The 55870-nt window shown below is 60.9% G+C and carries 57 protein-coding genes and 1 tRNA gene (1 of these 58 running past the window's edge); 27 read left to right on the top strand and 31 right to left on the bottom strand.

Translation table 11 applies throughout. The features are described from left to right. On the top strand, positions 1-1274 hold the 3' portion of the coding sequence (locus ACRY08_RS10250; protein ID WP_432449823.1) for a pyruvate dehydrogenase complex dihydrolipoamide acetyltransferase. 19 nt of this gene lie to the left of the window's left edge; 1274 of the gene's 1293 nt are visible here — the last part of the coding sequence; its start codon lies off the left edge, out of view; it ends in the stop codon at positions 1272-1274. A gap of 201 nt (positions 1275-1475) precedes the next feature. Continuing rightward, positions 1476-1811, top strand: a complete 336-nt coding sequence (locus tag ACRY08_RS10245) for a carboxymuconolactone decarboxylase family protein (RefSeq protein ID WP_432449822.1) — start codon at positions 1476-1478, stop codon at positions 1809-1811. A gap of 255 nt (positions 1812-2066) precedes the next feature. On the opposite strand, the gene cysE is transcribed toward ACRY08_RS10245, so the two are convergent. From cysE to ACRY08_RS10125, 24 genes are all read right to left on the bottom strand, one after another. Next, positions 2067-2870: a serine O-acetyltransferase gene (gene cysE, locus ACRY08_RS10240; protein ID WP_432449821.1), complete on the bottom strand. Its 804-nt coding sequence runs from the start codon at positions 2868-2870 to the stop codon at positions 2067-2069. A gap of 138 nt (positions 2871-3008) precedes the next feature. Then, positions 3009-3317, bottom strand: coding sequence for a hypothetical protein (locus ACRY08_RS10235; RefSeq protein WP_432449820.1), 309 nt, complete (start codon positions 3315-3317; stop codon positions 3009-3011). A gap of 1 nt (position 3318) precedes the next feature. Beyond that, entirely contained in the window at positions 3319-7275 is a 3957-nt protein-coding gene (locus tag ACRY08_RS10230; RefSeq protein ID WP_432449819.1) for a baseplate multidomain protein megatron, read from the bottom strand. Continuing rightward, positions 7275-7721 carry an NlpC/P60 family protein gene (locus ACRY08_RS10225; protein ID WP_432449818.1) on the bottom strand — a complete coding sequence of 149 codons (447 nt, stop codon included), beginning with the start codon at positions 7719-7721 and terminating at the stop codon, positions 7275-7277. The genes ACRY08_RS10230 and ACRY08_RS10225 overlap by 1 nt, the downstream gene beginning before the upstream one ends. A gap of 1 nt (position 7722) precedes the next feature. Then, positions 7723-8685, bottom strand: coding sequence for a DUF2163 domain-containing protein (locus tag ACRY08_RS10220; protein WP_432449817.1), 963 nt, complete (start codon positions 8683-8685; stop codon positions 7723-7725). Beyond that, a complete protein-coding gene (locus ACRY08_RS10215) occupies positions 8685-9317 on the bottom strand; it encodes a phage distal tail protein, Rcc01695 family (protein ID WP_432449816.1) in 633 nt (210 codons plus the stop codon). The genes ACRY08_RS10220 and ACRY08_RS10215 overlap by 1 nt, the downstream gene beginning before the upstream one ends. Before the next feature lie 33 nt (positions 9318-9350). Continuing rightward, entirely contained in the window at positions 9351-10013 is a 663-nt protein-coding gene (locus ACRY08_RS10210) for a phage tail tape measure protein (RefSeq protein WP_432449815.1), read from the bottom strand. After that, positions 10013-10231, bottom strand: coding sequence for a phage tail assembly chaperone (locus ACRY08_RS10205; protein WP_432449814.1), 219 nt, complete (start codon positions 10229-10231; stop codon positions 10013-10015). Before ACRY08_RS10205 ends, ACRY08_RS10210 begins: the two co-directional genes overlap by 1 nt. Further along, on the bottom strand, positions 10228-10551 hold the full coding sequence (locus ACRY08_RS10200) for a gene transfer agent family protein (RefSeq protein ID WP_432449813.1): 324 nt from the start codon (positions 10549-10551) through the stop codon (positions 10228-10230). Before ACRY08_RS10200 ends, ACRY08_RS10205 begins: the two co-directional genes overlap by 4 nt. 2 nt (positions 10552-10553) lie before the next feature. After that, positions 10554-10967, bottom strand: coding sequence for a phage major tail protein, TP901-1 family (locus ACRY08_RS10195; protein ID WP_432449812.1), 414 nt, complete (start codon positions 10965-10967; stop codon positions 10554-10556). 24 nt (positions 10968-10991) lie between these two features. Next, entirely contained in the window at positions 10992-11402 is a 411-nt protein-coding gene (locus tag ACRY08_RS10190) for a DUF3168 domain-containing protein (protein ID WP_432449811.1), read from the bottom strand. Then, positions 11399-11737, bottom strand: coding sequence for a phage head closure protein (locus ACRY08_RS10185; RefSeq protein WP_432449810.1), 339 nt, complete (start codon positions 11735-11737; stop codon positions 11399-11401). Before ACRY08_RS10185 ends, ACRY08_RS10190 begins: the two co-directional genes overlap by 4 nt. Further along, positions 11734-12351, bottom strand: coding sequence for a head-tail connector protein (locus tag ACRY08_RS10180; RefSeq protein WP_432449809.1), 618 nt, complete (start codon positions 12349-12351; stop codon positions 11734-11736). The genes ACRY08_RS10185 and ACRY08_RS10180 overlap by 4 nt, the downstream gene beginning before the upstream one ends. Positions 12352-12518: 167 nt before the next feature. After that, on the bottom strand, positions 12519-13736 hold the full coding sequence (locus ACRY08_RS10175) for a phage major capsid protein (RefSeq protein ID WP_432449808.1): 1218 nt from the start codon (positions 13734-13736) through the stop codon (positions 12519-12521). 33 nt (positions 13737-13769) lie between these two features. Next, a complete protein-coding gene (locus tag ACRY08_RS10170; RefSeq protein WP_432449807.1) occupies positions 13770-14342 on the bottom strand; it encodes an HK97 family phage prohead protease in 573 nt (190 codons plus the stop codon). A gap of 17 nt (positions 14343-14359) precedes the next feature. After that, complete coding sequence (locus ACRY08_RS10165) at positions 14360-15547, bottom strand: phage portal protein (RefSeq protein WP_432449806.1); 1188 nt, start codon at positions 15545-15547, stop codon at positions 14360-14362. Between the two features lie 191 nt (positions 15548-15738). After that, entirely contained in the window at positions 15739-17088 is a 1350-nt protein-coding gene (locus ACRY08_RS10160; RefSeq protein ID WP_432449805.1) for a DNA-packaging protein, read from the bottom strand. Beyond that, positions 17039-17365: a hypothetical protein gene (locus tag ACRY08_RS10155; RefSeq protein WP_432449804.1), complete on the bottom strand. Its 327-nt coding sequence runs from the start codon at positions 17363-17365 to the stop codon at positions 17039-17041. The genes ACRY08_RS10160 and ACRY08_RS10155 overlap by 50 nt, the downstream gene beginning before the upstream one ends. 200 nt (positions 17366-17565) lie before the next feature. Further along, positions 17566-18726, bottom strand: coding sequence for an endolytic transglycosylase MltG (mltG, locus tag ACRY08_RS10150; RefSeq protein ID WP_432449803.1), 1161 nt, complete (start codon positions 18724-18726; stop codon positions 17566-17568). Continuing rightward, on the bottom strand, positions 18726-19988 hold the full coding sequence (gene fabF, locus ACRY08_RS10145) for a beta-ketoacyl-ACP synthase II (protein ID WP_432449802.1): 1263 nt from the start codon (positions 19986-19988) through the stop codon (positions 18726-18728). Before fabF ends, mltG begins: the two co-directional genes overlap by 1 nt. Positions 19989-20174: 186 nt before the next feature. Beyond that, entirely contained in the window at positions 20175-20408 is a 234-nt protein-coding gene (locus ACRY08_RS10140) for an acyl carrier protein (RefSeq protein ID WP_242106401.1), read from the bottom strand. A gap of 220 nt (positions 20409-20628) precedes the next feature. Beyond that, entirely contained in the window at positions 20629-21366 is a 738-nt protein-coding gene (gene fabG, locus ACRY08_RS10135; protein ID WP_432449801.1) for a 3-oxoacyl-[acyl-carrier-protein] reductase, read from the bottom strand. 31 nt (positions 21367-21397) lie between these two features. Continuing rightward, positions 21398-22339 (bottom strand): ACP S-malonyltransferase, encoded by a 942-nt coding sequence (gene fabD, locus ACRY08_RS10130; protein WP_432449800.1) that lies wholly within the window; start codon positions 22337-22339, stop codon positions 21398-21400. Between the two features lie 119 nt (positions 22340-22458). Next, positions 22459-23106 carry a hypothetical protein gene (locus ACRY08_RS10125; protein WP_432449799.1) on the bottom strand — a complete coding sequence of 216 codons (648 nt, stop codon included), beginning with the start codon at positions 23104-23106 and terminating at the stop codon, positions 22459-22461. 313 nt (positions 23107-23419) lie between these two features. Here ACRY08_RS10125 and rpsF point away from each other — a divergent pair, with 313 nt between their 5' ends. The 4 genes from rpsF (at position 23420) to ACRY08_RS10105 (ending at position 25307) form a co-directional block, all read left to right on the top strand. Then, positions 23420-23776 (top strand): 30S ribosomal protein S6, encoded by a 357-nt coding sequence (gene rpsF, locus ACRY08_RS10120; protein ID WP_432449798.1) that lies wholly within the window; start codon positions 23420-23422, stop codon positions 23774-23776. A gap of 15 nt (positions 23777-23791) precedes the next feature. Continuing rightward, positions 23792-24019 (top strand): 30S ribosomal protein S18, encoded by a 228-nt coding sequence (rpsR, locus tag ACRY08_RS10115; RefSeq protein ID WP_005982441.1) that lies wholly within the window; start codon positions 23792-23794, stop codon positions 24017-24019. 13 nt (positions 24020-24032) lie between these two features. Further along, positions 24033-24668 carry a 50S ribosomal protein L9 gene (rplI, locus tag ACRY08_RS10110; RefSeq protein ID WP_432449797.1) on the top strand — a complete coding sequence of 212 codons (636 nt, stop codon included), beginning with the start codon at positions 24033-24035 and terminating at the stop codon, positions 24666-24668. A gap of 135 nt (positions 24669-24803) precedes the next feature. Next, positions 24804-25307 (top strand): transglycosylase SLT domain-containing protein, encoded by a 504-nt coding sequence (locus tag ACRY08_RS10105; RefSeq protein WP_432449796.1) that lies wholly within the window; start codon positions 24804-24806, stop codon positions 25305-25307. 172 nt (positions 25308-25479) lie between these two features. Here the strand turns inward: ACRY08_RS10105 and tig are convergent, their stop codons facing one another. Continuing rightward, positions 25480-26811 (bottom strand): trigger factor, encoded by a 1332-nt coding sequence (gene tig / locus ACRY08_RS10100; protein ID WP_432449795.1) that lies wholly within the window; start codon positions 26809-26811, stop codon positions 25480-25482. Between the two features lie 23 nt (positions 26812-26834). Further along, positions 26835-26919, bottom strand: a tRNA-Leu gene (locus tag ACRY08_RS10095). 354 nt (positions 26920-27273) lie between these two features. On the opposite strand from ACRY08_RS10095, the gene ACRY08_RS10090 reads away from it, so the two are divergent. Both ACRY08_RS10090 and ACRY08_RS10085 read left to right on the top strand, forming a co-directional pair. Continuing rightward, positions 27274-27711 (top strand): Hint domain-containing protein, encoded by a 438-nt coding sequence (locus ACRY08_RS10090; protein WP_432449794.1) that lies wholly within the window; start codon positions 27274-27276, stop codon positions 27709-27711. A 131-nt stretch (positions 27712-27842) separates the two neighbouring features. Beyond that, entirely contained in the window at positions 27843-28256 is a 414-nt protein-coding gene (locus tag ACRY08_RS10085) for a Hint domain-containing protein (protein ID WP_432449793.1), read from the top strand. On the opposite strand, the gene ACRY08_RS10080 is transcribed toward ACRY08_RS10085, so the two are convergent. Next, positions 28253-29866, bottom strand: coding sequence for an NAD(P)H-hydrate dehydratase (locus tag ACRY08_RS10080; protein WP_432449792.1), 1614 nt, complete (start codon positions 29864-29866; stop codon positions 28253-28255). The genes ACRY08_RS10085 and ACRY08_RS10080 overlap by 4 nt on opposite strands. A gap of 169 nt (positions 29867-30035) precedes the next feature. On the opposite strand from ACRY08_RS10080, the gene ACRY08_RS10075 reads away from it, so the two are divergent. The 3 genes from ACRY08_RS10075 (at position 30036) to ACRY08_RS10065 (ending at position 32262) form a co-directional block, all read left to right on the top strand. Then, positions 30036-30374, top strand: a complete 339-nt coding sequence (locus tag ACRY08_RS10075) for a P-II family nitrogen regulator (RefSeq protein WP_432449791.1) — start codon at positions 30036-30038, stop codon at positions 30372-30374. 35 nt (positions 30375-30409) lie between these two features. Then, positions 30410-31816, top strand: a complete 1407-nt coding sequence (gene glnA, locus ACRY08_RS10070; protein WP_432449790.1) for a type I glutamate--ammonia ligase — start codon at positions 30410-30412, stop codon at positions 31814-31816. A gap of 254 nt (positions 31817-32070) precedes the next feature. Then, positions 32071-32262, top strand: coding sequence for a hypothetical protein (locus ACRY08_RS10065; RefSeq protein ID WP_432449789.1), 192 nt, complete (start codon positions 32071-32073; stop codon positions 32260-32262). Positions 32263-32279: 17 nt separating this feature from the next. On the opposite strand, the gene ACRY08_RS10060 is transcribed toward ACRY08_RS10065, so the two are convergent. Continuing rightward, complete coding sequence (locus ACRY08_RS10060) at positions 32280-33062, bottom strand: heme-dependent oxidative N-demethylase family protein (protein WP_432449788.1); 783 nt, start codon at positions 33060-33062, stop codon at positions 32280-32282. 180 nt (positions 33063-33242) lie between these two features. On the opposite strand from ACRY08_RS10060, the gene ACRY08_RS10055 reads away from it, so the two are divergent. The 14 genes from ACRY08_RS10055 (at position 33243) to ACRY08_RS09990 (ending at position 46895) form a co-directional block, all read left to right on the top strand. Next, complete coding sequence (locus tag ACRY08_RS10055) at positions 33243-34460, top strand: bifunctional alpha/beta hydrolase/OsmC family protein (protein ID WP_432449787.1); 1218 nt, start codon at positions 33243-33245, stop codon at positions 34458-34460. A gap of 110 nt (positions 34461-34570) precedes the next feature. After that, positions 34571-35620, top strand: coding sequence for an alanine racemase (alr, locus tag ACRY08_RS10050; protein ID WP_432449786.1), 1050 nt, complete (start codon positions 34571-34573; stop codon positions 35618-35620). After that, the gene (locus ACRY08_RS10045) at positions 35617-36402 is read left to right on the top strand and encodes an MlaE family ABC transporter permease (RefSeq protein WP_432449785.1); all 786 of its coding nucleotides are present in this window, start codon (positions 35617-35619) and stop codon (positions 36400-36402) included. The genes alr and ACRY08_RS10045 overlap by 4 nt, the downstream gene beginning before the upstream one ends. Then, on the top strand, positions 36399-37145 hold the full coding sequence (locus tag ACRY08_RS10040) for an ABC transporter ATP-binding protein (protein WP_432449784.1): 747 nt from the start codon (positions 36399-36401) through the stop codon (positions 37143-37145). Before ACRY08_RS10045 ends, ACRY08_RS10040 begins: the two co-directional genes overlap by 4 nt. Positions 37146-37340: 195 nt before the next feature. Beyond that, complete coding sequence (locus tag ACRY08_RS10035) at positions 37341-38246, top strand: DNA repair protein (RefSeq protein ID WP_432449783.1); 906 nt, start codon at positions 37341-37343, stop codon at positions 38244-38246. Between the two features lie 144 nt (positions 38247-38390). Beyond that, positions 38391-38834, top strand: coding sequence for a paraquat-inducible protein A (locus tag ACRY08_RS10030; RefSeq protein ID WP_432449782.1), 444 nt, complete (start codon positions 38391-38393; stop codon positions 38832-38834). Between the two features lie 172 nt (positions 38835-39006). After that, complete coding sequence (gene radA / locus ACRY08_RS10025) at positions 39007-40374, top strand: DNA repair protein RadA (RefSeq protein WP_432449781.1); 1368 nt, start codon at positions 39007-39009, stop codon at positions 40372-40374. A gap of 50 nt (positions 40375-40424) precedes the next feature. Further along, positions 40425-41000, top strand: a complete 576-nt coding sequence (locus ACRY08_RS10020; RefSeq protein ID WP_432449780.1) for a CvpA family protein — start codon at positions 40425-40427, stop codon at positions 40998-41000. A gap of 257 nt (positions 41001-41257) precedes the next feature. Continuing rightward, the gene (purF, locus tag ACRY08_RS10015; RefSeq protein WP_432449779.1) at positions 41258-42748 is read left to right on the top strand and encodes an amidophosphoribosyltransferase; all 1491 of its coding nucleotides are present in this window, start codon (positions 41258-41260) and stop codon (positions 42746-42748) included. A gap of 28 nt (positions 42749-42776) precedes the next feature. Next, positions 42777-43253: a DUF1284 domain-containing protein gene (locus ACRY08_RS10010; RefSeq protein WP_432449778.1), complete on the top strand. Its 477-nt coding sequence runs from the start codon at positions 42777-42779 to the stop codon at positions 43251-43253. Positions 43254-43308: 55 nt separating this feature from the next. Next, complete coding sequence (locus tag ACRY08_RS10005; protein WP_432449777.1) at positions 43309-43962, top strand: SDR family NAD(P)-dependent oxidoreductase; 654 nt, start codon at positions 43309-43311, stop codon at positions 43960-43962. Positions 43963-44129: 167 nt separating this feature from the next. Next, positions 44130-44927, top strand: a complete 798-nt coding sequence (gene surE / locus ACRY08_RS10000; RefSeq protein WP_432449776.1) for a 5'/3'-nucleotidase SurE — start codon at positions 44130-44132, stop codon at positions 44925-44927. Then, positions 44924-45577 carry a protein-L-isoaspartate(D-aspartate) O-methyltransferase gene (locus tag ACRY08_RS09995; protein ID WP_432449775.1) on the top strand — a complete coding sequence of 218 codons (654 nt, stop codon included), beginning with the start codon at positions 44924-44926 and terminating at the stop codon, positions 45575-45577. The genes surE and ACRY08_RS09995 overlap by 4 nt, the downstream gene beginning before the upstream one ends. A gap of 139 nt (positions 45578-45716) precedes the next feature. Then, the gene (locus ACRY08_RS09990) at positions 45717-46895 is read left to right on the top strand and encodes a LysM peptidoglycan-binding domain-containing protein (protein WP_432449774.1); all 1179 of its coding nucleotides are present in this window, start codon (positions 45717-45719) and stop codon (positions 46893-46895) included. A gap of 70 nt (positions 46896-46965) precedes the next feature. Here the strand turns inward: ACRY08_RS09990 and der are convergent, their stop codons facing one another. The 3 genes from der to ACRY08_RS09975 form a co-directional block, all read right to left on the bottom strand. Beyond that, the gene (der, locus tag ACRY08_RS09985) at positions 46966-48423 is read right to left on the bottom strand and encodes a ribosome biogenesis GTPase Der (protein WP_432449773.1); all 1458 of its coding nucleotides are present in this window, start codon (positions 48421-48423) and stop codon (positions 46966-46968) included. A gap of 47 nt (positions 48424-48470) precedes the next feature. After that, on the bottom strand, positions 48471-49814 hold the full coding sequence (locus ACRY08_RS09980; RefSeq protein ID WP_432449771.1) for a PQQ-binding-like beta-propeller repeat protein: 1344 nt from the start codon (positions 49812-49814) through the stop codon (positions 48471-48473). A gap of 63 nt (positions 49815-49877) precedes the next feature. After that, a complete protein-coding gene (locus tag ACRY08_RS09975) occupies positions 49878-50513 on the bottom strand; it encodes a hypothetical protein (protein ID WP_432449769.1) in 636 nt (211 codons plus the stop codon). Positions 50514-50707: 194 nt separating this feature from the next. Between ACRY08_RS09975 and ACRY08_RS09970 the strand changes: the two genes are divergently transcribed. Both ACRY08_RS09970 and ACRY08_RS09965 read left to right on the top strand, forming a co-directional pair. Next, a complete protein-coding gene (locus ACRY08_RS09970) occupies positions 50708-51931 on the top strand; it encodes an efflux RND transporter periplasmic adaptor subunit (RefSeq protein WP_432449767.1) in 1224 nt (407 codons plus the stop codon). Beyond that, the gene (locus ACRY08_RS09965; protein WP_432449766.1) at positions 51928-55776 is read left to right on the top strand and encodes an efflux RND transporter permease subunit; all 3849 of its coding nucleotides are present in this window, start codon (positions 51928-51930) and stop codon (positions 55774-55776) included. Before ACRY08_RS09970 ends, ACRY08_RS09965 begins: the two co-directional genes overlap by 4 nt. Positions 55777-55870: the final 94 nt, after the last annotated feature.

Genomic DNA, 55870 nt, shown 5'->3' with positions numbered 1-55870 from the left:
TGCCCGCCCTGTCGCCCACGATGGAAGAAGGCACGCTGGCCAAATGGCTGGTGAAAGAAGGTGACGAGGTCGCTTCGGGTGACCTTTTGGCCGAGATCGAAACCGACAAAGCCACGATGGAGTTTGAGGCCGTTGATGAAGGCATCATCGGCAAGATTCTTGTGGCCGAAGGCACCGAAGCGGTGAAAGTGAACACCGCCATCGCGGTCCTCGTTGAGGACGGCGAAGAGGTTGGCGATGTGGCTGCAGCCGCGCCCGCAGCGCCTGCTGCTGCCGAAGCTGATGCCGCCCCTGCGGCGGTTGAGGCTGCGGCACCTGCCGCCGCCCCTGCCCCACAAGCCGCTGATGGCACACGCATTTTTGCTTCCCCCCTGGCACGCCGTATTGCTGCGGACAAAGGCTTGGACCTGACGCAGATCGCAGGGTCTGGCCCGAAAGGCCGGATCGTGAAAGCAGATGTGGAAGGTGCTACTGCGGCCCCGAAAGCGGCTCCTGCTGCGGCAGCTCCGGCTGCTGCGCCGGCTGCTGCCGCTGCGCCCACTGGCCCCTCGGCAGATCAGGTGGCTGCGATGTATCAGGATCGCGAATACGAGGAAATCAGCCTTGACGGGATGCGCAAAACCATTGCAGCGCGCCTCAGCGAGGCCAAACAGACCATCCCGCATTTCTATCTGCGTCGCGACATCAAGCTGGACGCCCTTCTGGCCTTCCGCAGCCAGTTGAACAAGCAGCTGGAAGCCCGTGGTGTGAAACTGTCGGTCAATGACTTCATCATCAAGGCCGTGGCCAACGCGCTGCAAGCTGTGCCGGAAGCCAATGCCGTCTGGGCCGGTGACCGTGTATTGCAGATGAAAGCCTCGGACGTGGCGGTTGCCGTCGCCATCGAGGGTGGTCTCTTCACCCCTGTCCTGCAGGATGCCGACCAAAAGTCGCTGTCCAGCCTGTCGACCCAGATGAAAGATCTGGCAACCCGTGCGCGCGACCGCAAGCTGGCGCCGCATGAATATCAGGGCGGCAGCTTCGCCATCTCGAACCTCGGCATGTTCGGCATCGACAATTTCGACGCCATCGTGAACCCGCCCCATGCGGGCATTCTGGCGGTTGGCACCGGGGTCAAGAAACCCGTTGTAGGCGATGATGGCGAACTGACCGTTGCCACGGTGATGAGCGTGACCATGTCCGTGGATCACCGCGTGATTGACGGCGCAGTTGGTGCCAACCTTCTGAAGGCCATCGTCGAAAATCTGGAAAATCCGATGACGATGCTGGCTTAGAGCATCCGACCTTTAAACTGAAACAAACTGCGGCACGAATATCCCGAGAATGCGAAGCATGGCAGGGTATTCGTGCCTCAAGTTTAAGGTCGAATACTTAGAGTAAATATTCGTAATCTCGAATTTATTGACATGGCTCAAGGCGGGACCCCTCGCCTTGGGCCATTTGCTTTTGCGAACAGTCACATTCGGAGAGACAAGATGGACTTCAAAGCCCTGCTGGCAGACACCACCGCAAACACAAAATCCTTTGCCGAGGTTCATCCCGATGGTGCCAATGGGTTTCGCGCCATGCACAAAGCGGCGATGGGCGATGGTGCCTTGTCGGTGAAAGACAAAGAGCTGCAGTGCATCGCCATCGGCATCGCCAAACAATGCAATGACTGCATCGGCTTTCACGTGCGCGCCGCGATCAAGGCAGGCGCCACCCGTGAAGAGGTCGCCGAGACCGTTTCGGTTGCGATCATGATGGGCGGTGGACCCGGTTACATGTATGGCGCGCGCGCCCTTCAGGCCTTTGATCAGCTCTCAGCCTGATCGTCATTTGGCTTTAGACACGCAAAAGGGCGGCGCGGATGCGTCGCCCTTGTTCGTTTGATGGCTCTACCAGATGTTGAGGGTCTACCCCGTAACCGCCACTAGAAATACCGCAGAGAAGGCCACAACGGTCGCGAACCAGATCTTTTTCATTGCGTATCTCCCAAGTTAACGCCCCGAACCTATAGATGAAGTCCGAGGGTTAATACATTGATCTAACGCAAATATGCGGAAATCCGCCGACGCGTTCGCCCGTTACTGGATCAGCGTCTGATCCATTTCAACCGATGGGCAGTCACAGCCCGCTTCGCCCACGATTTTTGCAGGTACGCCGGCCACTGTGGTGTTGCAAGGCACTTCCTCAAGCACGACAGAACCCGCCGCGATGCGTGAGCATTCACCCACCTTGATATTGCCCAGCACTTTGGCCCCGGCCCCGATCAGAACACCGTCGCCAATCTTCGGATGGCGGTCTTCGTCTTCCTTGCCGGTGCCGCCCAGCGTGACGGAATGCAGCATCGACACATTGTCCCCCACCACGGCGGTTTCGCCGATCACGATGGAATGGGCATGGTCGATCATGATCCCGCGCCCGATGCGAGCACCGGGGTGAATGTCGATCCCGTACACCTCGGAACAGCGCATCTGGATGAAATAGGCCAGATCCCGGCGTCCTTCTTTCCACAGGTAATGCCCCAGGCGATAGGCTTGCATCGCCTGAAACCCCTTGAAGAACAAAACCGGTTGCAACATGCGATGGCAGGCGGGGTCACGGTCCAGAACGGCCGTGATATCGGCACGCGCCGCATCGGCCAGTTCTGAACAAGTGCCATAGGCCTCGTCCGCGATCTCGCGCAAGAGCACCATGCTCATCTCGTTTGAGCTGAGCTTGGCGGCGAAGCGGTAAGACAGCGCCTTTTCCAGCGTCTTGTGATGCAGCACACAGGCACCGATCAGGCCCGCCAGCAGCGGTTCAGCCGCGCTGGCTTCTTTCGCCTCTTCGGTGATGCGGTCCCAGATCGGGTCGATCTGCGTGATGATTGCGCGTTTCTCGGCCATGGGTCATCCTGTCTTGGCACGGGTCTAAGATATATCAGACTATACCAGATAGGCAGCGAGTTCAAAATGCAAAGCCCTGATGACAAAGATAATCATGGTGAATGAGACAGCCGACACCGGCCTGTACCGCGAAACGCTTTAGCCGCGCGTCGGGCTGGGCCGGCATCGCCCCTGTCGCGCCTTAAGCGCGGCAAAGACCGTCAACATGCAATCCACATAGTCCGGATCATCGAGGAACGGCTCGTCGCGTCGGGGCAGCTGCAATGCCGCCGAGGCCAGCGAACCGGTGCCCCAACGCGGATGGGCCCGGCCCAGCGCGCGCCGGTAACGATCCGCCGCCTCGGCCCGATGCAGCATTTCCAGCATGGCACCGGGCCGTTTGCGCATGGGCAGCGCCAGAAGAGCACAGGCCGCAGCCGCCACATCTCCGGGCAAAACCGGACGCAATTTACAGATCCACCGTCAGGCTTTGCGCAGGCCCCGGACCAAACCGATCCGAGATTTGCGCGACTTCCACCTGATAGGGGCCGGAAATACCATCGGCGCTGCGCAGGCTGGCGTCATAGGACCATGCCGGGCTGGTCACTTCCAGCTCGCGCCTCAACGATCCGGTCTGCAAGATGCGCAGCAGGTATTTCTCGCTCGCTTCGCCCAGTGGCACATCACCATAGCCCCAGATATCGCCATCCTCGCGGGTGCGGCGAATCCAGCTGATGGCGTGATCACCGGCGCTGTCCTCTGCACGCAAATGCGCCACGCTATAGGGTCTCAGGCCGATGCCATCAAAGGCATGCACCTGATGAATATAGCTCTCATCGGTGATGGGCTTCGACGCCGGGCCGATCCGGAAGTGGCGGTTCAGCCCACGCGCCGAGGCCGGCAGTTTGATCTGCGGCTGGCTGCCATCCAACAGCACGAAATAGCTGCCTTCCGTCCACAGCGATGGCATTACCCCATCCGTGCCGGCCTGACCGCGCAGACGCAGGCGCAGGTCATAGGTGTTTTCGGCCACCAGTTCTGCCTCGGCAAACTGGAACACTTCCCAATTGCCCGGGCTGCCATCCCCGATCGCGGCCACATTGGCCCCATTCAGCATGTCCTCTTGCGACGCCGAGGCCAGAACACCCTGTGTCAGCTTCACCCGCACCGCCGGGCCGCGGTCGATCACCCCGCTGGGGGCCGCAGGCAGCGCGGTTTGCGTCACCCCGATCACCGATGACTGCCCCAAAACGCGGTTCATCCCATAGCCACTGTCAGACGACGAGGAATAGAGCGCCACTTTGCCGGGCCATGGTCGTGCCGTCGCCGCGAAATGCGGGGCATGGGGCACCTCGGCGCCGGTCAGAAGCGGCAGGTCCAGAAACAGCGGGAAGACCGGCGCAGGCGGGATGTAGGGCGCGACGGCGGGATAGGGTTCGACACTGTCCGATGGCTCGTAAATCCCCGGTTCGACCCGAACCGCACGAATATTCTGAACGCCCGCGTGTTCCACGTAATCCAGACGGAACTGTTCCGTCCCGGCTTCCGTCGTCAGCTCGATCACGTCCCCGGCCCCCTTCGCAATTTCTGAGGGCGGCAAGGCAAAGCTTGCGTGATCGCGCGCCACGCGGCTTTCTGAAAGCCAGCGCTCCGAGATCGTGCGGGCTTCGGTCCGGGTCAGCACCAATGGCAGCTCGGTCACGGCGACAGAGCGTTCCTCGTCATCCGGGAAGGTCGCCTCGACCGAGGCCACATCATAAGCACCGCCATTCTGCACATAGTTCAGACGCACCCGGCCCGTGACCTCTGCTGCGGGGTCACGCACCCGTTCAAGGGTGGTTTCGCGCTCCTCGGACAGGGCCATTTTCTCGGGGTCGAGAATGAAATCCGGCAGGCCAGTGCGCGACCGGAAGAACAGCGTGCCTTCGCGTTCCACCGCTTCGAACCCATAGGCCAGCATCAGGGGCTGCAAGGCCGCACGCCCGCTGCCAATCTGATCGACCGTATAGCCGCGCACGAGTCCGTAAAGCTCTGACACATCAAACCGCGTGATGCCTGATCGCAGGCAAATCTCGGACACAACAGACCCAAGGGAGCGGGCCGAGACGCGGCCGTTCAGCCAGTGGCCACGTTGATAGTTGCCGCCATCGCTCCAAAGCCCCCGGCGATTGGGAAACTGCGGATAGGGCCGGGTATCCCATGCCCAGACATGCGCATGCGCCATATCCACCATCTCGACACCGGTGGCACTATGTGTCGGGTTGTTGGCCGCGTCCTTCCAATAGTCGTACATCGCGCGCAGGTATTGCGCCTGGATCAGATCATCCCGGCGCGCAGAAGAATAATACGGGCGCGTGCTTTCCGAGCTTTTGGGATCAAGGAACTTGTTGGGCTGGTTGGTGCCTTTGTCGATGGCGGCACAACCCAGTTCAGTGAACCAGAAAGGTTTGGTGCCTGCCACCCAAGGCGTCGGCAAAGCCTGACGCACGCCGCCCACGCGGTTGTGGTGCGACCGCATCCACCAGTTTTTCAGATCCTTATAGCGATAGACCCATGGTTCGTTATGCGCCCCGTCGGTGATGGGCGTACGGATTTGCAGATCTCGCGCTTCATCGTTCTTGTAGTACCAATCATAGCCCTCGCCGCCCTGAATGTTGGATTTCAGGTAGTCAAGATTGTAGATCGTGCCCCAATGGGCATCTGCATGGTCGAAGCCGTCCCGCCAATCCGACAGGCGCATGTAATTGTCGATGCCGATGAAATCCACATCATCATGCGCCCAAAGCGGATCGAGGTGATAGAACACATCCCCTGACCCGTCCTGTGGGTGATAGCCAAAATACTCTGACCAGTCCGCCGCATAGGAGATTTTGGTGTTTGGCCCAAGGATGCTGCGCACGTCCTCGATCAGATCAATCAACTGATCCACCGCAGGAAAACTGTTTCCCGGTCCGCGAATCTGGGTCAGCCCGCGCAGCTCTGATCCAACAAGGAAGGCATCCACGCCACCTGCTGCGGCGCAAAGATGGGCATAGTGCAAAATGAACCGACGATAAGAGAACCCCGGAGGACCATCATAGGTCACCTGCTCGCCATCCACGATAAAGTCACCCGGCTGGGCATTGCCAAAAAACGCATTCACCTCGGAAACGGCCCCCGCAGTGCCATCCGAACTGGCTGGGTGACCCGGCGCGAAGAATGTGGTGATCCGCCCCCGCCAGGGCAGAACCGGTTGCCCGACCTCCGCTGTGTAGGGGTCAAGCAGCGTGTTGCCCTCCATCTGCTCCATCAAAATAAAGGGATAAAATGTCACCTTGCGGCCCCATTGCGAGGCATGCTGCAGCGCTTCAACCACGGATTGGTCTGCGGGCGTTCCGCCATAGACCGGCCGATCCTGATCATCAAGCGGCACCACACCCGCACTGGAACGTGTGCTGTTTGACACCCTCCACGGCATGCCTTTGCCATCGACAACATTCTGCTCCACCTTGGGACGAATCTGGCATTGCCCGCAGCGCAGATCATTCCCGAACCAGGAAACGACCAAAGAGCTGTTTTTCATCTCTGGCAGTTCTTTCAACAGCGATCGGTAAGACGTCCGGAAATCAGTTTTCCCACTGGGTGAATTGCGGTTTCCGCCCTCGTTCACGCCGGGCTCATTCCCGTAAAACACTGGTGTCGTGGCCAAGGAATACTCACCCGTGCCCGGAATAAGCGATACGGCCTCTGTCCCACGCGCAACCTCAGGCGCTTGCCAGGGCTGTTCGGGGCGCATCACTTCAAAGCTGAACTGCGGCACGCGGTTGCCAAAGGCGCCCAGTTCCAGATCCTCGATGACCACATAGGCGGTGCCACGATAGGCAGGGGCCTTGCCAGTCCCCTTTTTCGCTTCGATCAAAGGATCAGGCAGCTGGCTTTCCGTGCCCTTGTAGATGCGGATATTCAGGTCGTTGCGCGAAATCTCTGTGCCGTCCGCCCAAATGCGCCCGACATCGGTGATCTCACCTTCACACAGCGCGATCGCCAAGGAAATGGAGTAGCTGTAGCTGATCACCTCTGGCTCGGCAGGCTGGGCAGGCGCGCCGCCCTTGCCGCCGCCGGTCTCTCCGCCACCACCACCGGTACGGGTCACCTTTTCTTTGAACCTTGTGGACCACAGAACCTGCCCGCCGACACGGGTGCGACCATAGATCATCGGGATCGGCAGGCCTTCCGAGGCATTGGTGACCCGAAAACGGTCCACCTTGCCGGTCTCGACAGGCTCGGCCCCATCCCCCATCACCCGGTTCATAATCCGGTTGTCGATCACATTGCCGATCGTGGCCCCGATCGCTTTGCCGATCACCACGGAAGACAGGCCCAAAACGCCGCCACCGATGGACGCACCAGCGGCTGCACCTACGGCAGAGAGAACAATCGTCGCCATCAATTCGTCCTTTCAGGAAATGAGAAACACGCCACGATACGGTTGGCCCACGGGTCGGAAAGCGCGTTTTCGACGACCCCGTGGCCACTATAGGCGTGGATAAAAGAGGCATTCGCCCCGACATTGGTCAGGATGCCCAGATGTTTGGCGACAGCGCCGTCTGCCATGCGAAAAAGGATCACATCCCCGACATGCGCCGCCGCATAGGGTTTTTCACACAGGTGGCGTTTTGCCGCCCGCCACAGCACTTCGTCGCGGCTGGGTTCGGACCAATCCGCCGTATAGGCGGGCGGGCGTTCAGGTTCAGCGCCAAACAACGCACGCCAGATACCGCGCACCAGGCCAAGGCAATCACACCCCGCCCCCTTGCACGATGCCTGATGCACATAGGGCGTGCCGATCCAGGACCGGGCCTCTGCCACGATATCCTTGCTGGTATCCGTCATATCATGCACCCGAGATTGGGTTGAACGGGTTGGTGTCATTGCCGTCGAACAGATCCAGAGTGGGCTGTTCGGCGACCTCTTTCCCGTCGCCACCATCGTTTTTGGTTTCGCTGGTCGGATAGGCCATCAGCCAGTCTTCGCCCGGAATGTCCGGAAAACCCCTGAAATTTCTGAAATTGTTGAACTTAATCCGGCAGGTGCGCGGCAGCTTATCGCAACCAGCCTCCAGCTGAACCCGATCCCCCGGCACCATGACGGCGCGCAAAGCCTCCCACAATTCCACATGACGTGGTTCACCCGATACCTTCCGGTCATTCTTGATGATCCCGGTCAGACCTTCGGCCTCGCCGGTCAACACCGTGAAACGGCCCCGCTCGAACCAACGGTTCGGGTACAGGTCCAGATCTTCGAAATAGAAATGCGTCTCGTGTTCATTGGACACGACATCCGCCTCGACGCTATATCCGGGCTGGTCGAGCTGAAAGCGACACCTGCCATCCCCCAGTAACGCGTCACAGGGCATCTGATAGACCCGCCCCTGCGTCTGGTTCAGCTTTTCCGTCAGGCCGTTCAGTTCGGCCCGAAAGCCGCCGGCCTCGCGCGCCAGCTCGCCAACCGTTCCCCGGAACCGCAAATATCGCTGGCTCAGATCTTTCCAGTTGACCAACCAGGCCTCGACCTCGGCCCCGTCGAAACGACCTGCGCGGATGTCTTTTTCGCTGATTGCATCATCGCTCAGAACACCCAGAGCTTCGGTGTTGTCCATCGACAAGCCGGTGGTTTGACTAAGCGCGCGCGCCGTCATGCCGGTGTCGGCCTTATAGGCCAACCCATCCATCTCGATGTCCAGATCATGATCGGTGAACCCATAGGTCTCGCCGTCGCGCCGTGTGACTTTCCACAGGCGCGCCACACTGGTCACACCTTCGCCAAGATGTGCTTCAAATTCCGGTGAAATCGCCATCAGACACGCACCTCGACCACCGGCACATTCGGTGCCTCACCTGCACGGAAAGACGCCACAGAGGTGTGGATGCTGTCCGTGTCAAACCGCACGGGCACGTCAAACTCATAGCCTGCCGTCACTTCGGCCCCCGTTTCGGGTGCGGTGGAAAACGTCACAATGCCGGTTTCATGGTCGACGGTGAAATGGGTGCCCTCGATCTGAGGGTCCCCCTTCAGGCCAATATGCACGGTGCCCTCGACCGGTTTTTGGATCGGGCGGTCATAGGTATGTACACCCGAGCGATAGGTCTTGATCAGCGGAAACGCGGTCGTTTCCCCATCCCCCCAAGCAATGATCTGGTCGGTATAAGCGGGATCGGCCGAGGGCGCGCCGCTTTTGTAATCCGACCAGTCTTTCCAACGAAACGCGTGCAGCTGCCCGCGCCGGGCTTCAAAAAAGGCAATCAGCGTTTCAACATCATCAAGCGAGCGCATGCCGATGCCCGCATCATAGCGGCGGCGCGAATGCTCCCAGGGTGTGTTGCGTTCCTCGAACCCGTTGGCCAGCGTCACCACCTCGGTGCGCCGCTCGGGACCACCGACCGAGCCAAAGCTCAGGTTGGCGGGAAAACGGACCTCGTGAAAAGACATGGGGGAACCCTCCTTGGCTCGTAAAACAGTGAGTTACCGGTGACGCTGACCGCGCGACAACGCACGGTTCATCTGGGCTGCGATCTGGCTTTGAGACCGGCGGAACCCTTCGACATCCGGGGTGGAAATATTCATGTTCACGGTGATCGGGCGACCACCGCCCTGGGTCTGGACACCCAAGCGGCCATCTGCGCCGCGCGCAAGTGGCATGATCGCTTCGGGTCCCGCTTCGCCCATCAACCCGGTGCCACCGCGCATGGGAAATGATGTGGGGCTGGACACCACGCCACCCCTGGCAAAGGGCATGACCCGCCCCTGCGCAAAGGCACCACCATTGGCAAAGGGCAAAAACGCATTGGTCAGCGCACCGACCCCCTGCCCGATGATGCCGCCGAAGTGGTCCATCACTGGATCGGTCGCCGCCTTGAAGGCAGCATCCGTCATGGATTTGGCGACCTCTTTCAACGCATCCGACAATTTCATCCCGTCGAAAACCAGCCCTTCGAAGGCGCGGCTCAGACCCGATGAAATACCCGAAGACAGGGTGCGCACATCTGCGCTCAGATCAGATACGGTGGAATGCATGCCCTTGAGTTCAAAGACAAAACCCGAGGTCATCGCCTGAGCGCCCCCAAGCGCGGTTTCCAGCGCGTCAATCTGGTCGTCGAAACTGTCGATACTGTCCAGTCCAGCCATCACATCTCTCCTTCATGGGGCATGGCGGCTTCGTCGGGAAACGCCAGCGCCAGTTCATCAAGCCGCGCCCTGAGGCAGACAGCCGGTTTGCCATCAAGCCCGGCCATCACGGCCAGCTCGATCGGGGTCAGCGCCCAGAACTGATCCGGGCGCAGTCCCAGTTTTCCGATCCCAAGGCGCATCATGCCCGGCCAGTCCAGCGCCGTTTCTTTGCTCACGCCGTGCTGTCCCCGATGGCAAAAGCACGTGCCAGAAGCTGTCCGGCGGCCTGAGCTGCAGCCATCGGCCCGCCCTGAATTTCCGCCGACAAAAGATCCTGCGCCGTGCCGGTCCAACCGCCGCCGCGAAGCCCGGCTACGATCAGCGCCAGCACATCGCGGCTGGAATAGCGTCCGGCCTCGAACCGCTCGACCAAAGACACGATCGTGTCTTCGCCCAGCTGTTCCTCAAGCTCCGCGAGGGCGCCGAGGGTGAGCTTGAGCACATGGGTTGTGCCGTCGATCACCAGGGCCACCTCGCCCGTCCAAGGGTTGGCCATGATCAGAGCGCCGTGAAGGTCAGGACGCCGGCCGAGGCCATGGACAGCTCATAGGTCGCCTCGCCGTTATGCGAGCCCGCATATTCGATCGAGGTGATCATGAACGGGCCTTCGACCACGCCGAAATCGGGCACGATGACCTGAAAATTGGGCACTTCATTGTCGAAGAAAATCTGCCGGGCGCGTTCATCGGTGGTTGCGTCCTTGAACACCCCCGACCCCGAGATCGCCGCGGATTTCACGCCTGCGCCGCCCAGAAGTTCCCGCCAGCCGCCGGTGCTTTCAAGGCTGGTCACATCAACGCTTTCCGCGTTGAAGCTCAGTCGTGTGGCCCGAAGGCCTGCAATGGTCTCGAATACGCCGGTATCGGTCATGTCGAGCTTGATCAAAAGGTCCTTGCCGTTTTGCGCAGCCATGGGATCACTCCGTGTTGAAAAAGGTTAATTGTCGTCGACGCGTGCGCGGAAGGTCAGGTCGATGCGACGCACATCCGCGTCCTCGACCCGCCGTGCCCGCGCACGGTGGAAATTCAGGTAGACAAGCGTGCCGCGCGCCAGGATCAGCGTCGCATCAACCAGCGCATCACTGACCGCCGCGGCCACCTCTTTGGCGCCCTGGAAGCCGGCTGCATCCGTCACCACGCTGACCGTGATTTCATGCAGCGCGCCATGGCCGGTCATGTCCGACTTTTCGCGCACATCTTCAGGACCAAGGCTGACATAGGTGCCGGTGATGATGCCCGCAGGCACCGCATCATAGATCGCACCCGAAACCAGCGTGGCCAGCGTCGTATCCGCTGTAAGCCGTTGATAAACCGCCTGTTGAAGAGCGGCTGAAACGCCATAGCTCATGCCGAAACCTCCTCTTGTGCGAAACAGGTCAGATATTGCGCGCCGTGATCGGCCTCGGTCACCGCAAGGATGCGGAAAATGCGCGAGCCTGCGACGAAACGCTGGTCCGGTTTGGGACGCGAGGGCGCCCCATCCGGGGCCGCACGCACGGTGATGCGAAAGGCGACCGACGACACCGTGGCAAAACCCGCCGCGCGCTCGCGCCCGGTGCCCGGCTTGACCTCGGCCCACAGCTCGCCCAGCACCTGCCAGCTTTGGGTGAAACCACCCGCCCCGTCAGGCACGCGCACCGGCTCTTCCAGCGTCAGTTTGCGGTTCAGGACAGGAGCGGTCACGCGCCACCTCCCCCGCCAAACAGGCGCACAGTGCGATAGCGCCCGATCAGCGCATTGACCATGGCAGGCAGTTGCGCCTGACCGATTGCCCCGGCACCCGCCCCGCTATCGGCGCGGTTTTCGTAATAGGTCGCGGCCAACAGCATGACGGCTTGCGCCAGATCGGATGGAATGTCCGACCAGTTCGGACCGAACCCGGCCTCAAAGGCAATGCCGACCTGCCCCCCGACGGGGATCGCGGGCAGGCAGATCCCGGTGGACACAAGACGCGGGCGGTGCAGGTCCGCCTCCAGCGTATAGCGGTCGGTGGAAATCAACTCGTCACCCCCCAGCCGATCGGTGATCGTCAGGCTGGTAATCTGGCTGACCGGGGCCACAGGCAAGGCCTGCGCGGCGAGGTCTCGCCAGGCGGTCAGGGTCCAGGTAAAATCGCGTGACAGGAGGATCTTGCCGGTGCTGGCCTCGATCGCGGCCATGGCGGCCCGAAGGAAGGTTTCCAGCAGCTGATCCTGCACCCCGTCATCGGCAAACCCGGTGCCCAGCCGCAGGTGGTCCTTGAATTGGGCGACCGGCATTGCCGCACCCGGCACTGTGGTCTGCTCGACTAACATCATGGAACATCTCCGAAATTCGGGCCCCTCACGTCATTGGGGAAAGGGTGGGCGCGCACCATCCGTATTGCTCGGACGGAGGGGGAGCAGCTAGACAACACGGGGGGTATGTCGGCGCGCGCCCTGCCCCGTGGTGACCAGACGGCCGCCACGGGATCAGGTTCAGGTCCTTACGAGACCGAGAACTTCAGAAGCTTGATCGCAGCAAAGTCGCTCACGTCGCCGCCCACACGTTTGGTGGCATAGAACAGCACATGCGGCTTGGCCGAGAACGGGTCACGCAGGATGCGCGTATCGGGGCGTTCCGCGATGGTATAACCGTTGGCGAAGTCACCAAAGGCAATCGACAGGCTGTCCGAACCGATATCAGGCATGTCCTCGACGATCAGAACCGGATAGCCGATCAGACGAGCAGGCTCGCCTGCGACAGTGGCATCCGACCACAGGAAACGGCCATCTGCGTCTTTCAGCTTGCGCACAGCACCCACGGTTTTCGAGTTCATCACGAAGACCGCATTGGCACGGTAGTCCGCACCCAGAGCGTAGATCAGGTCAAAGATCGCATCCGCCGGGCTGGTGCCGTCAAAATCACCATCCGCACCGGTGGCGACATAGCCCAGATTGCCCCACGACCAGGTCGCGTTGTCGACCGCGGTGTGGTTCAGAATGCCAACGGGCTTTTCAACGCCGTCACCATTGATGAAAGCCCCGCTTTCAGCGCGCGAGAACTTGTCGGCGATGCGACCTGCCAGCCAGTTTTCAATGTCAAACGCACTGTCATCCAGCAGACGCTGCGAGACTTTCGGCAGGGCCGACAGCTCGTGCAGCGGGATCGAGATGCGATCAATCTGCGGGGTGCCGGTTTCCGACGCCGAGCCGGTTTCCGAGGCCCAGCCGGTGACAAGATCACCCTGGTCGATCAGAACGTCATAGGCGGTGCCTTCGACAGTGACCACATTGGCGACCGAACGCAGGGATGCCGCGTTGTTCAGGACACCCTTGATGGTGTCTGCGGTCACCGGGTCGACCAGATAGCCACCGTCAGCGGCAACGGCCGAGGACATGGCTTTGCCTTCCAGGTCGATGCCACGCAGCGCGTCGTCATCGCCCGAACGAACGTAGGCTTCAAAAGCTTTTTGATGCGGTGCTTCCAGATCGGCAGCAGCGGCAAGGTGCGGGCGGCCCGCAGGGGTGTTTGATTTGCGATCCAGCATGGTCAGTCGCTCTTCCTGTTGTTGAAGTTTTGTCGAAATGTCGTCGTGGAATTCATTGATATCGCTCATGAAACCAGCCAGCGCGGTCTTCACCTCGGCAGCCGGGGTCGGGCCAGAAGCCAAGCCAGAAGATGCGGCCGGCTGGCCCTGAGCTTTCGTCTCTTTCTTGCTCATGAATGGGTCCTTTTCAGGGGTCAGATCGCTGGCTCAGGCTTTGCGGGCCAGCATGTGGCGCGCATCCTCGATGGACGCGGCCAGTTCACGCAGAAGGGTTTCATCGGCATCAGGCGTGTCGCCCTTTGCCCCCACCCGCGCTGTCGGAAGCATGGGGAAAGTGACCAATGACACCTCCCAAAGCTCCAATTCCGTCAGGCGTCTTTGGCCTGTCTGTGTCTTGGTGGATTTCTTGGTGCGGTACCCGATGGACAGCCCGTCAATGGCGCCCGCCTCGATCAGCGCAGCCGCCTCGCGGCCCTTCTCGACATCGGTCAGAATGCGGCCTTTGACGTAAAGACCTTTCTTGTCCTCGCGCACCTCATCCCAGATCCCGATGGGCTGGGCCGGATCATGTTGCCACAGCATTTTCACGCCGCGCCCCTTGGCGCGCAGATCGGCCAGCGATACCGCATAAGCGCCCGGCGCCACGACGTCACCGCCATTGTCGACCTGTTCGAAATAGCTGGCATAGCCGTCAATCTGGATGCCTTCGTCGGTCTGGACGGTTTGGCCAAGCTTTACGAACTTATGCTCAAGCCCGAAATCGGTGTGATAATCACCCATAGTCGCCTCTTTCATTGTTATTCTTGTGCCAGCGGCGGCAGACCCAGCAGGCTGCGCTTTTCGGCGTCGGTCAGGAAGCTGGCTTCAGCTACGCGGGCCCATTGCTGGTCGCGTTCAGCCGCCAAAGCGGGCACCTGATCCAGGTCCGGTTTCAGCTTCACCGCCTCGCCCGAGAAGCCGGCGAGCCAGTGGCCAACGCTGGCCGCCACACGCGACACCAAGGGCACCACGGTCAGGCGATAGAACGCCCGGCTGGCTTCCTGGTAGTTGGCGTAAGTGGCATCACCCGGAATGCCGATCAGCATCGGCGGCACACCAAAGGCTTGCGCAATTTCGCGCGCGGCGGCCTCCTTGGTTTTCTGGAACTCCATGTCAGAGGGGCTGAAGCCCATGGGCTTCCAGTCAAGCCCGCCTTCCAGCAGCATCGGACGGCCGGCATTGCGCGCGCCCACATGGTGGCTTTCCATCTCGCTCAGTAACCGGTCATATTGATCTGCGCTAAGCTGGGATTGGCCCTCTGCCCCCTTGTAGACAATCGCACCCGAGGGCCGGGCCGCATTGTCCAAAAGCGCCTTGGACCAGCGGCTGGCCGCATTGTGCACGTCAATCGCGGTGGCGGCGGCTTGCAGCGGGGACAACCCGTAGTGATCGTCCTGCGGGTGGAAGGCTTTCACATGACAGATGGGCGATGCGCCCTCGGCCACGTGGAAGCGATGTTTGCGCGCGCCCACCGTATAATCATAGGCGACAGGCCAACCATCCGCGCCGGGCACCAGCGCCATCCGGTCCGAACGCAGCACATGCAGCTCATTCACCGTGCCATCTTCGCCGCGCACGGCCTCCAGATAGCCATTGCCGGTCAACAGAAGTTGGCCAAAGAAGGCCTCGAACAGTTCAGCGCGGCTTTGGGCGGCGTTGGGGCGGGTCAGCAGGTCCAAAAGCGGATGCTGCTCAAACCGCTGCACATCGTCTTGCAGAACCAACGGCAGGGCGCTGGCCGCTTCCGCGATCAGCTTTACAGACCGAAAGCCGACCGGATTGGCCGAAAAGCCCGTGCGCGTCAGGCTGACGGTGTCGCGCGGGCTCCAGGCCACACGACCCGCATTGCCGTAAGCAATGACCGGACCGGTGGCCGAGGCCTTCACCTCTCCGGGCTGATCCGCTTTCGCGTCATCCGCAGCTCGTTTGAGAAAATCAAATACCATGCGCCTTGGCTCCTCGCGTTCGGGCTTGCCGGGTGGCTCCGGGCAAACCTGTCTTGTCCGGGCGCGCGTGGTCGCACGTCCCGAGCGGTCAATCTCGTCATTCAGTGATCAGGCCGGGCCCCGTCGCCGGGTGGCGTATGGTGCCCGCCTTTCGATGTTTTGCACTTTGCCAGTAGTGGTTAAAAAACTCTTTAACCTAGCGTGCGCACTTGCGGTCGGCGGTAGGATGCAACGGGCTCAATGATCAGCTCGTGCAAGGCCCAGACCAGTGCATCCACGCGGTCAGGGCTTCCCTTGCCCTCGAAGCCCTTATTGGTCATCCGACACATCTGGTCTTCCAGTGCAGCCATCCCGCCTGTGTGCGACACGCGGCCCTGCTCGTACAAAGCCGCCACAGGTTCCGCGCGCGCATGTTTGCCACGGGTGGCGCGCACCGCCTTATAGGGCACGGTCGCGTCGATCTGGCGGATCACGCTTTCCACAAGGTCGCCGCCCTGATTGACCTCGGCCACCAAACGGTCGGCCTTGTGGCGCTCCATCGCGGCCAGAGCCGCTTCGGCCCATTCTGATGGGCTGGCGGCCGAGACGCTGGCATCTTCCAAGACCACCGCCTTCCAGTCACCGGGCGGTCCCTTGGCGACCACCCCGGCCACGACGATCCCGCATTCATCTGACCCTTTGTGACCGGTGACCGGCGGGTCAACCGCAACCACGATCCGGTCCAGATCGGGCACCTCGGCACCGGCACGATGCTTGTCCAGCATCGCCATGGTCCACAACGCGCCCTCGGTGTCCTCCAACAGCACGCCGTCCAGCTCCTGCCGCCCTAGCCGCGTGTCGGCATAGCGCGCGCGCACCTCGTCCAGAAAGCTCTTCGCCAGATAGGCCCGGTTGGCTTCGGTTGGCGCATGTGTCGTCACGGTCGAGGGGTTCTTCAGGATCTGCTTTAGCACGCCGACATTGCGCGGCGTGGTGGTCACGCATTGACGCGGATGGCTGCCAAGGCGCAGACCGAACTGCAACATGTCCCAAGTCTCTTCAGCCTTCTTCCATTTGGCCAGCTCATCGACCCAAGCCGCGTCAAATTGCGGGCCACGCAGGCTTTCCGGCTCATAAGCGGAAAACACCTGCGCGATGGCACCGTTGGGCCAGACAAGCCGCCTGCGTCCGGCCTCCCAAACGGGGCGACGGTCGGGCGGCGAACAGGCCAAAATGCCGCTTTCGCCAAAGACCATGACCTCGCGCACCTGATCAATGGTTTCACCCACCAAGGCCACGCGGCGCGAGCGACCGGGATCAAGGGGCCCCGCCCCTTCGACCTCGGCGCGCACCCATTCCGATCCGGCGCGGGTTTTCCCCGCGCCGCGCCCGCCCATGATCACCCATGTGCGCCAGTCCCCGTCCGGGGGCAATTGGTGATCCAACGCCCAGAACTCAAACAGATAGGGCAGCGCCAAAAGCGCCCCGTCACTCAGGTCATTCAGGAAACTCTCACGTTCGTCTTGCGTCGCTGAGGCAAGCCAGTCTGCGCCCGATTTCATCTCGGGCCTGAGCAAGGTCAAGCTCTGCCGCTCGCCCCCCACCGCCGATGTTTTTACCACTTTGTTCAAGGCGTTTCCTTTCATCAAATACGTTTTGCATGGCCTTGCGCACTTCGCTTACAGCCTTCGCCAAAGCTGGTGTCGTTTCGCAATCAGCCGCTTCCGCCTCGCTCAACTGGCGGTCTAACTCTTTCAGAACACGTAGAAAAAATGCGTCCGCAATCTCCAGGTAATCATCCGAAGCTGCGTCCTTCCCCAAGGGCGTGATCTTTGTCATGTTTTTATTTGCCTCTCATGCTCGCTTCCCGCACGAGCGACATGAAAAAACGGCCCAGGGCGGGTGCCCGGGGCCGTTGAGTCACATCTTCTAGCGTATGACAAAGACTACGGTCGACCGTGCGCCCTGTCAAACGCGCCCGCCGCAACGCCGTGCGGCAAGCTTATGTTTTGTTTACACTTTCAGGCAGAGTGCGTCGATCACTGGTTGGCCCGCTCTGCCTCGATCTCGCGCCATTTGGCGACGTTGGCGTTGTGCTCTGCCAGTGTTTCGGCAAAGGCATGCCCACCGGTGCCATCTGCCACGAAGAACAGATAGGGTGTCGTGTCGGGGTTCAGGGCAGCCTCGATAGCTGCCTTGCCCGGATTGGCGATGGGCGTCGGCGGCAGGCCGTCGATCACATAGGTGTTGTAGGGCGTTTCACGGCGCAGCTCGCTTTGGCGCAAGCCCCGGCCCAGACTGCCCTGCCCGCGCGTGATGCCATAGATCACCGTCGGGTCGGTCTGCAGACGCATCGGCTGGTTCAGGCGGTTCACGAAGACTGACGCCACCTGCCGACGTTCTTCAGCCAGCCCGGTTTCCTTCTCCACGATCGAGGCCATGATCAGTGCTTCTTCGGCACTGGCATAGGGCAAATCCGCCGCGCGATCTTCCCATGCGGCGGCCAGAATAGCGGTCTGCGCCTCTTGCATCTTGGCGATCAGGCTTGCGCGATCCGCCCCCGGCTTCACCTCATAGCTGTCAGGTGCCAGGCTTCCCTCGGCGGGGGTCTCGGCCACCTCGCCCGACAGGAAATCAGCGCGTGACAGGCTATCCACCACCTGCCAGCTGGTCACACCTTCGGCCAGAGCAATACGGAACCGCGTGTCGCTTTCCGCCGCTTTGGCGGCATAGATTTCAGGCACAGCGCCCTCAAGCTCGGCCGGTTTGAACTCGGCCGTGATCTTGTAATCCTGCGTCGCCGGGTCAAGTTCACGCACCTGCATGACCGCCGTCAATACGCCCACCCGATACAGGATTTCCGTGCCACAGGTCGAGGCGCCGCCACGGGTTACGATATCCACGATATCGCTCATCGAGCTGCCTTCGCGCACCAGAAACGACCCCGCTTTCAGCGCCGCGGCCTTGTCGGAGTATTCGACCCCAATCCGAAAAACTGATGCGTTGGAAATCGCACCCTGATCGGTCAGACTATCCGCCACGCGCGAGAAGTTTGAGCCCTTGTCCACGCGCAGACATATCGCCTGCTCCAGCGGACCGGCCTGCGTGTACTGCTTCTTGCCCCAGGCGATGCCACCCACGGCGAGGATCAGAAGGACAATGAACAGGCTCAGCGCGTTCGACGCGATGTTACGCCACATCAGTCAGCGACCTTCCCCATGACAAGGCTGGCATTGGTGCCGCCAAAGCCAAAGCTGTTGGACAGGGCCACGTTGATCTCACGCTTCTCGGCCTTGTTCGCCGCCAGCGACAGGCGCGGTTCAATGGCCGGGTTGTCCAGGTTGATGGTCGGCGGTGCAATCTGGTCGCGGATGGCCAGGATACAGAAGATCGCCTCCACAGCGCCGGCTGCCCCCAGAAGGTGGCCAATCGAGGATTTAGTCGATGACATCGTGGCCGTGTCAGCCGCATCGCCCAGCAGACGCTCTACCGCGCCCAGTTCCACCGTGTCGGCCATGGTCGAGGTGCCGTGCGCATTGATATAGTCAATCGCCGACGGCTCCAGCCCGGCTTTGCCAAGCGCGGCCTGCATGGCGCGGAACCCACCATCGCCATCTTCGGCCGGGGCCGTGATGTGATAGGCATCGCCCGACAGGCCATAGCCCAGAACTTCGGCATAAATCTTGGCGCCACGCGCCTTGGCGTGTTCGTATTCTTCCAGCACCACGATGCCGGCGCCCTCGCCCATCACGAAGCCATCGCGGTCTTCGTCATAGGGGCGGCTCGCGGCCTTCGGGTCGTCTTCGCGCTTGGTCGACAGGGCTTTACAGGCGTTGAAGCCTGCGATGCCCAGCTCACAAATCGCGGCTTCGGCACCACCGGCCACCATCACATCCGCATCGCCCGACTGGATCAGGCGGCTCGCGTCACCAATGGCGTGTGCACCGGTGGAACAGGCCGTTACGACCGAGTGGTTCGGGCCCTTGAAGCCAAACTTGATCGAGACCTGACCCGAGATCAGGTTGATCAGCGAGCCGGGAATGAAGAAGGGCGACACGCGGCGCGGCCCGCGTTCATTTAGAAGGATCGAGGTATCCGCAATGGTCGACAGCCCGCCAATACCCGAGCCAATGATCACGCCGGTGCGGTGCAGGCTTTCTTCGTCCTCGGGCATCCAGTCGGCGTCTTTGACCGCCATTTCAGCGGCAGCCAGACCGTAGAGGATGAAATCATCCACCTTGCGGCGCTCTTTCGGTTCCATCCAGTCATCAGGATTGAAGGTCCCGTCGCTGCCATCGCCCAAGGGCACTTCGCAGGCATATTTCGTGGTCACGCGCGACGCATCAAACTTGGTGATCGGACCCGCACCGGACTGACCATCCAAAATACGTTCCCATGTCTTCTCAACGCCGCTTGCCAGCGGAGAAATCATGCCCAATCCTGTAACAACCACTCGACGCATCTTGGTGCCCTTTCGCAGGTTTTCAAAAGTCTCGGGGGTGATAGCGCGCCAAGACCTGTCTGGGCAAGGTCAATTCCACATTACAGAGAAAGCCCGCCGATTGTTTGCCATCTGGCATCAAGTGCCTAAAACAGAAAACGGCCCGCCAGATGGCAGGCCGTTTCGAAAATTCGCAATCCTGACGGATCAGGCAGCTTCGGTGATGAATTTCACAGCGTCGCCAAAGGTCTGGATGGTCTCGGCTGCATCGTCCGGGATCTCGATGCCGAACTCTTCTTCAAAAGCCATGACCAGCTCTACGGTGTCCAGGCTGTCTGCGCCCAGATCGTCGATGAACGAGGCCGATTCCGTAACCTTGTCCTCTTCAACACCCAGGTGCTCAACAACGATTTTTTTCACGCGGTCTGCGACGTCGCTCATGATAAATCCTCACGTTTTCAGGCCAGTGGCCCTTTTTCGATTGACCCGAATGGGCCGTTTAGTGTTCAGCGTTCACCGCCGAATTCCCCAGGGTCAAACCAACTCCGAAGAAAAACATGCGCCGCCTATAGCACATCGCACTAGATAGGCAAACGCTTTCGGCCTGCAAGGGGGTGGTTGGGCGGGGATCACCCCGCCCTCGTTCCCCTAGGTCAGGACCTTACAACATGGCCATACCACCATTCACATGGATGGTCGCGCCGGTGGTATAGCCCGCTTCGGGCGAGGCCAGATACAGAACCGACGCCGCAATTTCTTCGGCCGACCCCATGCGGGCTGCGGGAATCTGCACGTTGATCTTCTCTTTCTGATCATCCGTCAGCTTGTCGGTCATCGCAGTGGCGATGAAGCCCGGCGCCACGCAGTTTGCGGTGATGCCACGGCTGGCAACCTCATAGGCGATGGATTTGGTCAGGCCGACCATACCGGCCTTCGACGCCGCATAGTTCACCTGCCCCGGATTGCCGGTCGCGCCAACGATCGAACTGATGTTGATGATACGACCCCAGCGGGATTTCATCATCGGGCGCATCACGCCGCGGCACAGCCGCATGGTCGAGGTCAGGTTCACGTCAATCACGCTTTGCCATTCCTCGTCCGACATGCGCATGAAAATCTGGTCGCGGGTGATGCCCGCGTTGTTCACCAGAATATCCACGCCACCCATGGCTTCGATGGCTTGCTTTGGCAGGGCGTCGACCGCCGCGCCGTCAGACAGGTTGCAGGGCAGCACATGGGCGCGTTCCCCCAGTTCGGCAGCCAGCGCTTCCAGCGGCTCAACGCGCGTGCCCGACAGGCCCACGGTTGCGCCCGCGCCATGCAACGCTTTGGCGATCGCGCCGCCAATGCCGCCCGACGCTCCGGTTACCAGCGCATTTTTTCCAGTCAGATCAAACATCTGCTCTTCCTTCCTCAGGTAAATTCTATCCTTAGCCCGCAAGGCTTTCAGCGGCGGCTTTCACGTCATCCGGCGTCCCGATGGCACGGGTGGCCACGGATTTGTCGATCCGCTTGATCATGCCCGACAGGGCCTTGCCTGCGCCGATCTCCCAGATCTCGGTGACCCCTTCGCCGGCCATCCAGGCCACGCTTTCGCGCCAGCGGACAGATCCGGTAACCTGCTCAACCAGAAGCGACCGGATGGTCGCCGGGTCCGAAACCTCAGCGGCGCGCACATTTGCGACCAACGGAACTGCTGGGCTGTTCATGTCCACATGTGACAGCGCCTCGGCCATCGCCTCGGCAGCGGGCTGCATCAGGGCGCAATGGAACGGTGCGCTGACCGGCAGCAACACCGCGCGGCGCGCGCCTTTGCCCTTGGCGATTTCTACTGCACGCTCGACGGCCTCCTTGTGGCCCGAAACCACAACCTGCGCCGGATCATTGTCATTGGCGGCCTGACAAACCTGATCGTGGGACGCCTCAGAAGCCACCTCGGCAGCGGTTGCGAAATCCAATCCCAGCAGGGCCGCCATGGCCCCCACGCCCACCGGCACGGCTTCTTGCATGGCCTGACCACGGGTGCGCAGCAGGCGCGCGGTGTCGGCGATCGACAGGGTGCCTGCGGCAGCCAATGCCGAATACTCGCCCAAAGAGTGGCCCGCGACAAAGCTGGCCGCATCAATCGACACGCCCTCGGCCTCCAGCGCGCGCATCGCGGCAAGCGAGGTCGCCATCAGCGCGGGCTGGGCGTTTTGCGTCAGCGTCAGCGTGTCTTGCTCGCCTTCCCAGATCAGGGCCGACAGCTTTTCACCAAGCGCTTCATCCACCTCGTCAAAGACCGCCTGTGCGGCCGGATAGGCCTCTGCCAGGGCTTTGCCCATGCCAATGCTCTGGGCGCCCTGCCCGGGGAATACGAATGCACGGCTCATGGCCTCTCCTCTTGCTTATTCAGCTTTCCCAAAGGGAATACCCCGCGCAGAGGCGGGGTGCAATGAGCATTGCGCTGCAAGAGCTTTGCGGACGGGACGAGACCTCCCCCTGCCCGGCGTTATACGGCGGCCATGGCCTGCGCTGGCGGTACAACCTTGATCGCCTGCGCCGATGGCCGCGCCATCGCCTGCAGCCCCGAGCGATCCGTGCGCAAATCCCGCACAATCCGGTCACGGATGGGCACCAGAAGCTCTTCGGCACCCGACACGATTTCAATCGCATCCGGGCCATCACCGATGCGGGCGAAGATGGACGGGTGCAGGTCGCTTTCCGACCGTGCAATCAAGATCGCAGACACCTCGTCAAACCCCACCTGCGCGGCCAGTTTGAACGCGCCGTTTTGCTTGCGCGATCCGGCACGGATTTCACGCGACACCAGATCAATCTGGGTTTCCGCGCGTTGCCCATCCTGGCCAAACAGGTAAAGCAGCCCCCCAAGTCCGATAAACAGGCAGCTCAACCCCAGTTTCATCGCCACAAGGATCGGATCGCCAAAGCTGTCCACACCGGGCACAACCCATACGCCCAGAAGGACAAGTCCGATGATCACGGCAATGAAACGTCCAAGTGCCCGACCAAGCAGCGGCATGCCTTCCTGCGCATCCTCTGCCGTCAGAGTATATCCCCAAGGCAGGTGAACAAGCTCTGGACACATCAGGTTCTGTGCGGCGTTGGAGGGCTGGAAGGACTGCGAAATCATGGTCATGGTCGGCCTCGGTCAGTGTCTTGTCTGCTGCGCCCTGTTCAGTGGCCGCCCAATGATGCGGCCCGGGTGCTTGGTCACAGTGCTGACAGCCGAATGGGGCGGGAATTGGGCGCTCTGCGGGTGATTGATTGACGGGGCCGGCAGATCGGATCAGGTCCTGTTTTCTCAGCATCTGTCTTGCAATCAGGTCTGGCGCGTGTATAAGGCACCGTCCTTTCCGTAAGGTATGAACCGCGTAGCCTCTCGTGGGTGGGTCGCGGAAAGGTTTAGACCCATTCTTTGAAGCGCGCTTGAAAATAGAACTGGAGTTCACATGCCCCTTTACGAGCATGTCTTCATCTCGCGTCAGGACTTGTCCAACGCGCAAGCTGAGAACCTCATCGAACATTTTGGCACCGTACTGGGTGACAACGGCGGTAAAGTCGTTGACAGCGAGTACTGGGGCGTCAAGACGATGGCCTACAAGATCAACAAGAACCGCAAAGGCCACTATGCCTTCCTGAAGACCGATGCGCCTGCACCGGCTGTTCAGGAAATGGAACGCCTGATGCGCCTGCATGACGATGTCATGCGCGTTCTGACCATCAAGGTCGACGATCACGCCGAAGGCCCCTCGGTCCAAATGCAAAAACGTGACGAACGCGGCGACCGCCGTGGCCGTGACCGCTAATCGGAGGTCTAACTCATGGCAGCTAAACCATTTTTCCGTCGCCGCAAGGTATGCCCCTTCTCGGGCGACAACGCGCCGAAGATCGACTACAAAGACACCCGTCTGCTGCAGCGCTACATTTCCGAGCGCGGCAAAATCGTTCCCTCGCGCATCACCGCCGTTTCGGCCAAGAAGCAGCGTGAACTGGCCCGTGCTATCAAACGCGCCCGTTTCCTTGCCCTGCTTCCCTACGCCGTTAAGTAAGGAGACCTGATCAATGCAAGTTATCCTTCTGGAACGTGTTGCCAAGCTTGGCCAGATGGGCGACGTCGTTGACGTAAAGCCCGGCTACGCCCGCAACTTCCTGCTGCCCCAGGGCAAAGCCCTGTCGGCATCGGACGCCAACATTGCCAATTTCGAAGCCCAGAAAGCGCAGCTTGAAGCGCGCAACCTGGAGACCAAGAAAGAAGCTGAAGCCCTGGCCGAGAAGCTGGACGGCGAACAGTTCATCGTGATTCGTTCGGCATCGGATGCTGGCGCCCTTTACGGTTCGGTCACCCCGCGTGACGCCGCCGAGGTTGCTACTGAAGCTGGCTTCACCGTGGACAAGAAGCAGATCGCTCTGAAAGCCCCGATCAAATATCTGGGCCTGCACGCTGTGCATGTGATCCTGCACCCCGAGGTTGACGTCGAGATCAACCTGAACGTGGCCCGCTCGGAAGAAGAAGCAGAACTGCAGGCTTCGGGCAAGTCGATCCAGGAACTGGCCGCTGAAGCTGAAGCCGAAGCCGAGTTCGAGATCGCCGAACTGTTCGACGACATCGGTGCTGCTGCATCTGATGATGACGAACTGGCTCCGGCCGCCGATGCAGATGATGCACCGGCCGCAGAAGAGGCATCGGAAGAAGAGTAATCTTCTTTTTGAAAACCAATACAAAAGGCCGTTCCATCTGGGGCGGCCTTTTTTGATGCGGAAGACCGGGCAGGCTTTCGCCTGTCGACAGCTGCGCCCTTTCCCCGTCAGGGCAACACGCCTACGCTCTTTCTTATGACTGATGTATCCAGACGCCTTTTCCTGACCGCCCTGCCTGTTCCCTTTCTGACCGCCTGTTTGGGGCGGGGGCCAGTCAAGGGGGAGGCCCCGGCCAAACATGCCGCAAAAGAGGCCTTCAACCCGCCGCTCTACCCCAATGAGACGCCAGAGTTGCGCGCATTGATCAACAAATGGGCCGACCACTACCAGATCCCGCGCGAGCTAGTGCACAGGCAAGCCGTGCGTGAGAGTACCCACCGCCCCTGGGCGCGCAACGGGCCTTACTGGGGGCTGTTGCAAATCTTGCCCCAGACCGCCCGCACCATGGGCCATCGCGGCCCGGCAAGCGAGCTTCTGGACCCCGATGTGAACCTGAAATACGCGGGCAAGTATCTGAAGGGGGCGTATCTGGTGTCCGGCGGCAGCATTGAGGGCGCCATGAAATGGTATGCGCGCGGCTATTATTACGAAGCCAAGCGGTTGGGGTTGTTGGTCGAGACGGGCCTCAGGCCCGGATGATGGCTGCTGGTGGCTCATTCTGTGAATGAGCCTATGGGGCGTTGCCCCCTGTGAAACCCTGACGGGTTTCCCATTCCCCCAAGGTACTTTCGACAAGAAAATGAGACCACCGCCCCAAAAGAAAAGGCCGCCCCGATTGGAGCGGCCTTTCTGATGTCTGTAGGAGGACGACTTATTCGTCTTCCAGTGCCTCGACAGCTTTCTGCAGGTCGTCTTTCGAGACCTCTTTTTCCGACACGTTGGCCAGTTCGAAGACATAGTCGATGACCTTGTCTTCAAACAGCGGTGCCTGGATCTGCTGGCGCATCTGCGGGTTTTGCTGCACGAACTCAAAGAACTGACGTTCCTGGCCCGGGTACTGACGTGCCTGGTTCATGACCGCTTGGGTCATTTCGGCGTCGGAGACCTCGATCTCGGCTTTCTGGCCCAATTCGGCCAGCAGCAGGCCAAGGCGCACGCGGCGACCGGCAAGTTTCTTGTGCTCATCAGTGGCTTCGATTTCCGGGTGGTCGTGACCTTCCACCTCGGGGTTTTCCTCGTGCCACAGCTGGTGTGCGATCTGGCCGGCTTCGGCATCCAGAAGCGACGGCGGCAGATCGAAGTCAACCAGCTTGTCCAGCTCGTCCAACAGGCCGCGCTTCATCACAGCACGGGCCGCGCCAGAGAACTCGGCTTCCAGACGTTCCGAGATCTGGCCTTTCAGGGCAGCCAGATCCTCGGCGCCGAACTTGGTGGCCAGCTCGTCATTGATTTCAGCGGCAACGGGTTCTTTCACCTCGTTCACCTTACATTCAAAGACAGCGTCTTTGCCGGCCAGGTTTTCCGCACCGTATTCCGCCGGGAAAGCCACTTTGACTTCCACGTCGTCACCAGCCTTGGCACCAACCAGCTGCTCTTCGAAGCCCGGAATGAACGAGCCCGAGCCCAGCACCAGCGGATAGTCTTCGGCAGCGCCGCCATCAAAGGCTTCGCCGTCAACTTTACCCAGGAAGTTGATCACAACCTGATCGCCATCCTTGGCTTTCGAGCCTTTCTTGCGGTCTTTGAAGTCCTGAGCGGTCTCGACCAGGTTTGCCAGCGCTTCGTCCACATCAGCCTCGGCAGCTTTCACAACCAGCTTTTCCAGCTTGATGCCTTTCAGATCGACCTCGGGGATCGCGGGAAGGGCTTCATAGGACATCTCGATTTCAACGTCGTCGCCTTCTTTCCAGTCCTCATTGGTCATCTTGACCTCGGGCTGCATGGCGGGGCGGTCGCCGCTGTCTTCAAAATGCTTGTTCATGGCACCATCGACAGCTTCCTGCATGGCTTCGCCCATCAGGCGCTGACCAAACTGCTTTTTCAAAAGAGCCATCGGCACTTTGCCCTTGCGGAAGCCCTTCATTTCGACTTCCGGCTGAGCTTCAACCAGCTTTTCGTTGACTTTTGCGTCCAGATCAGCGGCCGGAACCACGATCTTGTAGCCGCGTTTCAGACCTTCGTTCAGGGTCTCGGTGACCTGCATAGCCTTGTCCTTTTCATCGTCCTTGGTGCGGGTGGAGGGACTTGAACCCCCACGCCTTGCGGCGCCAGAACCTAAATCTGGTGCGTCTACCAATTTCGCCACACCCGCAGAAAACCATGGGCAGCCCACGCCAACACGGAAAGGGCCGCCCAAATTCGCGCCCTTCTAGCATCGCGACGGGCAGGATGCGAGAGGAAAAGCGGTGTGTTTTGGCCCATGAGCACGCAATTGCGCGCGTTTTTCGCCCCCGAAGCGTCATGGCGGGCACAGCGCCCCAGAGAATCAGGAAAATTCTAGGTATTTCGTCGCCCAGCTGTTAAACTGTCCTCAATGAGCAGCACCCAAAAAGGGTGATAAGAATAAGGCAGGTATAAGATGACGTCCATGTCTCCAGAGCGAGGCGGGGGTACGACCCTCGTGCATCGCGCATGTATTCCAACAACGGGCCTTGGTATCGGGGCAATGGTGCAGACCCTTAAAGGGTTGGTTCCAGTTGAAGATCTGAAACCCGGTGATCGGCTTTTGGCGGTGGATCGCGGCGTTGTGCGCCTTCGGGCGCTGACACGGCGCGCCGTGGACCCTGCGCAACTTGTGCATGTGGCCCCGCGCGCTTTGACCGCCATCCGCGGCGGCGATGTGTATCCCGCCTTCACCGTTGCCGCCTACCAGCCCATGGTTCTGCGCGGCTGGATGGCGCAGGCGATGTTCGGCAAACCCCGCGCATTGGTGCAGGCGCGCCAGCTGATTGATGGAGAGCTGATCCGAAAAGTCGCAGGCACCACGCCGCTTTCTTTGTATCAGTTGCATTTTGATGACGTGCATTTTGTCAGAATCGGCGGAATGGACATGACGTCGACACATCTTCCGGCCCTGAAACGCAGCCGCGCGGACACAATCTGACTGGTTTCATGGGATTGTTGCCGACCCCCGGAACAATCCCATTAACTTTCCCTGACCCTGCCCCATTTGTGCCCCAATCTCTGATCAAAGGTTAAGACGGGGAAAGAAATGGATGTCAGAAAGGTGCTGCCATGACCTATCAAACGAATAAAATCGCCGAAAGCGCGTCGCTGAACGAGACCATGGGTCTGGCCGAGGGCACGATTGTCCTGACCATGCGCGGCGAAGTTGCGGTCGAAGACCTGCGTGAAGGCGATCGCGTCATCACCCGCGACATTGGTGCCCAGCCTCTGCGCGCCATCAAACGCAGGCGCGCCCAAACCACTCACATTACCAAGGGTAGCCTTGGTGAAAACCGCCCCGAACGCGACCTTGCCGTTGCCGCTGGCCAACCCCTGATGGTGCGCGATGGCGCCCCGGTTGCCATGATTGCTGGCGACCTGACGCAGGATGCGGGCATTCCGACAGTGGCCGACCTGTACCAGCTCGACTTCGGTCGTCGCCACGTGATCTACGCCAACGGCGTCGAATTGGCGGTGGCTTAAGCCCCCAACCTTCTGAACACTGCTGGCAGCATCTCGGGCAGGTCCTCGGCAATGAGGCCCTGCCCGAATTCTATGGCGCATTCCACATGCAGCCAGGCCGCCGTTTCCGCCGCCTGCATCGGGGCAAATCCCCGCGCAAGCAACCCGGTGATGAACCCCGCCAACACGTCGCCCGACCCCGCCGTCGCCAACCACGGGGCGGAGCGTTCGTATGCCGCCGAGTTGATCGCGCACTGCCCATCCGGCGACGCAATCACCGTATCCGCCCCCTTGAACAGCACCACACAGCCCGCGCGTGCCGCGGCCTCTCGCGTGGCGTCTACCTTGGAATAAGCGGGCCCTTTGGTGGCGGGCGCGTTCAGCTTTTCGGCAATATCAGGGAAGAGCCGCGCGAACTCGCCCGCATGCGGGGTCAGCACGCAGCTGTCATGCAGCATATCAAACAACGCGGCGGGGTCGTCCCTGAACGCCGTCAAAGCATCCGCGTCCAGCACCGTTGCGCGTTTCGCCGCCAAACCCACCGGCACCAAGTCCCGCGCCCGCTCGAGACCCAATCCGGGACCAAGGCAGAGCGCATTCAACCGTTCATCCGCAAGCACAGCCTGAAACACCTGCGCATCCCCCACCGGCGACAGCATGATCGCATCCAACCGCGCCGCATTTTCCTGCAGCGCACCGGGTGTCGGTGCGACGGTCACAAGCCCTGCCCCGATGCGGAGCGCACCGCGTGCAGCAAGTCGCGCCGCGCCGCCTTTGCCGGACGAGCCAGACAAGATGAGGGCGTGACCATGGGAGAATTTGTGATTGCCACCCTGCTTGCCGGGCCAATCAGGGCGCACGACCAATCTGACAACCTCATCTTGTGGCAACGCTGGACAGTCGCGACCATCAATACCTATGGATTTGACAACGGTCTTGCCGCAGAGTTCCTGACCTTCCCTTAGGGCATGCCCCAGTTTCAAACTGTGAAAAGATACTGTCAAATCCACAGCGGAAGAACGGGCCGCAGCTACGTCTTGCTCAACACCTTTGAAACCATCTTCTTCGATGATGCGACCACTATCGCTACACAAACCACTTGGAATATCTATGGCGACCACACGAGCAGCTACACCAAAGCGAAATTCGCGTGGTGTGTAAGAGCCAATTGCTGATTGTTCGCGCATATCCAGTAGCGCCAGACCAAGATCACTAACAGGTCGCGTCAACCCAGTGCCGAACAGGGCATCCACTGTGACATGCGCTTCTACCGTCGATGCTTCGAAGTTTGACCGCAGCGGCGAGGTCACTCCCAACTCCCCCCATCGCTCATAATTCGCCCGCGCATCCGGCGGCAGCGTCGACGCGTCGCCATAGAGGAACACCTCGACCTCCCAGCCCCACTCTTTCAAGAGCCGCGCGACGACAAACCCATCGCCGCCGTTGTTCCCCGGCCCGCACAGCACCACCGCTTTATGAGAGGTCTTTGACAGCTCTGGCCATTCCTCAAAGATGGCCTCGACCACGCCCCGGCCCGCGCGTTCCATCAGCTCCAGCCCAGTGACCTCGCCTGAGTCGATGGCAGCCTGTTCGATGGCGCGCATTTGGGCTGCTGTCAGCAATTCGGTCATGGGTTCTCTTTCATCAATTGCATAATTTTCAAACCAACTGCCTATTTTTTGTGCAAATGCCCGGAAATTGGCCAAACCGGGCCACCCTGCGTCAGCCTATCCAATTGTTCCCTTCGGGGGAAAGTGGTCTTTGGGTCGCGACACGCAGATTCCTTGAGGAGAGATATCGATGAAGAAGATCGAAGCCATCATCAAGCCGTTCAAGCTGGATGAAGTAAAGGAAGCGCTGCAGGACATTGGCGTGCAGGGCCTTTCGGTGATCGAGGTGAAGGGCTTTGGCCGTCAGAAAGGTCATACCGAGCTTTACCGCGGCGCCGAATATGTCGTTGATTTCCTGCCCAAGGTCAAAATCGAGATCGTTCTGGCGGACGATCAGGTCGACGAGGCCATCGAGGCGATCATCGACGCCGCCAAAACCGACAAGATCGGCGACGGCAAGATCTTTGTCTCGCCCGTCGAACAAGCCATTCGCATCCGCACCGGTGAAACCGGCGATGATGCACTTTGAACCAAACGAACAACCACGAACCAAAGGATTCTGATATGAGCGTTGAAGCCGTACTCAAACAGATCAAGGAAGACGACATTGCTTATGTCGACATCCGTTTCACCGACGTGCGCGGCAAGCTGCAGCACGTGACCGTCGATTGCGACCTGGTCGACGAAGACTTCCTGGAAGAAGGCTTCATGTTCGATGGCTCGTCGATTGCCGGCTGGAAGTCGATCGAAAGCTCGGACATGAAACTGATGCCCGACACCGAAAGCACCTATATCGACCCGTTCTACGCGGAAAAAACGCTCTGCATTCACTGCTCGATCGTCGAGCCGGACACCGGCGAAGCCTATGGCCGTGACCCGCGCGGCACCGCGCAGAAGGCCGAAGCTTACCTGAAATCCTCGGGCATTGGTGACGTGGCTTACATGGGCCCCGAAGCCGAGTTCTTCCTGTTTGACGATGTGCGTTTCTCGAACACCATGAACAAAGTGTCCTTTGAAGTGGACGCGATTGACGCCGCTTGGAACACTGACGCTGAGTATGAGATGGGCAACACCGGCCATCGTCCGGGCGTCAAGGGCGGCTACTTCCCCGTGAACCCGATTGACGACGCGCAGGACCTGCGCTCGGAAATGCTGACCACGATGAAAAACATCGGCATGAAAACCGACAAGCACCACCACGAGGTGGCCTCGTGTCAGCACGAGCTGGGTCTGATCTTTGACAGCCTGACAAAACAGGCCGACGAGCTGCAGAAGTACAAATACATCATCCACAACGTGGCGCATGCTTATGGCAAAACGGCAACCTTCATGCCCAAGCCCATCGCAGGCGACAACGGCACCGGGATGCACGTGAACATGTCGATCTGGAAAGACGGCAAGCCGCTTTTCGCTGGCGACAAATACGCTGACCTCAGCCAGGAAGCCCTGTATTTCATCGGCGGCATCCTGAAGCACGCCAAGACGCTGAATGCTTTCACCAACCCCTCGACCAACAGCTACAAGCGCCTGATCCCGGGCTTTGAAGCCCCCGTTCTGCGCGCCTATTCGGCCTCGAACCGGTCGGGTTGCGTGCGTATTCCGTGGACCGAAAGCCCGAAAGCCAAGCGCGTCGAGGCCCGCTTCCCCGATCCCGCCGCGAACCCCTATCTGTGCTTCGCTGCCCTTCTGATGGCCGGCCTTGACGGCATCAAGAACAAGATCGACCCGGGCGCGGCACAGGACAAAAACCTCTATGACCTGCCGCCGGAAGAGCTGGACGGTATCCCGACCGTTTGCGCAAGCTTGCGCGAAGCTCTGGAAGCGCTGGAAGCCGATAACGACTTCCTGACCGCGGGCGACGTGTTCACCAAAGACCAGATTCAGGGCTATATCGACCTGAAATGGGAAGAGGTTTACGCCTACGAGCACACACCCCACCCGGTGGAATACCAGCTTTACTACAGCTGCTGATCCGCGGCTCGGAACACATGCAAAAAGGCGCCCTTGGGCGCCTTTTTCGCGTTAGGGCCAGTGTCGGGACCAATGCTCAGGCCCGCCATAGACGTGCGTCATGGTAAACAAAACCCTTCATGATTGTGGCGCCCGCATCCCGGATTTTGTGCGATTTTGCCCTTTTTCCTCCCAACTCTCGGCATCTCGGTCGGGTCAAGTCGGGACGAGCAGTTGAGGAAACCAGACAAAGAGAGGCAAAAATAATGAGCTTCATGTCCCCACAAAGCGTCTATCGCACACAGGCCCGCGAAATCCGACGCACAGAACAGAAACTGGCCGCAGCCTTTCGCACAGCCGGGTTCTGGGATGCCGTATTCAGCGGTGATCAGGCTGACCAAAATGACACCCCGCCGCGCTTGCGCCATTGGGTGGAAGGTCAGGGATTTCAGCCGGTCGACGCCTAAATCCGTATCGCGATGGCTCAGTGGCCCGAGGGCGGTGGCATCTCGATGCCAAGCGCGTCCAGTTGCGCCTCACTCAGCACATAAGTGTGGATCGAAAAAATCACCGCGTCACTGATCGGCAAGCGCCGCATGGCCTGCCGCTCGACCCGCAGCCATTTAGGCCCGTCCTGATAAACACCACGGCGATCTTCTTCGGTGCGCGGCTGATGCAACTCGGGGTCGCCATAGACAAGATAGTTGGCGCGCCAGATCGGCCGATCCACTCTGATCCCATCAAAAAGTCGCTGCACCCGCTTGGCAAGATCCGCGGTATACACATGCACAGGGGCGTGGATGCGCGTCATCGGACGCATGAACTTCTGCGCCAGTGACCAGCTCGCCGGAAAACATAAAACAGCCCCGGTCAACAGATGCTCGTCATCCTGTTTTTGCATGATCACCATGTCTTCCTGAACCAAGGCGCCGATTGTTGCCAGCGGCGCATCAGGTGTCACTTCGACGACATATCCATCGGGACAAGTCACCCGCCCCCGCTCGATCACATAGCCCGGATCGCGGGCAATCTCTTCCAGCACCAACGCCAAAAGCTCGTCTGCGGCACGCCGCGCCATGGGATCCAGCCGCAACACGTCATCGCGCTTGTGGTCAAGCAAGGCCCGGCGATGTGCCATCTGAGCCGCGTAAGCATCATCGCGCAACAGCCATTCGCCCGCGGCCACCGGGTTCAACCCCGGCAAACGGCGGGTACGTTCCTCTTCCCATGGGCGATAGGGAAGCTGTGATTGACAGATTTCGACCATCCCGGGCCCCTTGTGATGTCACGACAGAATGCGCGCTGATGGTCTGGACGCAAGTGCGAAATCTCTGCACCGCTGCGTCACGGCTTTTCACGTGATCGTGTGTCGTGGGTTCAATGGCTTGTCTGTTCCCGCTGCGCGCCCCATTCTTGGCAGCACCCGCAATTCTATGAAAGACATGGCATGTCCACGCAAAAACTGACCTTTACCGGCCATTCCGGACACAAATTGGCCGCGCGGCTGGACCTGCCAGATGGCCCACATCTGGCCACGGCGCTGTTTGCACATTGTTTTACCTGCGGCAAAGACATTGCGGCCGCGCGACGGGTGGCGGCACGTCTGGCCAGTCTTGGTATCGGGGTGTTGCGGTTTGATTTCACCGGGCTTGGCCATTCCGAAGGTGAATTCGAAAACACGCATTTTTCCTCCAATGTGCGCGACATCGAACTGGCGGCAGAGGCGCTGGCGGCGCGCGGCATGGCACCAGCCCTGCTGATCGGCCATTCACTGGGAGGTGCCGCCGTGATCAAAGCGGCCAACGCGATCCCTTCGGTGCAGGCGGTCGTGACCATTGGCGCCCCCGCTGATCCCGCCCATGTCATTGAAAACTTTGAAGATGCCCTGCCGCGCATCCGCGCCGAGGGCGCGACCGAGGTCTGTCTGGGCGGGCGCCCGTTCCGCATTCGCGACAGTTTCGTAAGTGATGTCAGCGCGGCAAATCTGGATGCGGATCTGAAAGCTCTGAAGCCCGCGCTTTTGGTGTTGCATGCCCCGCGCGATACGGTCGTTTCGATCGACAATGCGGCCGCAATCTTCATGGCCGCCCGACACCCCAAAAGTTTTGTGACCCTGGATGACGCAGATCACCTGGTTAGCCGGGCAGAGGATGCCGAATACGCGGCCGAGGTCATTTCCAGCTGGGCCACGCGCTATGTTGACCTCAAACCACCTGCGCCTCCGATTGGCGCGCCCGAAGGGATTGTCCGCGTGTCCGAAGCCGACCCGCGCGGTTTTTTGCAAGATGTGCAATCGGGCCCCGCGCATCACACGCTGGCGGACGAACCTCTGGCCTATGGCGGCACCAACAAGGGCATGACGCCCTATGGGTTTCTGTCAGCAGGGCTTGGGGCCTGCACCTCGATGACCATTCGAATGTATGCCCGCCGCAAGGGCTGGCCTTTGGATCATGTCTGGGTCGATGTAAGCCACAACAAGGTGCATGCGCAGGATGCCGAAACCGGCGCGCGCGACAAGATTGATCAGTTCCATCGATTGATCCATCTGGAAGGCGCGCTTGATGACGAACAACGCGCGCGTCTGTTGCAAATTGCCGATCGCTGCCCGGTACACCGCACTCTGGAAGCCACCAGTCAGGTCCAGACAGAGCTGGCGGCGCCCTGACGCGGCTCCACCTGTACGCTGCCTGCACATGACGGGGAAATCCGCGTGCGGAAAGCCATATTCAGCTTTTTGCCTTGACCTGAGCGACCGGCCCGTCAAAAACCCCTCTTATGAGTACGGGCAGACTAACGATTGATCTTGATGCCGTGGCCGCCAACTGGCGGGCACTGGATGCCAAAAGCGACCCCGGTGTGCAGACCGCCGCCGTGGTCAAAGCCGATGCCTATGGGCTGGGCGTGGGCAAAGTGGGCCGCGCATTGGCCGCCGCCGGGGCACGCCGTTTTTTCGTGGCCGTGGCCGAAGAAGGGGCCGCCCTGCGTGAAGCCCTTGGACCGGGCCCTGAGATTTGCGTCTTTTCCGGGCATATGTCCGGCGACACGGATATGATGCATGATCTGGGCCTTGTACCGATGCTGAATTCCGTCGAACAGATCACCCGCCATTTCGAAGCCCTGCCCGGCCACCCATTTGGCGTGCAGCTGGACACGGGCATGAACCGACTGGGCATGGAGCCCGGTGAATGGGCCGCCCTGCGTGACCTTGTGGTCAGTCAGGGGCCGCGCCTTGTAATGAGCCATCTGGCCTGCGCCGACGAGCCTGATCACGAGATGAACCGCCAGCAGCTCAATGTCTTTCTGTCCATGACTGATGGGATCGAAGCCCCGCGCAGCCTTGCGGCCACGGGCGGCATCCTGCTTGGGCCTGACTATCATTTCGACCTGACCCGGCCAGGAATTGGCCTTTACGGCGGCCTGCCCTTTGAAGAGGCGCAGCCGGTGGTGCATCTGGACCTTCCGGTGATCCAGATCCGCGATTTGGCCGCAGGTGAAAGCGTTGGCTATGGGAACAGCTGGGTGGCCGAGCGCCCGGCGCGTGTTGCGACCGTTTCCGGCGGCTATGCTGACGGGTTGACGCGGCACCTGTCCAATCAGGCCGTGCTGTTTTTCGAAGACACCCCCTGCCCCCTTCTGGGCCGCGTGTCGATGGACCTGATTGGTGTTGATATCACCCACCTGAAAGACAAGCCAAAAGCCTTGTCGATGATTGGGCCTCATCAATCCCCCGATGATCTGGCAGAGATCGCTGGCACCATCGGATATGAAATTCTGACCCAATTGGGCGCACGCTATGCGCGCTATTACGCACGAGGTCGCGCATGACCGCCGTGACAGCCCCCCTCGCCGCCATCGGCCGCGCCACGCTTGCGTTTCTGGCCATGGTCGGGCGCGTTGCGATCTTTGCAGGTCAGGCGATCAGCCATATCCTGCGCCCGCCTTATTACCCCCGCGAGTTTCTGAATGCGCTGATGAATATCGGCTATTTCAGCCTGCCCGTGGTGGGGCTGACCGCGATTTTCACCGGCGCCGCGCTGGCGCTTCAGATCTATTCCGGCGGGCAGCGGTTCTCGGCCGAGGCCGTGGTGCCGCAGATCGTGGCCATCGGCATGGTGCGCGAACTTGGGCCCGTGCTTGTCGGGCTTATGATCGCTGCGCGTGTGACCTCTTCGATCGCGGCTGAAATCGCCACCATGAAAGTGACCGAGCAGATCGACGCGCTTGTCACCCTGTCCACCCACCCGATGAAATACCTGACCGCGCCGCGCGTGTTGGCCGCCACGTTGGTGGTGCCCGCATTGGTGGGGATAGGCGATATCATCGGCATTATGGGCGGCTTTATCGTCAGCACACAGCAGCTTGGCTTTGCCACCGGCCCCTATCTGACGAACACGTGGAACTTCCTTGAAACACCCGACATTGTGTCCTCGTTGGTGAAAGGTGCGGCTTTTGGCTTCATCGCATCGGTGATGGGGTGCTATCACGGTATGCAATCGGGCCGTGGCGCACAGGGTGTGGGCCGGGCCACCAAAACCTCGGTCGAGGCCGCCGCCGTGATGATCCTTGCCGCCAACTTCCTTCTCACCAGCTTCTTCTTTGCCTCATGATCGAACTTCGCGACGTCCATAAAGGCTTCGGCCCCAAACAGGTGCTTTCGGGCGTGAACCTGACCATTCCGCGTGGCGAAAGCATGGTGGTGATCGGCGGTTCGGGCACCGGGAAATCGGTGCTCTTGAAATGCATCCTTGGCCTGATGGTGCAGGACAAAGGCACGATCACGCTGGATGGCGAGGACACCGCCAAGGCCGAGCGCGATGCCTTTCTTGCGCGCTTTGGCATGCTTTTTCAGGGCGCGGCGCTCTTTGACAGCCTGCCCGTCTGGCAAAATGTGGCATTTCGCCTGCTGCGCGGGTCCTTGGCCAAGCCCAAAGACGAAGCCCGCGCCATCGCCGTCGAGAAACTGCGCCGCGTGGGTCTGACCCCGGATGTGGCCGACCTTTTCCCGGCCGAATTGTCGGGCGGCATGCAAAAACGTGTGGGCCTTGCCCGCGCCATCGCCGCCGAACCCGAGATCATTTTCTTCGACGAACCCACCACCGGGCTTGATCCGATCATGTCCGGTGTGATCAACGACCTGATCCGCGAGATCGTGGTCGAAATGGGTGCCACAGCGATGACCATCACCCATGATATGACCTCGGTCCGGGTGATCGCTGACAAGGTGGCGATGCTGCATGCGGGCAAGATCCAGTGGACTGGCCCGGTGTCGCAAATGGACGAATCAGGTGATCCCTATGTCACACAGTTCATTTCCGGCGACGCAGAAGGCCCAATCGAAGCCGTTCGCTGACCCTTCAGAAACTATCTTTTCTTTTCAAAGTCTTGCGCGCGACTTGTGCGAAGGGGAATGCACAATGGATCGTTCCCCTACGAAAACACCGGCAATACGTTATAATTGTTAAGTAAGTTATTTCTCGGATCAATATCCACCTGGGGAGGGGAATTGATGACCAATGGGTTTGAACGGACTTTTGGGTCCGCAATAATGTTGTTTCAACGACTTAGCGTCGCAATCATCGTGATGCTTGCGCTTGGCATGGTTGGCTTGTGCGCCGCGGCTGCCTTTGGACTGATCCCATGGCTGGGGCTGTCTCTTTCCTTCGGCGACACGCCACTGCCCGATGGCGGCATGTATCTGCAGCTCTTTTTCACCGGCTTTTGCGTCGTGCTGGCCTTTTACCTGCCCGCGCATATGCGCATGATGCGGCTGGAAAACAGTCATCGTAACTTCCACGTTTCGATGAACGATGTGACCCGCGCGTATCGGGCGGCACATGAAGCGGACCGGGCGCAGCTTTTCAAAACCGGGTCCGAGTTTGACGAGGTGCGGGACCGCATGGCGCATCTGCGCGCGCATCCTGATCTTGCCGCGCTGGAGCCCGACATTCTTGAGCTCGCCGCACAGATGAGCGTCGAAGCGCGCGATCTGGCGCGGGTATATAGCGACGAGAAAGTGGAACGCGCCCGGTCCTTCCTGCGACAACGCCAGCAGGAAATGGAGATGTTTGAGGACAAGCTGGCCTTGGCGCGCCACAGTGTGGACGAGTTGAAGAACTGGGTGCTTCAGCTTGATACCGAAGAGAAAATCGCCACCGAGCAGATGCGCGCGCTGGAGGCAGACCTGCGTGATCTTCTGCCCTATCTGGGATACGAGATCGAGGCCGACGCCCCGGCGGAAACCACCGTCGTGCCAATGTCGAAGCCCGCAGAAGATAAAGACGCGGATGATGAACGCGAACGCGCCCTGCGTATCGCACGGAACCTGACCCAGATGCGGGCAAAAACCGGCGAGGCCGGGGAGCAACCTGCCCGCGGCAAAACGCACCGAAACACCACTCAGACAGCCGCGGCGAAAGCCCGACAACGCACGGGCGCGGCGCAGAAAACCTAGGGCCGGGCGATCTTGGCACTGCCCTCAAGGCATTTGGGACGCGCGCGCTAAGGCAATGCGTAGGGTCGGCTGGGGGACAGTCAAAAGCACTAACGCATGTTTTGGCCGTTGACCCGGTGTGTCTGCGCCCCCAGATAGTCCCCTATGAAACAGATGAAATTCCTTAACCTCGCCCTGCTTGTGGCCTTTCCCATCGCCTGGTTTGCCCCGTTGATGCACGCGGGCCTGAACCTGCCGCTGTTTGGCACCAAAGAGGTCAGCGTGATCTCGGGCCTGCAGGCGCTTTGGGACACGGACGTCATGTTGGCGCTTTTGGTAACGTTCTTCGCCATTTTCGCACCGATCACCAAAGTTGCCGGGCTGGCGCTTATTCAGTTCGGGATGATGCGCCGCCGGATGCTGCCCGCGTTTAACCTGATGGGCAAGCTGGCCATGGCCGACATTTTCCTGATCGCCCTATATATTGTGATCGTGAAAGGCGTGGGGCTGGCGCGGATAGAGGTCGGTTGGGGATTGTACCTTTTCACCGCCTGCGTGCTGGCGTCTCTATCGCTCAGCTTCCTGACCGCAAAACGGCAAAAATCCTGACGCCCCTGCCGGGCGCGCAGCGTCCGGCCTGCCCCAACCGGCCCGCGCCCCGCATGGGGCAAAGGGCGGGCGGGAGGCCGCGCTCAAACCAGCAATCGACACAACCCCCAAATCACCTCCCAAACACCCCTCCGTGCTTGCGCCCCACCTCTGAACCGGGCAAAAACACCCCATGGCAAAAGCTCAGAAAATCTTCTCATGTTCGGCCTGCGGGGCCAGTTTCTCGAAATGGTCCGGGCGTTGCGAAGGTTGCGGCGAATGGAACACCATTGTCGAAGACACACCGCTTAGCGCCGGACCTGCCTCGAAATCTCTGGGGGGCAAGCGCGGCGCATCCATCATGTTGACGGACCTGTCCACCGAAGAGGCGCCACCACCGCGCACCGAATGCGGCATGGGCGAGCTGGACCGCGTGTTGGGCGGCGGGCTGGTGCCCGGCTCGGCCATCTTGGTGGGCGGCGATCCCGGCATCGGGAAATCCACCCTTCTGCTTCAGGCCGCCGCGCGGTTTGCGCAAGCTGGCCTGCCAACGATCTATGTTTCGGGCGAAGAGGCCTCGGCGCAGGTGCGAATGCGGGCCCAACGGCTGGGATTGGCCGACGCCCCCGTGCGGCTGGCCGCGGAAACCAACCTGCGCGACATCATGACGACGCTGGACAATGAACGCCCGGCCCTTGCAATCATCGATTCGATCCAGACCATGTGGGCCGACAATGTGGACAGCGCGCCGGGGTCTGTCAGTCAGGTCCGCGCGGCCGCACACGAGCTGACCACCTTCGCCAAGAAACGCGGCATCTCGGTCATTCTGGTGGGGCATGTCACCAAGGAAGGCCAGATCGCCGGCCCCCGTGTGGTCGAACATATGGTCGACACGGTGCTTTATTTCGAAGGCGAACGCGGTCACCAGTTCCGCATCCTGCGCGCGGTGAAAAATCGCTTTGGCCCGGCGGATGAAATCGGCGTCTTTGAAATGACCGGCGCGGGTCTCAGTGAGGTGGTGAACCCCTCGGCCCTGTTCCTGTCCGACCGTGAAGACCCGGCCCCCGGCTCGGTCGTCTTTGCGGGCATCGAAGGCACGCGCCCTGTGCTGGTGGAGTTTCAGGCCCTTGTCGCCCCCTCGCCGCATTCACAGCCCCGCCGGTCGGTGCTGGGCTGGGATGGCGGGCGACTTGCGATGATCCTGGCCGTGCTCGAGGCGCGCTGTGGCATCCCCTTTGCCGGGCTTGATGTCTATCTGAACGTGGCGGGCGGCATGAAAATCTCGGAACCCGCCGCCGATCTGGCTGTGGCGGCGGCGCTACTTTCCGCGCGCGAGGACGCCGCAATCCCGAAAGAGACTGTGGTTTTTGGTGAAATCAGTCTATCAGGTGCCCTGCGCCCGGTCGGCCAGACCGAAAACCGGTTGAAAGAGGCGCAAAAACTTGGTTTCACGTCTGCAATTGCCCCTGCGCGCAGCAAGACAGGCGCTGGCGCGGGCCTGAGCATAAACAAAATGACGGACCTGACCGGGTTTGTCGGAGATATATTCGGGGCCGGATAGGTCCAGACAACAGGGACGTTTCGGGGGCAACCCCGCTTCGAAGGGATTTCATGGAAGGTTTCACTCTGATCGACGGAATCGTCGCGGCGGTCATCCTCGTTTCTGCCATTCTGGCGTATTCGCGCGGTTTCGTGCGCGAAGGCATGTCCATTCTGGGCTGGATCGCCGCTGCGATCCTGGCCTATGTCTTTGCCCCACGCGCCGTGCCGCTGATCAAAGAAATCCCGGTGTTGAAAGATTTCATCGCCGACAGCTGCGAATTGTCGATGATCGCCGCCTTTGCCGGGGTGTTCGCATTGGCGCTGGTGGTGGTCTCGATCTTCACGCCGCTCTTTTCCTCGGCCGTGCAGCGTTCGGCTTTGGGCGGCATTGATCAGGCGCTTGGCTTTGTCTTTGGCGTGTTGCGCGGGCTGGTTTTGGTGGCCATCGCCCTTGTGGTCTATGACCGCATCGTCACCACGGACACCATTCCCATGGTGGATGACAGCCGCACCGCCAAGATTTTTGCGCGCACACAAGACAAGATCAACCAACAGATCCCGGAAGACGCGCCGGGCTGGATCGTTGGCAAATACGAAACACTTGTCGGCAGCTGCACATCCGGTGCCGAAGAGCCGCAAAACTGATCAAAAGGCGCGCCCACTCGGGCGCGTTTTTCTTTCTCTGCCCCTTTAAAGCGTTTCGAGATTAACTTGAGACACAAGTTGATTTCGAAACGCCCACAACATTGGTAGGTTCTGCGCGTTTCGTCTTAGTGTTGTGCCTCAACAATAAGACGAAACGCTTTAAAGAAATCCGCACCGCGCATGTGATCCTTTGATGACACCAGCGCGAGGGTCGATTAAGAGAGGGCCAACGCCACGGTTACGGAGCCTTCTGCCACATGTCCGCCACCTCGCCCGCCTGCCCGTCAAGCCTGCCAAGCTTTCGCGCCCATCCGTTTGATGATGACAAACTGAAAGAAGAATGCGGCGTCTTTGGCGTCATCGGCCTGAAAGATGCGGCCAACTTCGTGGCCCTTGGCCTGCACGCGCTTCAACATCGTGGGCAAGAGGCCGGCGGCATCGTCTGCCACGACCCCGACGAAGGCTTCAATTCCGCCCGCCGCTTTGGCTATGTGCGCGACAATTTTACCAAATCCAGCGTGATGGAAACCCTGCCCGGGCCCCTGGCCATTGGCCATGTACGCTATTCCACCGCCGGATCGAAGGGCGCCGTCATCCGGGACGTGCAGCCCTTCTTTGGCGAGTTCTCCATGGGCGGGGCAGCGATTGCCCATAACGGCAACATCACCAATGCCGACGCCCTGCGCCGCGAGTTGATCGAGCGCGGCTCGATCTTTCAAAGCTCATCAGACAGTGAATGCATCATTCACCTGATGGCGCGGTCATTGCAGCGCAACATCCCCGAACGCATGGAAGATGCGCTGCGCCGGGTCGAGGGCGCCTTCTCGGTCGTGGCCATGACCCGCACCAAGCTGATGGGCGTGCGTGACCCGCATGGGGTGCGCCCGCTGGTGTTGGGCAAATTGGGCGAAGGCTGGGTACTGTCATCGGAAACCTGTGCGCTCGATATCATCGGCGCCGAGTTTATCCGCGAGATCGAACCGGGCGAGATGGTCGTGATCACCGACAAAGGCGTGGAGAGCAGCTTTCCGTTCCGCCCGCAGCCGTCCAAGTTCTGCATCTTTGAACATGTCTATTTCTCGCGCCCTGACAGCCTTTATGGCGGTCGGTCCGTCTATGAAACCCGCCGCCAGATCGGTGTGGAACTGGCCCGCGAAAGCCATGTGGACGCCGATCTTGTCTGCCCGATCCCGGATAGCGGCGTGCCCTCGGCCATCGGCTACAGCCAGGAAAGCGGCATCCCTTATGCGCTTGGCATCATTCGCAACCAATATATGGGCCGGACCTTTATTGAGCCGACCGAGCAAATCCGCAACATGGGCGTGCGCCTGAAGCTCAACGTGAATCGCGCGCTGATCAAGGGCAAGAAGGTTGTGCTGGTCGATGACAGCGTGGTGCGCGGCACGACGACACGCAAGATCAAGGACATGCTTTTGGATGCCGGGGCCAAGGAAGTGCATTTCCGCATCGCCTCCCCGCCCACCGCCTGGCCCTGTTTTTACGGCGTTGACACGCCCAATCGGGACAAGCTGCTGGCCGCCCAGATGACCGAAGACGAAATGTGCGCGCATCTCAAGGTCGACAGCCTGAAGTTCATCTCGCTCGATGGGCTTTACCGCGCCGTGGGCGAGGCCGAGGGCCGCAAGAAAGACTGCCCGCAATATTGCGACGCCTGTTTCTCGGGCGAATACCCGGTGACCCCATCTGATCAGATCGAAAAGGGGTTCGAGCTGAACGCAGCCGAGTAAGGCATCTCGGGAAAGGCTTGTTTTCAGGATGAAAATCAGGTTCCGCCCACATCATTTCCTTTGCTCTGTCGGCTTTCAGGGCAAAGGCTACTCTGACGGGTTCACCGCCAATATGCACCAGATTGTCGTCAAGACCCTGCGCGCGCCGGGCGGTGACGCGACCCGGATCGAAGTGATCCGCCAGACCGATGACATCTGCGGCCCCTGCCCCAAACGCATCGACACACGATGCCAGAATCAAGGGGGCATCGAGGCACTGGACCGCCAGCATCTGGCCGCGCTTGGCCTGCGCTATGGGCAGGTTCTGACATGGGGTGAAGCCCAAGAGACCATTCGCCGCAAAGTGCGTCCCCGCGATTTGGACCGGATTTGCGACGGGTGCCAATGGCTGCAATACGGCATGTGCGAGGCCGCTCTGCGCGATTTGCATGACCGGCTGGACAGCGACACGCCTGATGGCGTACGCCCCATTTCGGCGCAACGCCCCAAAGACACGCGCAAATAGCCGCAAACCCCGCCTGCCTCTCGACATTCAGACCCAGCAAGGCTACATCGCCCTCATGACCGATAAACAGAACATCGCCCTTGTAACCGGGGCCTCGCGTGGCCTTGGGGCCGCCCTTGCGCTGGAACTTTCCAAAACCCATCACGTGGTGGCCGTGGGCCGCACCACCGGCGCGCTCGAGGAGCTGGACGACAAGATCAAAGCCGCAGGCGGCACTGCCACGCTGGCACCGATGGACATCACCAACAAGGATGCGATGGCGCATCTGTGCCGGTCCATTCATGACCGCTGGGGACCGATCTCGGTCTGGGCGCATACGGCCATTTACGGCCCCGCGCTGATGCCGACGCCAGATTTGGACGACAAGGGCTGGACGCAGGCTTGGAACACCAATGTGGAAGCCACGCGCAACCTGATCCTGATGGTGAACGCGCTTTTGCGCGAAGATGGCACGGCGCTGTTCTTTGCCGATGATCGCGCCGGGCAGAAGTTCTTTGCAGGCTACGGCGCCACCAAGGCCGCGCAGATGGCGATGGTGCAGAGCTGGGCCGCCGAGAACACCAAGTTGGGCCCGCGCGTGGTCATCGCCGAGCCCAAACCTCTGGCAACCTCCATGCGCGCCCGCTTCTTCCCGGGTGAAGATCGCAGCCAACTGGCCCCTGTGGACGACGAGGCCAAACGCCTTCTGACCGAGGCGGGTTTGGCCTGAACTTAGGCCCTCCCCAAGGCTCATTCTCTGGCCCATTCGTTGACCTGACCGCAACGGTTCCCTTTTCCTGCCCCTGATCCCCCGCCCCGCGCTTGCTGCACAGGCCAAGCTGCCCTATTGAAAGGGCAGGCACCGGCAGGTGTGAGCACGGAAACAAAGGGCAAAACATGCGCATTCTCATCACCAATGACGACGGGATCAACGCGCCGGGCCTGAAAGTGGCCGAAGAGATCGCCCAAGAGGTCGCGCAGGAACTGGCCGGCGAAAAGGCCGAGATCTGGACCGTCGCCCCTGCCTTTGAGCAATCCGGTGTTGGCCACTGCATTTCCTACACCCGCCCCTTCATGGTCGCCCGCCACGGTGAACGCCGTTTTGCCGCCGAAGGCAGCCCCGCCGATTGCGTCTTGGCCGCGATCTATCACGTGATGCCTGAGCGGCCCGATTTTGTGATCTCCGGCGTAAACCGGGGCAACAACTCGGGTGAAAACACGCTTTATTCCGGCACGGTTGGTGCGGCGATGGAGGCCGCTTTACAAGGTCTGCCCGCTATTGCCCTGTCGCAATATATGGGCGAAGGCACCAAGGGGCTGGACAGCGTCTTTCAGGCCGCCCGCGCCCATGGGCCCGAGGTTCTGCGCCGCCTGCTTACAGATGCGCCATGGCAACCCGATGACCACTACCGCTTGTTTTATAACGTGAATTTCCCACCAGTCGGGGCCGATAAAGTGGCAGGCATCCGGGCATCCTCGCAAGGCAAACGCGACGATTACCGCTTTTCAACCACCACGCAGGACAGCCCATCAGGGCGTCAGTTCCTGTGGATCAAAGGCGATGTGCAGACCCGTCCATCCGCGACCGGCACGGATGTTGACCACAACCACGCAGGCTATGTCTCGGTCACGCCGATGCGCGCCGATCTGACGGCTCATGATCAACTGGACGCGGTGGAGACGCTGTTTCAATGACCCAGACAGGCGCCATGGATGCGGAACGCAAAATGCAGTTCCTTTTCGCGCTGCGCTCGAAAGGGATCACTGACAAACGCGTGCTGTCTGCCATGGAAGAAATCGACCGCGGCCCTTTCATCCGTGGCCTCTTTGCCGAACGCGCTTATGAAGACATGCCGCTGCCCATTTCCTGCGGCCAGACCATTTCGCAACCCTCTGTTGTTGGGCTGATGACGCAAGCGGCCGAGATCCGACCGCGCGACAAGGTGCTCGAGATTGGCACCGGATCGGGCTATCAGGCGGCGATCCTGTCGAAGCTGGCGCGCCGTGTCTATACGGTGGATCGCTACCGCAAACTGGTGGGCGAGGCGCGTGAGCTGTTTGAAGATATGGAGCTGCACAATATCACCGCGATGACGGGCGATGGCACCCGTGGCTGGCCCGATCAGGCGCCCTTTGACCGCATCATCGTGACCGCCGCCGCCGAGGACCCGCCCAGCCCCCTCTTGGCGCAGCTGGCCATTGGCGGTATCATGATCGTGCCGGTGGGACAGTCAGATGCGGTGCAAAGCCTGATCAAGGTCACACGCTCAGACGATGGGTTCGACTATGAAGAACTTCTGCCGGTGCGGTTTGTGCCCCTTTTGGAAGGGCTGGGGCGCGAATAACGCGGCGCAAGAGCGAAGGGTTGGGGACAGCCCACAAAGCGGAAATGCGCTGATGCAGACGACGAATACAGACAAGGCCCGCCAAAAGGGTCATATGCAGAACCTGAAAACAGGTCCTTGGATTGAGGAAAAACGAGCAATGCCACTCCACCGCACGCCCCGAAACCGTGCCCGGAACCGCACCACGCGGCTGGGTCGACACCGCTTGCCACTGGCCCTGACCGCCCTGACTGCACTTGCGGCCTGTGACGGGAACTTTGATATGGATTTCAGGGGGTTGGCCGGGGGCCCTCTGTCAACCAGCCAAGCCGCACAAGCGGTACAAACCAGCGCGCGCCCCGCGCCAGATGCGCGCGGTGTTATCTCGTATCCCGGCTATCAGGTGGCCGTGGCGCGTCGTGGGGACACCGTGGCGCAGGTGGCGGGCCGCATTGGCATGTCGCCGGCAGAGCTTGGCCGCTATAACGGGCTGTCATTGGACGCCACTTTGCGCGACGGCGAGGTTCTGGCCCTGCCGCGCCGTGTGTCTGAACCAGCAGGCGGCACGATCAAGCCCGATGGCGACATCGACATCACCACGCTGGCAGGCGACGCCATCGACCGCGCCGATGCCCCGAGCCAACGCCAGACGGCCAATACGCCCAGCGGGCAGGAACCCGTGCGTCACCGCGTGAAACGCGGCGAAACCGCCTATTCGATCGCGCGCAGCTATGGCGTTTCTGTTCGGTCTCTTGCCGATTGGAACGGGCTGGGTGCCTCTTTGGCTGTGCGCGAAGGTCAGCATTTGTTGATCCCTGTGAAGGTTGATACGCCGGTGCGCACCACCGCCGTCAGCCAGCCGGGACAGGGCAGCGCGACACCTACGCCGCCCTCTGCCGCCAAGGCGCTGCCACGCGACGAGGTCAAAGCAAAACCCGTGAAAACACCCGCCGCGCCCGATCTTGGCGCCAAACGCACCGCCGCCAGCTCTGCACGGATGGCGCTGCCTGTTGCGGGTAAAATCACCAGCGTGTTTGACGCCGAGAAAGCGGGCTACATTCTGATTTCAGCCAAGCCGGGCACGGCCGTGGGCGCGGCTGCCTCCGGCACGGTGCGCCTGGTTTCCAAAGATGTGGAAGGCGAAGAGATTGTGGTCGTGGATCACGGCAACGGCACACAAAGCGCCTACAGCTTCATCGAAGGCATCCGCGTCAAGAAAGGCCAGAAAGTGAAGCGCGGGCAACAGATCGCCTCTGCCTCCAAAAACCAGTACGGCGCCATTCAGTTCCTTGTTTTCAAGGGCACGGAACCGGTTGATCCCCTGCCCTATCTGAACTGATTGTTCCAGAATACCTCACGCCCGCAGGGACCTGTCATTGGCAGGCCTGCGGGCATGCAGGGCTTAGGCCCTATTCGTCAGCGCGCCCTTTTCCAAGATGCTTGCGCAGACGTGAAGGCGTTGATTTCTTGCGGTTTTTATAGGGGTTCTTATCCCCCTGCCCGCGCATGGTCAGGCGGATGGGCGTGCCCGGCATGTCGAAATCCTCACGCAGCCCATTGATCAGGTAACGCGAATAGCTTTCCGGCAGTTTGTCGGGGTGCGAGCACATGACGACAAAGCCCGGTGGCCGGGTTTTGGCCTGGGTCATATAGCGCAGCTTGATGCGGCGCCCCCCCGGTGCGGGCGGTGGGTGGGCCGACACCATTTCAGCAAGCCAGCCGTTCAGATGCGCGGTTTTCACGCGCCGGTTCCAGACGTCATAGGCGCGCATCACCGCCGCTTGCAGCCGGTCCATGCCTTTGCCCGTCTTGGCCGAGATTGTCACCATCGGCGCACCGCGCAGCTGCGGCAAAAGCCGTTCAAAGGCCTCTTTCAACGCTTTGAGTTTCGCCTGCTTTTCCGGTTCCGCATCCCATTTGTTCACGGCGATTACCACCGCGCGCCCTTCACGTTCAGCAAGGTCAGCAATGCGCAGGTCTTGTTGTTCAAACGGAATGGCCGCGTCCAGCAGCACCACCACCACTTCGGCGAATTTCACCGCCCGCAAGCCATCAGCGACCGAGAGCTTTTCAACCTTTTCCTGCACCTTGGCGCGTTTGCGCATGCCCGCCGTGTCAAAGATCCGCGTCGGCACGCCGCCCCAGTCAAACCGAAGCGAGATGGAATCGCGCGTGATCCCGGCCTCTGGCCCGGTCAGCAGGCGGTCTTCGCCAATCAACTGGTTGATCAGGGTGGATTTCCCGGCATTCGGACGGCCAATGACCGCCACTTGCAGGGGTTTATCGGCGGTAGGCAGTTTGGGCGCGTCTTCATCGCCCTCTTCCACGTCCACCTCGGTTTCAGGGGCCGTTTCGGCGGCGCGGGCGTCAAATTCGGCAGCAATGGGCGTGAGGAAATCCAAAAGCTCGCCCATGCCTTCGCCATGCTCGCCCGACATGCGGATCGGCTCGCCAAGCCCCAGTGAATAGGCCTCGATCACACCCGCATCGGCGGCTTTGCCTTCGGCCTTGTTGGCGGCGAGGATCACATGAGCGTTTTTGCGGCGCAGGATGTCTGCAAACACCTCGTCTGCCGGCAGAATACCGACGCGCCCGTCCACCAGAAACAGGCAGGCATCCGCCATTTCCACTGCCCTTTCGGTCAGGCGGCGCATACGCCCCTGCAGGCTTTCATCCGTGGCTTCTTCCAGCCCCGCCGTGTCAATCACCGTAAAGCGCAGATCGCCCAACCGTGCCTCGCCTTCGCGCAGGTCACGGGTCACGCCCGGCTGGTCATCGACCAGCGCCAGTCGCTTGCCAACAAGGCGGTTAAACAGGGTGGATTTGCCCACATTCGGGCGTCCCACGATGGCGAGCGTGAAACTCATCTTGCACTCCGGGTTACGTCAAGCGCCCCGCATACACGGTTTATGCGTCAGCGCAAAGCCAGAAGTTTGCCGTCGCGTGACACCACATAAGCCGTGCCCGAGACCACGATGGGCCGTGTGGCGGCCCCGCCGGGCAAAGCCGCCTGCCCGATCAGCGTACCATCCACCGGGTTGAAGCCGCGCATCACCCCGTCAGACGAGGCGACCCAGAGTTTGCCACCGGCCAGAACCGGCCCCAGATTGGCATAGATCGACTTCAGCTTGCGGGCGCGATTGTCTTTGAAATACGGCAGCCTTGTGCCCCAGATCCGCTCTCCGGTCTTGGCGTCCAGACGCACCAGCTCGTTTTCATCCGATACCAGGAACACCGATCCACCGGTCGCCCAGACGGGGCTGGTGGCGCCCTCTTTCGCGGTCCACAAACGATCGCCAGACAGGTTCATCGCAACCGTGCGGCCTGCCGGGTTACCCATATAGATCACGCCGTCTTTCACCACAGGTTCCCCTGTAATGTCAGTGACTTGCGCATAGGCCCGCCCGGCGCGCTCACCGGAAATCAGCGACGACCACGACCGGGTGCCGGTCTTTTTCAGGGCAGCCACGACCTCGCCAGAGGCGAAAGGCAAAAGGGCCACGCGGCCCGTCACGGCCGGAGAGGAAACCCCAACCACGCCTTCCTGGCTGGGTGTGCCCGACAGGCGCCATTTCACCTTGCCATTGGCCGCATCAAGCGCCCAGGCGGTGTTGTCGCGGCTGACCACGTAGACGATGCCGTTCGACACCGCCGGTGCGCCGGAGCCAGACGCATCCATTTTCTGTTGCCACTTCACTTTGCCGCTGGCGGCGTCCAGCGCTGAAACGATCCCAAAGCCAGAGCTGACGTAGAGCGTGTCCCCACCCAAGGCCAAACCGCCGCCCGATGCATCGTCAGAGCGATCCGTCGGCGGGGTCAGGTCACGTGCCCAAAGCGTCGCGCCCGAGGTCGAGGTGGCCACGACCTGCGCCCGGCTGTCCAGCGTGAAGATGCGGCCATTCGCGGCCACAGGTTCTGCCGTGATGCGGTGTTTGCGGTCATTGCCCGATCCGATGTCAGCCACCCAGCGCAGCTGGGGTCTGGAAGACAATGCGGGGTGTTGCACCTGATGGGTCAGCGATCCGCCCAGATGGGTCCAACTGGCGTGGTTTACACTGCGCGGCAGCGAAATGGGGCGGGCCTCATCTTCTGGCGTAGCCTGCGTTTGCGCCAGTTCTGCAGCGGCCTCGGCCCCAAGGGTTTCGGGGTTCGGGCTGCGCAAATCTTCGCGATCCCCCGGAAGGATATATTCCGGTGTGGAGCAAGCAGCCAACAGCCCCAGAGAAACCGCCCATCCGGCCTGTTTTACCCGTTTCATCTTCTGCCCCCTGCAAATCCTCAAATACGTGTTTGGCCGCCGCCATTCGGCAGGCAACCCGGATCAGGATGCCGCTGGCATCCCACCCAAGGCCACAATCAACTGAGACGCGCGCCGACGCAAGGCTCCTGACGCCTCATCATCCTCCAAAAGCGCCTGTAGGCGATCAAGGGCCGATGCGGTCTGACCATCTGCGATGTCCAAAAGCGCCAGTTGCTCTTCGGCCAGCACCCGGAACGGCCCGCCGGCAACCGCAAGCGGTTCGACCAGATCGCGGGCCTCTGCGGGTGACAGGCCGTTGTCTTTCAGGGCCACCAGTTTCAATGCGGCCAGATCGCGGTAGAGCTGATCTGCCGCCGGATCAGACACGAGGCCGCGCAAAAGACCCGCACCATCTGCGCCTTCCACACTGGCCAGAAGCGTCACCACAGCCGTGGCATCCCCTTGCGTATCAATATCTGCAAGGGCCGCCATGCGCGCATCGGTGTCTTCCACTTCCTGCGCCTGAAGAATCGCATCCCCCAACGCCTGCGCAGCCGCGCGGTCGGTGGCTTTGCGCCATTCGTTATACGCGGCCCCACCAACCAGCAGCACCACCAATGCAACAGCGATCCAACCATAGCGGCGCATCATCGCGTAAAGCTTGTCACGACGGACCTCTTCGGTCACTTCTTCAATGAAACTGTCTGTTTCGCTCACGCCTGCGGCCTCCGCTTTCCTTTGAAAGTCTTTTGCCCCAATGTGCAGGCAATGCCAAGAGGCTCTGCGCAAGCCGCTGCACCTTAGGTCAGGTATTCCTGCCCTCTGCGTGTTTTCATGGCACACGAACTTGTGACCTTGCGGTCGCGACCCTATCTTTTGGGACAAAACATATAAAGCCAACAGGAGACGTCATGCGTCTGTTCCCGATCATCACCGCCTTGCTAGTTGTTGCTGGCCTGTTCATGCTGGTCTTCCAACGCGACACGCTGGACGAAGCTGCTGGCGTTACACCGGCTGCGGAGCTGTCAGAAACGTCAGATGCACCCACAGCAGCTCCGGCGATCTCGGTGGTGGCTTTGAAATCCGTCGCGCGCCAGATTGACACTCCGATTATCCTGCGCGGCCGGACCGAAGCCAATCGGCGGGTCGACCTGCGTGCTGAAACCTCGGGTCAGGTGATTTCAGACAAACTGCCGAAAGGCGCAACGGTGGCGGCCGGGGATGTGATCTGTCGCCTTGATCCAGGCACCCGCGAAGCCTCGCTGGCGGAAGCAAAAGCGCGACTGGCCGAAGCGCGCGCCCGTGCGCCCGAGGCAGAAGCCCGTGCAATCGAAGCCAAGGCCCGCCTTGACGAGGCACAAATCAATCTGACCGCAGCCGAAAAACTGGCACAGGGCGGGTTCGCATCTGATACCCGCGTGGCCAATGCGCGCGCTGCTGTGGAAGCCGCCCGGGCAGGCACCATTGCCACCCAGTCCGGGGCCGCCAGTTCAGAAGCCTCGATCCAGTCTGCCGAGGCCGCCGTCGCCGCCGCAACCCGCGAGATTGAGCGGCTGAACATCCGTGCGTCCTTCGCAGGCGAGTTGGAAACCGACAGCGCCGATATCGGCACGCTGCTGCAACCCGGTTCGGCCTGTGCGACATTGGTGCAATATGATCCTGTGCGCGTGGTTGGAAATGTCTCGGAACTGACCGTGGACCTTCTGCAACCCGGCCTAGCCGCCGGCATCAAACTGGCCTCTGGCCGCGTGCTGGAAGGGGCGGTCAGCTTCGTGGCGGATACGGCCGATCCGGTAACCCGCACCTTCCGTGTGGATGTGGACGTTGCCCCGATGACCGATGGGCCGCTTGTGCGCGCCGGTCAAACCGCCGAGGTGATCATCACCGGCAACGGGCTGAAGGCACATCTGCTGCCACAAAGTGCGCTTACGCTGGATGATGGCGGTCAATTGGGCGTGCGCATCGCAAATGCTGATAAAACGGCTGGGTTTGCTCCGGTCACCATGATCCGCGACACGGTTGATGGTGTCTGGGTCACCGGGCTGGAAGAGACAACTGACGTGATCGTCGTCGGGCACCACTATGTTGTGGATGGCGTGGCGCTGGATGTCACCTACCGGGAGCCGGGCGCATGATCGGCATCGTCGACTGGGCCGCACAGCGCGCCCGTATGGTGATCGCCTTCGTGATCCTGTCGGTGTTGGCCGGCGCGATCGCCTATGTGAGCCTGCCCAAAGAAGGTGAACCTGATATCGAGATCCCGGCGCTGTTCGTGTCGGTCCCCTTCCCCGGTATTTCGGCGGCAGACAGCGAACAGCTTCTGGTGCGCCCGATGGAAACCGAGCTTGCGGATATCGATGGGCTCAAGGAAATGTCCGCCACGGCCGCCGAAGGCTATGCCGGTGTGGCACTGGAATTTGAGTTTGGCTGGGACAAGTCCCGCGTCATGGCCGATGTGCGCGATGCGATGAACTCGGTCGAGGGCCAGTTCCCGCAAGGCTATGAAAGCTACTCGATCATCGAGATCAACTTTTCGGAGTTTCCGATCATCATCGTGAACATGACCGGCAATGTGCCCGAACGCACATTGGTCACGCAGGCACGCGAGCTGCAAGACCGGCTTGAGGCGCTCGACAGCGTGCTGGAAGCCTCGCTTGCGGGCTACCGCGACGAGATGCTCGAAGTGATCATCGACCCGCTGAAACTCGAGGCCTATAACGTCACCGCTGGCGAGTTGATCATGGTGGTGCAAAACAACAACCAGCTCATCGCGGCGGGTGAAATCAAGACGGCCAGCGGCTCGAATGCGGTGAAAATCCCCTCGTCCTTCGACGAGGTGCAGGATATCTATGACCTGCCCGTCAAGGTCAACGCCGACAGCGTGGTCACGCTGGGCGATCTGGCGACGATCCGGCTGGCCTTTGAAGACCGCGAAGGCACGGCCCGGTTCAATGGCGAAACCACCGTGGCGCTGCAGGTGGTCAAGCGCAAAGGCTTCAACCTGATCGACACCGCCGCCGAGGTGCGCCGCGTTGTGGATGAAACCCGCGCCGAATGGCCCGAAGAGCTGCAAAAAGCCGTCTGGATCGGCACCTCAAACGACCAGTCCATCGTGGTGGACAGCATGGTGCGCCAGCTGGAAGGCTCGGTGGTCACCGCGATTGCGCTGGTGATGATCGTCGTTCTGGGCGCGCTTGGCACCCGGCCTGCGCTTTTGGTGGGTTTTGCCATTCCCACCTCGTTCCTTCTGACCTTTGCGCTGTTTGGCGCGCTGAATGTGACCATCTCGAACATCGTGATGTTCGGGCTGATCCTGGCGGTCGGCATGCTGGTCGACGGGGCCATTGTGGTGGTCGAATATGCCGACAAGAAAATCACCGAAGGCGAAGGCCCGATGGCCGCGTATACAATGGCCGCCAAACGCATGTTCTGGCCCATTGTCAGCTCGACCGCCACGACGCTTTGTGCCTTTCTGCCGATGCTCTTCTGGCCCGGCATTCCCGGCCAGTTCATGGGCTGGCTGCCCAAGACGCTAATCTATGTGTTGTCGGCCTCGCTCTTGGTCGCGCTGGTTTATCTGCCCGTGGTGGGCGGGGTGTCGGGCCGTGTCAGCCGGCTTTTTGGCAATATCTCCGACGCGCTGGCAGGCTGGCCGCTCTGGGTAAAACTGCCTGCTGTGCTTGTGTCAGCCTATCTTCTGTTCCTGTCGGGCCTGCAGCTTTTGAACCCCGGTTATATCTTCGGCGGGGAAAGCCCCCTGCAGGGCGTCATGGCCATATTGCCCGGCGCGTTGATGTTCCTTGTGGGCGCGTCTGCCACCTCGATCCTGATGGGTGCGATCCGCTGGACCCCGCCATGGCGGCACCGTTCGACCCATATCAAAGGCGGCTACCAGCGCAGCCCCTTTGGCCATGTGATCCATTTCATCGCCGGCAACCCGGTGATGCCGCTGGTGTCCATTGCGCTTGTGGTGGGGTTTGTCGTCGCCACCTTCGCGACCTTCAGTCAAAACAACCACGGGGTTGAGTTCTTTACGGACAGCGAGCCGGAACAGGCCATCGTTTACGTGCGCGCGCGCGGCAACCTCAGCCTTGAAGAACGCGACGCCATGGTGCGCGATGCTGAAGAGGTGGCCCTGTCGACCAAGGGCATCGAAAGCGTCTTTGCCTTTGCTGGTGCCGGTGGGCTGAACCAGAACACGGGCGGCGCCTCCGGTCCGCGCGACACGATCGGCCAGTTGCAGATCGAACTTGTCGCCTGGGCCGACCGCCCCGCGATCGAGAAATCATCGCCGCTCTTTGGCATCATCCCTTTCACCACCACGGAAATTGACCCCGACTATGATGGGGATCACGTGATGGAAGTGCTGGAGGAGCGCCTGAACCAGATCCCCGGCGCCCATATCGAGGTTCTGAACCTGAACCGCGGCCCGGCATCCGCCAAGCCCGTGCATCTGCGCCTGAAGGGGGATGACTGGAACAGCCTGCGCGCCGCCACCCGTTCGGCGGTCGACATGTTCAACGCAACACCCGGCCTCACCGCCATCGAAGACACCCTGCCCCTGCCGGGCATCGACTGGCAGTTGGAGGTCGACGTGGAAGAGGCCGGTCGCTATGGCACCGATGTGATGACCGTGGGCGGCATGGTGCAGCTGGTGACCAACGGCATCTTGCTCGATACGATGCGGGTCGACAGTTCCGACGAGGAAATCGAAATCCGCGTGCGCCTGCCGCGTGAAGACCGCGTTTTGTCGACGCTTGACGATCTGAAACTGCGCACGGCGACCGGGCTTGTGCCCTTGTCCAACTTCGTGACCCGCAAACCGGTGCCCAGTCTGGCCCAGATCGACCGGGCCAATCAAAGCCGGTATTACGACGTGAAAGCTGGCGTCGAAGCAGACCTTATCAAGCTTGTCTCGCCCGAGGAAACCGGTATCGCGCCACGCTATGTCACCAAAGAAGAGGCCGACCGGGCCGTGGCAGAAAACCCCGACCTGACCCGCGTGGTGGTGACACCGGCAGAACGGATCGCCACCCTGACCGAACAGATCAAAGCGGCCGGGCTGCCTGCCGGGATCAGTTTTGAATGGACCGGCGATCAGGAAGACGAAGCAGAAAGCCAGGCCTTCCTTGGTCAGGCCTTCATTGGCGCGCTGGGGCTGATGTTCATCATCCTGCTGGCGCAGTTCAACAGTCTCTACAACTCGGTGCTTGTGCTTTTGGCAGTGGTCCTGTCCACGACCGGCGTGTTGATCGGGATGATGGTGATGGCCCAGCCGTTCTCGATCATCATGACCGGGACCGGCATCGTGGCGCTGGCGGGGATCGTGGTGAACAACAACATTGTTCTGATCGACACCTATCAGGATTATGCGCGCTATATGCCCAAGATCGAGGCAATCACCCGCACGGCCGAGGCCCGCATCCGCCCGGTGCTTTTGACCACGATCACCACGATGGCGGGCTTGGCCCCGATGATGTTCGGCCTGTCTCTGGATTTCTTCGGCGGCGGCTATTCCATCGACAGCCCCACGGCGCTGTGGTGGAAACAGCTGGCCACGGCGGTGGTCTTTGGGCTGGGCATCGCCACGGTGCTGACGCTGGTCTTCACACCGTCCATGCTCGCCTTGCGCATCTGGCTTGGCGCAGGCGCCTATCGCTCGCGCACCCTCTTGGGATCGCTGGCGCGCCGGTCGGGTCAGACGGCCCGCGACCGCGTGCTTGAAAAGGCCGCGAAGAAACAAGCGCTTGGCGATATGGTCTGGCTGACAGATGACGAGCTGACAGAAGACGACGAGCCAAAAGATGAGGTGGATCTGGACGCCCTTCAGCGGGTGCTGACCCAAACACAGTCGCAGCTTGATACGCTTAGCGATCGCGCCAAGGCCACCGCCGACGCGCCTGATACGGCCCTCGAAGCAAGCGACACGGATACCCCGTCGCCCAAGCCCCCCAAGAACCCGCTCAGGGCCGCGGAATAAAGATTGATCTCAATCGCAAGAGGGGGGGGGGGGGGGGGGGGGGGGGGCCCCCGCCCCCCCCCCCCCCCCCCCCAAACCACAGGAGAGGGGTTTG

It is taken from the genome of Aliiroseovarius marinus, from assembly GCF_050881025.1.
Taxonomy (GTDB): domain Bacteria; phylum Pseudomonadota; class Alphaproteobacteria; order Rhodobacterales; family Rhodobacteraceae; genus Aliiroseovarius; species Aliiroseovarius marinus_A.
The sequence above is the reverse complement of the archived record's forward strand: the minus strand, read 5'-3'. Positions and strand labels throughout refer to the sequence as shown.

What these genes read in the sequence shown, in the direction of transcription:
- ACRY08_RS10245 (WP_432449822.1), top strand. Translation starts at nt 1,476, where the DNA reads ATGGACTTCAAAGCCCTGCTGGCAGACACCACCGCAAACACAAAATCC.
- cysE (WP_432449821.1), bottom strand. Translation starts at nt 2,870, where the DNA reads ATGGCCGAGAAACGCGCAATCATCACGCAGATCGACCCGATCTGGGAC.
- ACRY08_RS10230 (WP_432449819.1), bottom strand. Translation starts at nt 7,275, where the DNA reads ATGGCGACGATTGTTCTCTCTGCCGTAGGTGCAGCCGCTGGTGCGTCC.
- ACRY08_RS10225 (WP_432449818.1), bottom strand. Translation starts at nt 7,721, where the DNA reads ATGACGGATACCAGCAAGGATATCGTGGCAGAGGCCCGGTCCTGGATC.
- ACRY08_RS10220 (WP_432449817.1), bottom strand. Translation starts at nt 8,685, where the DNA reads ATGGCGATTTCACCGGAATTTGAAGCACATCTTGGCGAAGGTGTGACC.
- ACRY08_RS10215 (WP_432449816.1), bottom strand. Translation starts at nt 9,317, where the DNA reads ATGTCTTTTCACGAGGTCCGTTTTCCCGCCAACCTGAGCTTTGGCTCG.
- ACRY08_RS10210 (WP_432449815.1), bottom strand. Translation starts at nt 10,013, where the DNA reads ATGGCTGGACTGGACAGTATCGACAGTTTCGACGACCAGATTGACGCG.
- ACRY08_RS10200 (WP_432449813.1), bottom strand. Translation starts at nt 10,551, where the DNA reads ATGGCCAACCCTTGGACGGGCGAGGTGGCCCTGGTGATCGACGGCACA.
- ACRY08_RS10195 (WP_432449812.1), bottom strand. Translation starts at nt 10,967, where the DNA reads ATGGCTGCGCAAAACGGCAAGGACCTTTTGATCAAGCTCGACATGACC.
- ACRY08_RS10190 (WP_432449811.1), bottom strand. Translation starts at nt 11,402, where the DNA reads ATGAGCTATGGCGTTTCAGCCGCTCTTCAACAGGCGGTTTATCAACGG.
- ACRY08_RS10180 (WP_432449809.1), bottom strand. Translation starts at nt 12,351, where the DNA reads ATGATGTTAGTCGAGCAGACCACAGTGCCGGGTGCGGCAATGCCGGTC.
- ACRY08_RS10175 (WP_432449808.1), bottom strand. Translation starts at nt 13,736, where the DNA reads ATGAGCAAGAAAGAGACGAAAGCTCAGGGCCAGCCGGCCGCATCTTCT.
- ACRY08_RS10170 (WP_432449807.1), bottom strand. Translation starts at nt 14,342, where the DNA reads ATGGGTGATTATCACACCGATTTCGGGCTTGAGCATAAGTTCGTAAAG.
- ACRY08_RS10165 (WP_432449806.1), bottom strand. Translation starts at nt 15,547, where the DNA reads ATGGTATTTGATTTTCTCAAACGAGCTGCGGATGACGCGAAAGCGGAT.
- ACRY08_RS10160 (WP_432449805.1), bottom strand. Translation starts at nt 17,088, where the DNA reads ATGAAATCGGGCGCAGACTGGCTTGCCTCAGCGACGCAAGACGAACGT.
- ACRY08_RS10155 (WP_432449804.1), bottom strand. Translation starts at nt 17,365, where the DNA reads ATGACAAAGATCACGCCCTTGGGGAAGGACGCAGCTTCGGATGATTAC.
- mltG (WP_432449803.1), bottom strand. Translation starts at nt 18,726, where the DNA reads ATGTGGCGTAACATCGCGTCGAACGCGCTGAGCCTGTTCATTGTCCTT.
- fabF (WP_432449802.1), bottom strand. Translation starts at nt 19,988, where the DNA reads ATGCGTCGAGTGGTTGTTACAGGATTGGGCATGATTTCTCCGCTGGCA.
- ACRY08_RS10140 (WP_242106401.1), bottom strand. Translation starts at nt 20,408, where the DNA reads ATGAGCGACGTCGCAGACCGCGTGAAAAAAATCGTTGTTGAGCACCTG.
- fabG (WP_432449801.1), bottom strand. Translation starts at nt 21,366, where the DNA reads ATGTTTGATCTGACTGGAAAAAATGCGCTGGTAACCGGAGCGTCGGGC.
- fabD (WP_432449800.1), bottom strand. Translation starts at nt 22,339, where the DNA reads ATGAGCCGTGCATTCGTATTCCCCGGGCAGGGCGCCCAGAGCATTGGC.
- ACRY08_RS10125 (WP_432449799.1), bottom strand. Translation starts at nt 23,106, where the DNA reads ATGACCATGATTTCGCAGTCCTTCCAGCCCTCCAACGCCGCACAGAAC.
- rpsF (WP_432449798.1), top strand. Translation starts at nt 23,420, where the DNA reads ATGCCCCTTTACGAGCATGTCTTCATCTCGCGTCAGGACTTGTCCAAC.
- rpsR (WP_005982441.1), top strand. Translation starts at nt 23,792, where the DNA reads ATGGCAGCTAAACCATTTTTCCGTCGCCGCAAGGTATGCCCCTTCTCG.
- rplI (WP_432449797.1), top strand. Translation starts at nt 24,033, where the DNA reads ATGCAAGTTATCCTTCTGGAACGTGTTGCCAAGCTTGGCCAGATGGGC.
- ACRY08_RS10105 (WP_432449796.1), top strand. Translation starts at nt 24,804, where the DNA reads ATGACTGATGTATCCAGACGCCTTTTCCTGACCGCCCTGCCTGTTCCC.
- tig (WP_432449795.1), bottom strand. Translation starts at nt 26,811, where the DNA reads ATGCAGGTCACCGAGACCCTGAACGAAGGTCTGAAACGCGGCTACAAG.
- ACRY08_RS10090 (WP_432449794.1), top strand. Translation starts at nt 27,274, where the DNA reads ATGGTGCAGACCCTTAAAGGGTTGGTTCCAGTTGAAGATCTGAAACCC.
- ACRY08_RS10085 (WP_432449793.1), top strand. Translation starts at nt 27,843, where the DNA reads ATGACCTATCAAACGAATAAAATCGCCGAAAGCGCGTCGCTGAACGAG.
- ACRY08_RS10080 (WP_432449792.1), bottom strand. Translation starts at nt 29,866, where the DNA reads ATGACCGAATTGCTGACAGCAGCCCAAATGCGCGCCATCGAACAGGCT.
- ACRY08_RS10075 (WP_432449791.1), top strand. Translation starts at nt 30,036, where the DNA reads ATGAAGAAGATCGAAGCCATCATCAAGCCGTTCAAGCTGGATGAAGTA.
- glnA (WP_432449790.1), top strand. Translation starts at nt 30,410, where the DNA reads ATGAGCGTTGAAGCCGTACTCAAACAGATCAAGGAAGACGACATTGCT.
- ACRY08_RS10065 (WP_432449789.1), top strand. Translation starts at nt 32,071, where the DNA reads ATGTCCCCACAAAGCGTCTATCGCACACAGGCCCGCGAAATCCGACGC.
- ACRY08_RS10060 (WP_432449788.1), bottom strand. Translation starts at nt 33,062, where the DNA reads ATGGTCGAAATCTGTCAATCACAGCTTCCCTATCGCCCATGGGAAGAG.
- ACRY08_RS10055 (WP_432449787.1), top strand. Translation starts at nt 33,243, where the DNA reads ATGTCCACGCAAAAACTGACCTTTACCGGCCATTCCGGACACAAATTG.
- alr (WP_432449786.1), top strand. Translation starts at nt 34,571, where the DNA reads ATGAGTACGGGCAGACTAACGATTGATCTTGATGCCGTGGCCGCCAAC.
- ACRY08_RS10045 (WP_432449785.1), top strand. Translation starts at nt 35,617, where the DNA reads ATGACCGCCGTGACAGCCCCCCTCGCCGCCATCGGCCGCGCCACGCTT.
- ACRY08_RS10040 (WP_432449784.1), top strand. Translation starts at nt 36,399, where the DNA reads ATGATCGAACTTCGCGACGTCCATAAAGGCTTCGGCCCCAAACAGGTG.
- ACRY08_RS10035 (WP_432449783.1), top strand. Translation starts at nt 37,341, where the DNA reads ATGTTGTTTCAACGACTTAGCGTCGCAATCATCGTGATGCTTGCGCTT.
- ACRY08_RS10030 (WP_432449782.1), top strand. Translation starts at nt 38,391, where the DNA reads ATGAAACAGATGAAATTCCTTAACCTCGCCCTGCTTGTGGCCTTTCCC.
- radA (WP_432449781.1), top strand. Translation starts at nt 39,007, where the DNA reads ATGGCAAAAGCTCAGAAAATCTTCTCATGTTCGGCCTGCGGGGCCAGT.
- ACRY08_RS10020 (WP_432449780.1), top strand. Translation starts at nt 40,425, where the DNA reads ATGGAAGGTTTCACTCTGATCGACGGAATCGTCGCGGCGGTCATCCTC.
- purF (WP_432449779.1), top strand. Translation starts at nt 41,258, where the DNA reads ATGTCCGCCACCTCGCCCGCCTGCCCGTCAAGCCTGCCAAGCTTTCGC.
- ACRY08_RS10010 (WP_432449778.1), top strand. Translation starts at nt 42,777, where the DNA reads ATGAAAATCAGGTTCCGCCCACATCATTTCCTTTGCTCTGTCGGCTTT.
- ACRY08_RS10005 (WP_432449777.1), top strand. Translation starts at nt 43,309, where the DNA reads ATGACCGATAAACAGAACATCGCCCTTGTAACCGGGGCCTCGCGTGGC.
- surE (WP_432449776.1), top strand. Translation starts at nt 44,130, where the DNA reads ATGCGCATTCTCATCACCAATGACGACGGGATCAACGCGCCGGGCCTG.
- ACRY08_RS09995 (WP_432449775.1), top strand. Translation starts at nt 44,924, where the DNA reads ATGACCCAGACAGGCGCCATGGATGCGGAACGCAAAATGCAGTTCCTT.
- ACRY08_RS09990 (WP_432449774.1), top strand. Translation starts at nt 45,717, where the DNA reads ATGCCACTCCACCGCACGCCCCGAAACCGTGCCCGGAACCGCACCACG.
- der (WP_432449773.1), bottom strand. Translation starts at nt 48,423, where the DNA reads ATGAGTTTCACGCTCGCCATCGTGGGACGCCCGAATGTGGGCAAATCC.
- ACRY08_RS09980 (WP_432449771.1), bottom strand. Translation starts at nt 49,814, where the DNA reads ATGAAACGGGTAAAACAGGCCGGATGGGCGGTTTCTCTGGGGCTGTTG.
- ACRY08_RS09970 (WP_432449767.1), top strand. Translation starts at nt 50,708, where the DNA reads ATGCGTCTGTTCCCGATCATCACCGCCTTGCTAGTTGTTGCTGGCCTG.
- ACRY08_RS09965 (WP_432449766.1), top strand. Translation starts at nt 51,928, where the DNA reads ATGATCGGCATCGTCGACTGGGCCGCACAGCGCGCCCGTATGGTGATC.